The 56837-nt window shown below is 71.5% G+C and carries 55 protein-coding genes (2 of these 55 only partly in view); 10 read left to right on the top strand and 45 right to left on the bottom strand.

Annotated elements, in window-relative coordinates; genetic code table 11:
• From Msi02_RS19110 to Msi02_RS19045, 14 genes are all read right to left on the bottom strand, one after another.
• A protein-coding gene (locus Msi02_RS19110; RefSeq protein ID WP_204049599.1) for a sensor histidine kinase crosses the window boundary here: on the bottom strand, positions 1-8 show its start. It extends 1087 nt beyond the left edge of the window; only the first 8 of its 1095 coding nucleotides appear in the window; it begins with the start codon at positions 6-8; its stop codon lies beyond the left edge, outside the window.
• A 96-nt stretch (positions 9-104) separates the two neighbouring features.
• Positions 105-938, bottom strand: a complete 834-nt coding sequence (locus Msi02_RS19105; protein ID WP_204049598.1) for a TrmH family RNA methyltransferase — start codon at positions 936-938, stop codon at positions 105-107.
• 70 nt (positions 939-1008) lie between these two features.
• Positions 1009-1389 carry a 50S ribosomal protein L20 gene (gene rplT / locus Msi02_RS19100; protein WP_139575007.1) on the bottom strand — a complete coding sequence of 127 codons (381 nt, stop codon included), beginning with the start codon at positions 1387-1389 and terminating at the stop codon, positions 1009-1011.
• Between the two features lie 22 nt (positions 1390-1411).
• Positions 1412-1606, bottom strand: coding sequence for a 50S ribosomal protein L35 (gene rpmI, locus Msi02_RS19095; protein WP_030504936.1), 195 nt, complete (start codon positions 1604-1606; stop codon positions 1412-1414).
• 141 nt (positions 1607-1747) lie between these two features.
• Positions 1748-2425, bottom strand: a complete 678-nt coding sequence (gene infC / locus Msi02_RS19090) for a translation initiation factor IF-3 (RefSeq protein ID WP_204049597.1) — start codon at positions 2423-2425, stop codon at positions 1748-1750.
• Positions 2426-2628: 203 nt separating this feature from the next.
• A complete protein-coding gene (locus tag Msi02_RS19085) occupies positions 2629-3468 on the bottom strand; it encodes a shikimate dehydrogenase (RefSeq protein WP_204049596.1) in 840 nt (279 codons plus the stop codon).
• Positions 3465-4619: an endolytic transglycosylase MltG gene (mltG, locus tag Msi02_RS19080; protein ID WP_079316534.1), complete on the bottom strand. Its 1155-nt coding sequence runs from the start codon at positions 4617-4619 to the stop codon at positions 3465-3467. Before mltG (Msi02_RS19080) ends, Msi02_RS19085 begins: the two co-directional genes overlap by 4 nt.
• A gap of 198 nt (positions 4620-4817) precedes the next feature.
• Positions 4818-5852, bottom strand: coding sequence for an endolytic transglycosylase MltG (gene mltG, locus Msi02_RS19075; protein WP_204049595.1), 1035 nt, complete (start codon positions 5850-5852; stop codon positions 4818-4820).
• Positions 5849-6352, bottom strand: a complete 504-nt coding sequence (gene ruvX / locus Msi02_RS19070; RefSeq protein ID WP_204049594.1) for a Holliday junction resolvase RuvX — start codon at positions 6350-6352, stop codon at positions 5849-5851. Before ruvX ends, mltG (Msi02_RS19075) begins: the two co-directional genes overlap by 4 nt.
• 7 nt (positions 6353-6359) lie before the next feature.
• The gene (gene alaS, locus Msi02_RS19065) at positions 6360-9032 is read right to left on the bottom strand and encodes an alanine--tRNA ligase (RefSeq protein ID WP_204049593.1); all 2673 of its coding nucleotides are present in this window, start codon (positions 9030-9032) and stop codon (positions 6360-6362) included.
• 1 nt (position 9033) lies between these two features.
• The gene (locus tag Msi02_RS19060) at positions 9034-9303 is read right to left on the bottom strand and encodes a hypothetical protein (protein WP_079316531.1); all 270 of its coding nucleotides are present in this window, start codon (positions 9301-9303) and stop codon (positions 9034-9036) included.
• A complete protein-coding gene (locus Msi02_RS19055; protein WP_079316530.1) occupies positions 9300-9770 on the bottom strand; it encodes a DUF948 domain-containing protein in 471 nt (156 codons plus the stop codon). The genes Msi02_RS19060 and Msi02_RS19055 overlap by 4 nt, the downstream gene beginning before the upstream one ends.
• A gap of 104 nt (positions 9771-9874) precedes the next feature.
• Complete coding sequence (locus Msi02_RS19050; RefSeq protein ID WP_239108516.1) at positions 9875-11182, bottom strand: replication-associated recombination protein A; 1308 nt, start codon at positions 11180-11182, stop codon at positions 9875-9877.
• Between the two features lie 16 nt (positions 11183-11198).
• A complete protein-coding gene (locus Msi02_RS19045; protein ID WP_204049592.1) occupies positions 11199-11666 on the bottom strand; it encodes a DUF2231 domain-containing protein in 468 nt (155 codons plus the stop codon).
• 254 nt (positions 11667-11920) lie between these two features.
• On the opposite strand from Msi02_RS19045, the gene Msi02_RS19040 reads away from it, so the two are divergent.
• Positions 11921-12802: a peptidylprolyl isomerase gene (locus Msi02_RS19040; RefSeq protein WP_239108515.1), complete on the top strand. Its 882-nt coding sequence runs from the start codon at positions 11921-11923 to the stop codon at positions 12800-12802.
• A gap of 61 nt (positions 12803-12863) precedes the next feature.
• On the opposite strand, the gene aspS is transcribed toward Msi02_RS19040, so the two are convergent.
• Genes aspS through Msi02_RS19025 form a run of 3 tightly spaced genes read right to left on the bottom strand, consistent with a single transcriptional unit; the run spans position 12864 to position 16560 of the window.
• On the bottom strand, positions 12864-14624 hold the full coding sequence (gene aspS / locus Msi02_RS19035; RefSeq protein WP_079316526.1) for an aspartate--tRNA ligase: 1761 nt from the start codon (positions 14622-14624) through the stop codon (positions 12864-12866).
• A complete protein-coding gene (gene hisS, locus Msi02_RS19030) occupies positions 14621-15877 on the bottom strand; it encodes a histidine--tRNA ligase (RefSeq protein ID WP_079316525.1) in 1257 nt (418 codons plus the stop codon). Before hisS ends, aspS begins: the two co-directional genes overlap by 4 nt.
• The gene (locus tag Msi02_RS19025; RefSeq protein ID WP_204049629.1) at positions 15877-16560 is read right to left on the bottom strand and encodes an MBL fold metallo-hydrolase; all 684 of its coding nucleotides are present in this window, start codon (positions 16558-16560) and stop codon (positions 15877-15879) included. Before Msi02_RS19025 ends, hisS begins: the two co-directional genes overlap by 1 nt.
• 268 nt (positions 16561-16828) lie before the next feature.
• On the opposite strand from Msi02_RS19025, the gene Msi02_RS19020 reads away from it, so the two are divergent.
• Complete coding sequence (locus Msi02_RS19020) at positions 16829-17677, top strand: peptidylprolyl isomerase (protein WP_079316523.1); 849 nt, start codon at positions 16829-16831, stop codon at positions 17675-17677.
• A gap of 59 nt (positions 17678-17736) precedes the next feature.
• The gene (locus Msi02_RS19015; RefSeq protein ID WP_079316543.1) at positions 17737-18966 is read left to right on the top strand and encodes a DUF349 domain-containing protein; all 1230 of its coding nucleotides are present in this window, start codon (positions 17737-17739) and stop codon (positions 18964-18966) included.
• A 136-nt stretch (positions 18967-19102) separates the two neighbouring features.
• Here Msi02_RS19015 and Msi02_RS19010 read toward each other — a convergent pair whose 3' ends face one another.
• From Msi02_RS19010 to pgsA, 18 genes are all read right to left on the bottom strand, one after another.
• Entirely contained in the window at positions 19103-21283 is a 2181-nt protein-coding gene (locus Msi02_RS19010) for a RelA/SpoT family protein (RefSeq protein ID WP_204049628.1), read from the bottom strand.
• Between the two features lie 279 nt (positions 21284-21562).
• Positions 21563-22069 (bottom strand): adenine phosphoribosyltransferase, encoded by a 507-nt coding sequence (locus tag Msi02_RS19005; protein WP_239108514.1) that lies wholly within the window; start codon positions 22067-22069, stop codon positions 21563-21565.
• A 102-nt stretch (positions 22070-22171) separates the two neighbouring features.
• Positions 22172-23209, bottom strand: coding sequence for a protein translocase subunit SecF (gene secF / locus Msi02_RS19000; RefSeq protein WP_204049590.1), 1038 nt, complete (start codon positions 23207-23209; stop codon positions 22172-22174).
• Positions 23209-24927 (bottom strand): protein translocase subunit SecD, encoded by a 1719-nt coding sequence (gene secD / locus Msi02_RS18995; RefSeq protein ID WP_204049589.1) that lies wholly within the window; start codon positions 24925-24927, stop codon positions 23209-23211. Before secD ends, secF begins: the two co-directional genes overlap by 1 nt.
• 113 nt (positions 24928-25040) lie before the next feature.
• Positions 25041-25397 carry a preprotein translocase subunit YajC gene (gene yajC, locus Msi02_RS18990; RefSeq protein WP_079316518.1) on the bottom strand — a complete coding sequence of 119 codons (357 nt, stop codon included), beginning with the start codon at positions 25395-25397 and terminating at the stop codon, positions 25041-25043.
• Between the two features lie 242 nt (positions 25398-25639).
• Positions 25640-26689, bottom strand: a complete 1050-nt coding sequence (gene ruvB, locus Msi02_RS18985) for a Holliday junction branch migration DNA helicase RuvB (RefSeq protein ID WP_204049588.1) — start codon at positions 26687-26689, stop codon at positions 25640-25642.
• Positions 26690-26784: 95 nt separating this feature from the next.
• The gene (gene ruvA, locus Msi02_RS18980) at positions 26785-27405 is read right to left on the bottom strand and encodes a Holliday junction branch migration protein RuvA (RefSeq protein ID WP_079316517.1); all 621 of its coding nucleotides are present in this window, start codon (positions 27403-27405) and stop codon (positions 26785-26787) included.
• Positions 27402-28004, bottom strand: coding sequence for a crossover junction endodeoxyribonuclease RuvC (gene ruvC / locus Msi02_RS18975; protein WP_204049627.1), 603 nt, complete (start codon positions 28002-28004; stop codon positions 27402-27404). The genes ruvA and ruvC overlap by 4 nt, the downstream gene beginning before the upstream one ends.
• 121 nt (positions 28005-28125) lie before the next feature.
• Positions 28126-29313: a GNAT family N-acetyltransferase gene (locus Msi02_RS18970; RefSeq protein ID WP_204049587.1), complete on the bottom strand. Its 1188-nt coding sequence runs from the start codon at positions 29311-29313 to the stop codon at positions 28126-28128.
• A gap of 70 nt (positions 29314-29383) precedes the next feature.
• Positions 29384-30136 (bottom strand): YebC/PmpR family DNA-binding transcriptional regulator, encoded by a 753-nt coding sequence (locus tag Msi02_RS18965; protein WP_079316516.1) that lies wholly within the window; start codon positions 30134-30136, stop codon positions 29384-29386.
• 3 nt (positions 30137-30139) lie between these two features.
• Positions 30140-30730, bottom strand: a complete 591-nt coding sequence (gene pdxT, locus Msi02_RS18960; RefSeq protein WP_079316515.1) for a pyridoxal 5'-phosphate synthase glutaminase subunit PdxT — start codon at positions 30728-30730, stop codon at positions 30140-30142.
• A 66-nt stretch (positions 30731-30796) separates the two neighbouring features.
• Positions 30797-31222 carry a MarR family winged helix-turn-helix transcriptional regulator gene (locus Msi02_RS18955; RefSeq protein ID WP_079316514.1) on the bottom strand — a complete coding sequence of 142 codons (426 nt, stop codon included), beginning with the start codon at positions 31220-31222 and terminating at the stop codon, positions 30797-30799.
• Positions 31223-31421: 199 nt separating this feature from the next.
• Positions 31422-32336 (bottom strand): pyridoxal 5'-phosphate synthase lyase subunit PdxS, encoded by a 915-nt coding sequence (gene pdxS / locus Msi02_RS18950; protein ID WP_079316513.1) that lies wholly within the window; start codon positions 32334-32336, stop codon positions 31422-31424.
• Between the two features lie 107 nt (positions 32337-32443).
• Positions 32444-33445 (bottom strand): DUF3048 domain-containing protein, encoded by a 1002-nt coding sequence (locus tag Msi02_RS18945; RefSeq protein WP_079316512.1) that lies wholly within the window; start codon positions 33443-33445, stop codon positions 32444-32446.
• 135 nt (positions 33446-33580) lie between these two features.
• Positions 33581-34120 (bottom strand): hypothetical protein, encoded by a 540-nt coding sequence (locus Msi02_RS18940; RefSeq protein ID WP_079316511.1) that lies wholly within the window; start codon positions 34118-34120, stop codon positions 33581-33583.
• Positions 34117-35250: a glycosyltransferase family 4 protein gene (locus Msi02_RS18935; RefSeq protein ID WP_079316510.1), complete on the bottom strand. Its 1134-nt coding sequence runs from the start codon at positions 35248-35250 to the stop codon at positions 34117-34119. Before Msi02_RS18935 ends, Msi02_RS18940 begins: the two co-directional genes overlap by 4 nt.
• Complete coding sequence (locus Msi02_RS18930) at positions 35247-36221, bottom strand: phosphatidylinositol mannoside acyltransferase (protein ID WP_079316509.1); 975 nt, start codon at positions 36219-36221, stop codon at positions 35247-35249. The genes Msi02_RS18935 and Msi02_RS18930 overlap by 4 nt, the downstream gene beginning before the upstream one ends.
• On the bottom strand, positions 36218-36823 hold the full coding sequence (gene pgsA / locus Msi02_RS18925) for a phosphatidylinositol phosphate synthase (protein ID WP_204049585.1): 606 nt from the start codon (positions 36821-36823) through the stop codon (positions 36218-36220). The genes Msi02_RS18930 and pgsA overlap by 4 nt, the downstream gene beginning before the upstream one ends.
• 270 nt (positions 36824-37093) lie before the next feature.
• Here pgsA and Msi02_RS18920 point away from each other — a divergent pair, with 270 nt between their 5' ends.
• The 3 genes from Msi02_RS18920 to Msi02_RS18910 all read left to right on the top strand — a co-directional run bounded on the left by Msi02_RS18920 (position 37094) and on the right by Msi02_RS18910 (position 43331).
• On the top strand, positions 37094-39226 hold the full coding sequence (locus tag Msi02_RS18920) for an elongation factor G-like protein EF-G2 (RefSeq protein WP_079316508.1): 2133 nt from the start codon (positions 37094-37096) through the stop codon (positions 39224-39226).
• Between the two features lie 227 nt (positions 39227-39453).
• Positions 39454-41055 (top strand): glycoside hydrolase family 10-like protein, encoded by a 1602-nt coding sequence (locus tag Msi02_RS18915; protein WP_239108513.1) that lies wholly within the window; start codon positions 39454-39456, stop codon positions 41053-41055.
• A 125-nt stretch (positions 41056-41180) separates the two neighbouring features.
• Positions 41181-43331 (top strand): hypothetical protein, encoded by a 2151-nt coding sequence (locus Msi02_RS18910; protein WP_204049584.1) that lies wholly within the window; start codon positions 41181-41183, stop codon positions 43329-43331.
• 30 nt (positions 43332-43361) lie between these two features.
• Here Msi02_RS18910 and Msi02_RS18905 read toward each other — a convergent pair whose 3' ends face one another.
• Complete coding sequence (locus Msi02_RS18905; protein WP_218671266.1) at positions 43362-43913, bottom strand: HIT family protein; 552 nt, start codon at positions 43911-43913, stop codon at positions 43362-43364.
• A 229-nt stretch (positions 43914-44142) separates the two neighbouring features.
• Between Msi02_RS18905 and Msi02_RS18900 the strand changes: the two genes are divergently transcribed.
• Positions 44143-44664, top strand: a complete 522-nt coding sequence (locus tag Msi02_RS18900; RefSeq protein WP_204049583.1) for an Asp23/Gls24 family envelope stress response protein — start codon at positions 44143-44145, stop codon at positions 44662-44664.
• A gap of 107 nt (positions 44665-44771) precedes the next feature.
• Here Msi02_RS18900 and thrS read toward each other — a convergent pair whose 3' ends face one another.
• Together thrS and Msi02_RS18890 are read right to left on the bottom strand one after the other, a co-directional pair.
• Positions 44772-46748, bottom strand: a complete 1977-nt coding sequence (gene thrS / locus Msi02_RS18895; RefSeq protein ID WP_079316503.1) for a threonine--tRNA ligase — start codon at positions 46746-46748, stop codon at positions 44772-44774.
• 148 nt (positions 46749-46896) lie between these two features.
• Entirely contained in the window at positions 46897-49197 is a 2301-nt protein-coding gene (locus Msi02_RS18890) for a phosphoketolase family protein (RefSeq protein WP_204049582.1), read from the bottom strand.
• Between the two features lie 87 nt (positions 49198-49284).
• Here Msi02_RS18890 and Msi02_RS18885 point away from each other — a divergent pair, with 87 nt between their 5' ends.
• Positions 49285-49791 carry a MarR family winged helix-turn-helix transcriptional regulator gene (locus tag Msi02_RS18885; RefSeq protein WP_204049581.1) on the top strand — a complete coding sequence of 169 codons (507 nt, stop codon included), beginning with the start codon at positions 49285-49287 and terminating at the stop codon, positions 49789-49791.
• A 60-nt stretch (positions 49792-49851) separates the two neighbouring features.
• Here Msi02_RS18885 and Msi02_RS18880 read toward each other — a convergent pair whose 3' ends face one another.
• The 3 genes from Msi02_RS18880 to Msi02_RS18870 all read right to left on the bottom strand — a co-directional run bounded on the left by Msi02_RS18880 (position 49852) and on the right by Msi02_RS18870 (position 52373).
• Complete coding sequence (locus Msi02_RS18880) at positions 49852-50814, bottom strand: anti-sigma factor RsbA family regulatory protein (protein WP_204049580.1); 963 nt, start codon at positions 50812-50814, stop codon at positions 49852-49854.
• Positions 50811-51686: an MEDS and STAS domain-containing protein gene (locus Msi02_RS18875; protein ID WP_204049579.1), complete on the bottom strand. Its 876-nt coding sequence runs from the start codon at positions 51684-51686 to the stop codon at positions 50811-50813. Before Msi02_RS18875 ends, Msi02_RS18880 begins: the two co-directional genes overlap by 4 nt.
• A 138-nt stretch (positions 51687-51824) precedes the next feature.
• Positions 51825-52373 carry a helix-turn-helix domain-containing protein gene (locus tag Msi02_RS18870; protein WP_239108520.1) on the bottom strand — a complete coding sequence of 183 codons (549 nt, stop codon included), beginning with the start codon at positions 52371-52373 and terminating at the stop codon, positions 51825-51827.
• A gap of 56 nt (positions 52374-52429) precedes the next feature.
• Between Msi02_RS18870 and Msi02_RS18865 the strand changes: the two genes are divergently transcribed.
• Entirely contained in the window at positions 52430-53590 is a 1161-nt protein-coding gene (locus Msi02_RS18865) for a pyridoxal phosphate-dependent aminotransferase (protein ID WP_079316496.1), read from the top strand.
• A 2-nt stretch (positions 53591-53592) separates the two neighbouring features.
• On the opposite strand, the gene Msi02_RS44005 is transcribed toward Msi02_RS18865, so the two are convergent.
• The 4 genes from Msi02_RS44005 to Msi02_RS18850 all read right to left on the bottom strand — a co-directional run bounded on the left by Msi02_RS44005 (position 53593) and on the right by Msi02_RS18850 (position 56513).
• Positions 53593-53715 (bottom strand): hypothetical protein, encoded by a 123-nt coding sequence (locus Msi02_RS44005; RefSeq protein WP_275414153.1) that lies wholly within the window; start codon positions 53713-53715, stop codon positions 53593-53595.
• 29 nt (positions 53716-53744) lie between these two features.
• The gene (locus tag Msi02_RS18860) at positions 53745-54749 is read right to left on the bottom strand and encodes a YbgA family protein (RefSeq protein WP_204049577.1); all 1005 of its coding nucleotides are present in this window, start codon (positions 54747-54749) and stop codon (positions 53745-53747) included.
• A 2-nt stretch (positions 54750-54751) separates the two neighbouring features.
• Positions 54752-55273: an RNA polymerase sigma factor gene (locus Msi02_RS18855; RefSeq protein ID WP_204049576.1), complete on the bottom strand. Its 522-nt coding sequence runs from the start codon at positions 55271-55273 to the stop codon at positions 54752-54754.
• Positions 55274-55385: 112 nt separating this feature from the next.
• Positions 55386-56513: a MerR family transcriptional regulator gene (locus Msi02_RS18850; protein WP_239108512.1), complete on the bottom strand. Its 1128-nt coding sequence runs from the start codon at positions 56511-56513 to the stop codon at positions 55386-55388.
• A 248-nt stretch (positions 56514-56761) separates the two neighbouring features.
• On the opposite strand from Msi02_RS18850, the gene Msi02_RS18845 reads away from it, so the two are divergent.
• Positions 56762-56837: the 5' end (the start) of a hypothetical protein gene (locus Msi02_RS18845; RefSeq protein ID WP_204049574.1), read on the top strand. The gene runs 224 nt beyond the window's last position; 76 of the gene's 300 nt are visible here — the first part of the coding sequence; it begins with the start codon at positions 56762-56764; the stop codon falls past the right edge of the window.

Raw genomic sequence — 56837 nt, 5'->3', positions numbered from 1 at the left:
CCTCGCACGAGACCGCCTCCTCGAGCTCCGGAACTGCGCGCGCCGCCGCCTCCTGCGCGACTCCTTCGCCGACAATAGCGGGTTTCCCGGGCTCGGCAGCAGCCTCAGAGCGCGGGGGTAGTGGGATCTTCCACGGAATGTAAGGTCTGCCGCTGAGCGCGCGCGGAGGCGTACAGGCAGACCGCGGCCGCGGTGGCGAGATTGAGGCTCTCCGCCCGCCCGTAGATCGGGACGCGCACCACCTCGTCGGCCAGCGCGAGGAGCTCGTGCGGCAGTCCCCACGCCTCGTTGCCGAACAGCCAGGCGCTGGGCGCGTCCAGGGCGACCTCGTCGAGCGTCCGGGTGCCCGCGCCGTCGGCCGCGAGCACGCGCAGCCCCGCCTCCCGCGCGTGCCGTACGGCGTCCGCCACGGGAGTGCCGGTCACGACCGGCAGGTGGAACAGGCTGCCCGCGCTGGCCCGCACGCACTTGCCGTTGTACGGGTCCACCGACGCGTCGGTGAACACCACCGAATCGGCGCCCGCCGCGTCGGCCGTACGCAGGACCGTGCCCGCGTTGCCGGGATCGCGCACGTGGGCGAGGATCGCCACCAGCCGGGCCCCCCGCGGCACCGCCTCGGCCAGCGGGACGTGCACGAACCGGCACACGGCCAGCAGGCCCTGCGGGGTGACCGTCTGGGTCAGCTCCGACATGACCTCGCCGCTCGCGCGGTGGACCGGCACGCCCGCCGCGAGGGCGGCGGCCACGATGTCGGCGTGCCGCGTCTCCGCCTCGACCGTCGTGAACAGTTCGACCGTGACGTCCTTGAGCGCGAGGGCCTCGCGGACCGCCTGCGGCCCTTCCGCCAGGAACGCCCGGTCGCGGTCCCGGAAGGCGCGCTTGGTCAGCCTGCGGGCCGCCTTGACGCGCGGCGACTTGATGTTGGTGAGCTCCGCCATGCCCGCTTGTCCCCCCTCGACGTGGATGAGGGCCCGCCGCAGGCGGCGGGCCCTCGTCTTCGCGCAGGTCTCAGGCGACCGGCGCGTTCACGTCGGACGGGAGCGCCTTCCTGGCGGACTCGACCAGCGTGGCGAAGGTCTGCGTGTCGTTCACCGCGAGGTCCGCGAGGATCTTGCGGTCCACCTCGATGCCGGCCAGGCGCAGGCCCTGGATGAAGCGGTTGTAGGTGATGCCGTTGGCCCGGGCGGCGGCGTTGATCCGCTGGATCCACAGCCGGCGGAACGTGCCCTTCTTGTCCTTGCGGTCCCGGTACGCATAGGTCATCGAGTGGAGCATCTGCTCCTTGGCCTTGCGGTAGAGCCGCGACCGCTGCCCCCGGTAACCACTCGCCCGCTCGAGGACGACCCGGCGCTTCTTCTTGGCGTTGAGCGCCCGCTTCACGCGTGCCATGTTGTTCTATCTCCCCGGGTCGTTACTTCGCGAGCAGCTTCTTGATCTTCTTGGTGTCGGCGTCGGACATGACGACGACGCCCTCGAGACGGCGCGTGCGAGTGGACGGCTTGTGCTCGAACAGGTGCTGCCGGTTGGCGCGGCGGCGGACAACCTTGCCGGATCCGGTGAGCCGGAACCGCTTCTTCGCACCGCTGTGCGTCTTCATCTTCGGCATCTCAGCCGTCTCTCCTCTTTCGTCCGTGCCGACGGCCCGGGCCGGTGACCCGGGCCGGCGGCCTGCCTTACTCCGCGAGACCGTCCCGGTCTCGGTTTCCGTGTACGTCTGCGGCGCCCCGCCCGATGGTTCAAGCGGGCGTCACTGCGGCTGCGCGGCCTGCTCCTCGGCGGGCTCCGCCTCCTGCTGGCCGGTGCCGCGGGCCTTGGCGGCGGCCTTCTCGGCCTTCGCCTCGGCCTTCTTCTTGTGCGGCCCGATCACCATGATCATGTTGCGGCCGTCCTGCTTCGGCTGCGACTCGACGAACCCCAGGTCGGTGACGTCCTCGGCGAGGCGCTGCAGGAGCCGGAAGCCCAGCTCCGGCCGGGACTGCTCGCGACCCCGGAACATGATCGTGACCTTGACCTTGTCTCCCGCCTTCAGGAAGCGCACGACGTGACCCTTCTTGGTCTCGTAGTCGTGCGGGTCGATCTTCGGCCGGAGCTTGATCTCCTTGATGATCGTGTGCGCCTGGTTGCGGCGGGCCTCGCGCGCCTTCATGGCCGACTCGTACTTGAACTTGCCGTAGTCCATGAGCTTGCAGACGGGCGGGCGGGCCGTGGCCGCGACCTCCACCAGGTCGAGATCGCTCTCCTGCGCCAGCTTCAGTGCGTCGCCGATGGAGACGATGCCGACCTGTTCGCCGTTCGGGCCGACGAGGCGCACCTCGGGCACGCGAATACGGTCGTTGATGCGGGGCTCGGTGCTGATGGGACCTCCAAAAGACTTCCGCTTGTCTCGACCGCGCGGAGCAAAAACAAAACCCCGCACGTCACGCATGCGGGGTCACTGAGCTCTCCTGCCGAAAACTCCGGTGTGATCCTTGACCCGTCCGCCTTTCGGCGGAGCAGGTGGGAGGAGGACCTCCGCTTGCGCGTCCAGCTCATGCCGGACCGATCGAGTTCCTACGCTACCACAAACCGGAAGGTCCCCGATGTATTCCGGGGCACCCACGGGAGGTGCCACGGTGCGCCCCGTGCCGGTCAGGAGGCCGCGCGCCGCGCGATCTCGGCCTCGCCGGCGGCGCGCATCGCCTCCACCGGCACGTCCGCGCGGCCGGTCATCAGCTCGACCTGCCGCACCGCCTGGTGCAGCAGCATCGGGAAGCCGCCGATCACCGTGCGCCCTCGCGCCCGTACGGCCGCGGCCAGCGGCGTCGGCCAGGGCGCGTAGACGACGTCGAACAGCGCCGCCTTCTCGGGCAGGCGGGCCGCGACCCGCTCGGCCAGCGCGTCGGCCGCGCCGGACGGCAGCGTGGAGACGACCAGGTCGGCCGCGGGGTCGAAGTCGTCGAAGGAGCGCACGGTCACCGTGGCGCCGAGGCGCTCGGCGACCCGCAGGGTCTCTCCCGCACGGCCCGGGTCCCTCACGACCAGCGTGACCTCCGCGAGGCCCGTCTCCCGCAGGGCGGCCACGGCCGAGGCCGCGGTGGCGCCGCCGCCGAGGACGACCGCGGAGGCAGGCGCGGGCAGGCCCGCCTCCGCGAGCGCCTCGACGATGCCGTACACGTCGGTGTTCTCACCGTGCCGGGCGCCGTCGCGGAACACCACGGTGTTGGCGCCGCCGACCGCCACGGCGAGGTCGGAGACGGTGTCGAGCAGCGGCAGCACGGCGCGCTTGAGCGGCATCGTGAGCGACAGCCCCGCCCACTCCGGGCCGAGCCCGCCGACCAGGTCGGCCAGCCCGTCCTCGGCGCACTCGATCGCGTCGTAGCGCCAGTCCGCCAGGCCCATCGCCGCGTACGCCGCCCGGTGCAGCACCGGGGACAGCGAGTGCGCGATCGGGGAGCCCAGGACGGCGGCCCGCCGGCCGGTCGCGGTCATTTGTTGTTCCTGTTGAACTCGTCGCGGAGCTTCCAGAACTCCGACTCCTTGTCGGTGAACTTGGTGATGCCCCGCTTGGGGTCGACCGTCACGAAGTACAGCCAGTTGCCGTCCGCCGGGTGCAGCGCGGCCTCGATCGCGTGGTCGCCGGGGTTGCTGATCGGGCCGGGCGGCAGGCCGAAGTACTTGTACGTGTTGTACCGCGAGGTGCTCTCCAGGTCGGCGTGCGAGGCCGCGATGCCGTACTTGTTCAGGCCGTACATGACCGTGCTGTCCATGCCCAGCTTCATCTGGGGGTCGGAGCTCAGCCGGTTGTAGATGACCCGGGCGACCTTCGGCATGTCATCGGCGCTGCCGGACTCGGCCTGCACGATGCTGGCGATGATGATGATCTGCCTGGCGGTGAAGCCGAGCTGCTTCGCCTGTTTCTCCAGGTCGACCTGGTCCGCGGTCTGGTTGAACCGGTCGACCATCTTGGTGAGGATCTGCTGCGGGGTGAGCTTGCTGCTGATCTCGTACGTGGCCGGGAACGCGAAGCCCTCAAGACGGCCCTTGGCGTACGCGGGGAGACCGATGTCGGTGCGGGCGGCCTTCTTGAAGTCCTCGACCGGCTTGCCGGTGGCCGTCGACAGCTCCTCGTAGATCTTGCTGAGCCGCAGGCCCTCACGGATGGTCAGCCGGTTGAGCATCCGGTTCTTGGGGTCGAGCAGGGCCAGGGCGGATTCGGCGGACATGCCCTTGCGCATCTCGTACTGGCCCGGCTGGAGCGAGGAGCTCTTCCCGGCGGCGCCGATGGCGTTGATGAACGCCCGCGCGCTGGCCACGACGCCCTCGTCCTCCAGCATCTGGGCGACGTCGGTGGCGCTCGCGCCCTCCTCGATCTCGACGACGACCTCCCCGCGCCCCTCCCCGGTGAAGTCCTTGGGGATCATCACGCCGCGCGCCCAGGTGAATCCGAAGTAACCGAGGCCGCCGAGGACCCCGATGATGATCACGATGGCGAACAGCGTGGCGACCCTGCCCTTGCGCCGCTGCCTCTTGCGGCGTCTGCGGCTGCGCCGCTGCTGGGTCCGGCTGCCAGAGGGCCGGCGCCGGGGAGAACCGTCGTCGTCCTCGGCGCCGAGCAGGAAGTCCATGTCCAGATCATTCATAGTGCGCTGGCCAATCTCTCGGTACGAGAGGCCTCCCGTCAAGCGAGTGTGCCAAACCGAGGGGGTTCGGGACAGGGGGTTCCGCGGGGGGCGTTCCCGATATATGGAGCCCCGCCCGGGGGCGGCGGGGCCGTGCGGACGCACCGGGCGCGCTCCGGAACCCCGCGGGACGGTGCCGCGCGGATGCCCGGGAGGCGATCAGTTCGTCCCGAGATACCTGTTCAGCTCCTCCCGATATTTCCTGAACTCAGCCTCTTTGTCAGTGAATTTGGTGATTTTACGCCGAGGATCTGTGGTCACGAACCAGTACCACGTGCCGTCGGCGGGGTGGAGGGCGGCCGCGAGCGCGCTCTCCCCCGGGTTGCCGATGGGCCCGGGCGGCAGCCCGGAGCGCGCGTAGGTGTTGTACGGCGAGTCGACCCGCGTGTCCTCGGTGCTGACCTTGAGGGTGTGGCGGTTCAGCGCGTAGTTGACCGTGCTGTCCATCTCCAGCTTCGCGCCGCGCGCGAGACGGTTGTACACCACTCTGGCGATCTTGGGGTAGTCGGCCGGGACGCCGCCCTCGGCCTGCACGATGCTGGCGACCGTCACCGCCTGCTTGGGCGTGAGCCGCACGCGCGGCGCCCAGTCCTCCAGCTTCACCTTCGCGGCGGCGACGCGGAACCGGGCCACCATCTTCCTGAGCAGGTCGACGGCGGTCATCCCCGGCTCGATCTCGTACGTCGCGGGGAACAGGAACCCCTCGGCCGTCCCCTCGGCGTACGCGGGCAGGCGCAGACGCCGGGGCTCGGCGACGGCCGTGGTGAAGTCCTTCAGGGGGATGCCGGTCCGGTCCGCGAGCGTGCGCAGCACCTCGCTCGTGCGCAGCCCCTCGGGCACGGTGACCGTGCGCACGACCCTGCTCGCGGGCGAGAGCAGCAGATCGAGTGCGCTGGCGGCGGCCATGCGCCGACGCAGGGTGTAACGGCCCGGGTGCAGCCCGCTCTCCTTGGAGCGCGTGATCACTTGCGCGACGAACGACTGGGCGCTTGCCACCACGCCGGCCCGCTCCAGCGTCTCGCCGATCTCGGCGGCGCTCGCGCCCGGCGTGATCTCGACCGTGACCGTCCCGGAACCGCCGCCGGAGTAGTCGGGGGCCTCCTCGGACTGCCCGACCACCTGGTGCACGCCGTAGGCCACCGCCACCGCGACCAGGGCGAGCCCCCCGGCCACGGCGGCGAACGTCCGCCTCACCTGGCGGTCCCGCCGCTCGCTTCCTCACCTGGCCCGGTGCCGGGCCGTGGTGGTTCGAGAGGTCTGCCGGGGGGATTGCCGGTGGCCCGCTCGCCGTCGAGCGCGGCCTGCAGCAGCACGACGGCCGCCGCCTGGTCGATCACGTCACGCTGGTTGCGGGCCCTCACGCCGCTGGAACGCAGGCCCTGCTGCGCGCTGACCGTGGTGAGCCGCTCATCTACCAGCCGGATCGGGACCGGAGCCACCCGGACGGCCAGCCGCGCGGCGAACTCGCGCGCGGCCCCGGCGGCGTGGCTCTCCCTGCCCGAAAGCGACGTGGGCAGCCCGACCACGATCTCGATCGCCTCGTGCTCGGCCGCGATCTCCGCGATCCTCGCCAGGTCGCCACGGCCGCGCCGTACGGTCTCCACCGGCGTGGCCAGCAGACCCGACGGGTCGCTGCGGGCCACGCCGATGCGGACGGAGCCGACGTCGACCCCGATCCTGACGCCATGCCTCATCGGCCGCTCACGCCACGGCGGAGGAGATGGCCTCCTCGACCGCGCGCAGCGCGTCGCCGATCGCCTCGGGCCGCGTGCCGCCGCCCTGGGCCACGTCGTCCTTGCCGCCACCGCCACCCCCGAGTGCCTTGGCGGCGACGCCGACGAGCCGGCCCGCCTTCAGGCCCCGCTCGCGTCCCGCCTCGTTGACCGCGGCGACGACGACCGGCCGGTCGGAGGGGACGCCGGAGACGACGACGACCGCGGCGCGGTCGCCAGGGAACCTGCCGCGCACATCGAGGGCGAGTTTACGCAGGTCGTCGGCGGAGGTGCCATCAGGCGCGCGGTGCGTCACCACGGAGACGCCCTGCACGTCGCGGGCCTGCGCGGCCAGTTCGCCCGCCACCGCGAGCACCTGGGCCGAGCGCAGCTTCTCCAGCTCCTTCTCGGCGGCGCGCAGCCGCGTGACGATGCCCTCGATGCGCTCGGGCAGCTCCTCGCGGCGGGTCTTGAGCTGCTCGCTCAGCTGGGCGACCAGCACGCTCTCGCGAGCCAGGAACCGGAACGCGTCGAGCCCGACGAGCGCCTCCACGCGGCGCACGCCCGCGCCGATGGACGACTCGCCCAGCACCTTGACCAGGCCGAGCTGGCCGGAGCTGGCCACGTGGGTGCCGCCGCACAGCTCCCGGGAGTAGTCGCCGACCTCGACCACCCGGACCTCGTCGCCGTACTTCTCGCCGAACAGCGCGAGCGCGCCCATCGCGCGGGCCTGCGCCTGGCTGGTGTAGAACGCGTTGACCTTGAGGTCGTTGATCAGGACGGCGTTCACCTCGTCCTCGACGTCGCGCAGCATCGACGGGGAGACGGCCCCGGCCGCGGTGAAGTCGAAGCGGAAGCGGCCCGGGGAGTTCTCCGAGCCCGCCTGGGCCGCCGACTCGCCGAGGGCGTTGCGGAACCCGCGGTGGACCAGGTGGGTCGCGGTGTGGCTGCGCGAGATCGCGCGCCGCCGCTCCAGGTCGATGTCGGCCTGCGCCTGGTCGCCGACGCGCACCTCGCCGGTGCGCACCTTGCCGCGGTGCACGATCAGGCCGGGCACCGGCGACTGGACGTCCACGATCTCGATCTCCGCGCCGCCGGTGCGGATCAGGCCCTGGTCGGAGAGCTGACCGCCGCCCTCCGCGTAGAACGGGGTGCGGTCGAGCACGACCTCCAGCGTGGTCCCCGCGCCGGCCGCCGGGACGGACGCGCCGTCGACGAGCAGGCCGATGACGTTGGCCTCGGCGGTGGTGTGGTCGTAACCGAGGAAGTCGACCTTCCCGGCCTTCTCCAGGATGCCGGTGAACACCGAGATGTCGGCGTTGCCGGTCTTCTTTGCCGCGGCGTCGGCCTTGGCGCGGTCCCGCTGCTCCTTCATGAGCCGGCGGAAGCCCTCCTCGTCCACCTGGAGGCCCTGCTCGGCCGCCATCTCCAGGGTGAGGTCGATCGGGAAGCCGTAGGTGTCGTGGAGCTGGAACGCCTGGTCGCCGCTGAGCGTCGAGACGCCCTTGCGCTTGGTCTCCTCGACCGCGACGTCGAAGATCGCCGTACCGGTGCGGAGCGTGCCGAGGAACGACGCCTCCTCGGCGTCGATGACCGTGTGGATGTTGGCGGCGTCGGCCTTGAGCTCGGGGTACTGCTCGCCCATCACGTCGATGGTGACGGCGGTGAGCGCGTGCATGTGCCGCTCCTCGCCCGCGCCGAGCAGGCGGAGGTTGCGGATCGCGCGGCGCAGCATGCGGCGCAGCACGTAGCCGCGGCCCTCGTTGGACGGCAGCACGCCGTCGCCGACGAGCATGACGCCCGCCCGCATGTGGTCGGCGATCACCCGCAGCGACACGTCGGCGCGCTTGTCGCGCCCGTAGCGGGACCGGGTGAGGTCGGCCGCCGTGTCGAGGATCTTGTACGTCGTGTCGATCTCGTAGATGTTGTCGACGCCCTGCAGGATGGCCGCCATGCGCTCCAGGCCCATGCCGGTGTCGATGTTCTTGGCCGGCAGCTCGCCCGCCACGTCGAAGTCGATCTTGCTGCGGACCTTGCTGAGCTGGAACTGCATGAAGACGAGGTTCCACACCTCGAGGTAGCGGTTCTCGTCGGCGATCGGCCCGCCCTCGCGGCCGTACTCGGGGCCGCGGTCGTAGTAGATCTCCGAGCACGGCCCGCCCGGCCCGGGAACGCCCATGTGCCAGTAGTTGTCGGCGAGGTCGCGGCGCTGGATGCGGTCGAGCGGCAGCCCCACCTTGCGGTGCCAGATGTCCTGGGCCTCGTCGTCGTCCAGGTAGACGGTCGCCCACAGGCGGTCCTCGGGGAAGCCGAAGCCGCCGTCGGACTCGGGCCGCGTCAGCAGCTCCCAGGCGAACGGGATCGCCTGCTCCTTGAAGTAGTCCCCGAAGGAGAAGTTGCCGAGCATCTGGAAGAAGCTGGCGTGCCGGGTGGTCTTGCCGACCTCGTCGATGTCGAGGGTGCGCATGACCTTCTGCGCGCTGGTCGCCCGCCGGTACGGCGGCGTCTGCTGCGCCAGGAAGAAGGGCTTGAACGGGACCATCCCCGCGTTCACGAGAAGCAGTGTCGGGTCCTCGGCGACCAGGCTGGCCGAGGGCACGACTGTGTGCCCGCGCTCCTCGAAGAAGCGCAGGAAGCGGCGCGCGATCTCTGCCGACTCCATTTCAGCGGCCGTCCTTTACGTCGTAGATTCTGTTCTTGCCGGTGGTGTTTCCATCAACCGTGTCGAGCCCGAACTCGGCACGCAACTCGGTTTCCCTGCTCGCCGACAGGTGGCGCACCTCGCCGGCGAAGTCCCTGAGCTGGTCCGCGAGGGTCACCGCGCGGTCGGCGGTGCGCCTGGCCACGTGGTCGGGCCGCAACGACTGAAGCTTACGCATGGTCCAGACCGTGAGGAACGCGCCCAGGGACATGTAGAAGAGCCGCCGGATCATCCGCGTCCCCTCCCGATCGCCCGGCGCTCCACGGCGCGCTCGGCCGCGTGCCGCTCGCTGATCCTGTCGCCGGTGCGGGGGCCGCCGCGGGCGACCCGCCGGGCCGGGACCCTGCGGGCGGCACGCCGGGCCAGCGCCAGGCGGAAGCCGTCCCGGAAGGCGGAGATCTTGAGCACCGGACCGGCGAACAGCGTGGACGCCACCCCGGTGATCTTGACCATGTTGCCGCTGACGTCACGCATGTTGTGCGTGATCTCCTCGGCCGCCACCAGCCGCCGGTTGGCCTCGGAGACGGTCTGGCTCATGTCGTCGAGGAGCGGGGCGATGCGGTCGCTCAGCTCGGCCACGGACTTGCGGGTCTCGGTCAGCAGTCTGGCCAGCCTGACCAGCACGACGACCATGAAGCAGACCAGGATCACCCAGAAAATGGCGACCACGAGGCCCGCCAGCTCTCCCGCGGTAAGCATGTGCCGATCTCCCTAGATCAACGGAGCTGGAATGGCAAGACCTTACCGCGAACGCCCTGCCCGCCGTTCCGCGCCACACACCCCGGGTCGCACACCGGCCGCGCTCAGCCGCCGCGCAGGAAGCTGCGGATCTTCGCCCAGCGCTCCGCGAACCGCGCCTCCGCGCCGTGCGCGGTCGGCTCGTAGTAGCGGCGCTCCCGCAGCTCCTCCGGCGCGTAGTCCTGGCGGACGAGGCCGTGCTCGAAGTCGTGCGGGTACTGGTAGCCCTTGCCGTGGCCGAGCTTCTTCGCGCCCGGGTAGTGCGCGTCGCGCAGGTGGTCGGGGATGCGGCCCACCATGCCGCGCCGCACGTCGTCGGAGGCCGCGCCGATCGCCTTCACGACCGCGTTCGACTTGGGCGCCAGCGCGCAGTGGATGACCGCCTGGGCGAGGTTGATCCTGCCCTCGGGCAGGCCGATGAACTCCACGGCCTGGGCGGCGGCCACCGCGACCTGCAGGCACGTGGGATCGGCCATCCCGACGTCCTCGCTGGCGAAGATCACGATCCGGCGGGCGATGAACCGCGGGTCCTCCCCCGCCTCCACCATCCGCGCGAGGTAGTGCAGCGCGGCGTCGGCGTCCGAGCCCCGCATGCTCTTGATGAACGCGCTGACCACGTCGTAGTGCTGGTCGCCCTGGCGGTCGTAGCGCACGGCCGCCTTGTCGACGGCCTTCTCCACGACCTCCACCGTGACGTCGTCGGCCAGCATCGCGGCGGCTTCCAGGTAGGTCAGCGAGCGCCGAGCGTCGCCGCCGGCCAGCCGTACGAGCTGGTCGAGGGCGTCGGGCTGCAGCGTGACGCGCCCGCCGAGGCCGCGCGGGTCGGCCACCGCGCGCTCCAGGACGGCGCGGACGTCGTCTTCGGCCAGCGGCTCCAGGGTGAGCAGCAGCGAGCGGGACAGCAGCGGGGAGATGACGGAGAAGAACGGGTTCTCCGTCGTCGCGCCGATGAACGTGACCCAGCGGTTCTCCACCGCGGGCAGCAGCGCGTCCTGCTGCGCCTTGTTGAACCGGTGGACCTCGTCCACGAACAGCACGGTCTGCCTGCCGGTCATGCCGAGCTCGCGGCGGGCCTGGTCGATGGCGGCGCGCACGTCCTTGACCCCGGCGGAGACGGCCGAGATCTCCACGAACCTCCGCTTGGTCGCGCCGGCCACGACGTACGCCAGCGTGGTCTTGCCGGTGCCCGGGGGTCCCCACAGGAACAGCGACATGGGGGCGTCGCTCTCCACCAGACGGCGCAGCGGCGTGCCGGGCCCCAGCAGGTGCCGCTGGCCGATCACCTCCTCCAGCGAGCGCGGCCGCATCCGCACGGCCAGCGGCTCCTGGCCCCGGTGCGCCTCCTCGGCGGCCGAATCGAACAGGCTCTCCACATCGCCGACACTACCGTCAGCGGCCCCACACGGCCGTCGCGCCCGTGTGCCCGGTCCGTACGGCGTAGTAGCCGACGGCCACGGCGAGGATCACGGCGGCGGCCGACACGACCAGGGCGACGGCCCGCGAGCCGCCGCCCTCGGGGGCGCGGCGGGCCCGGGTGAGCCACACCATCAGCAGGGACGCGACGGTCAGGATCGCGGTCACCGGCACGAGGATGTCCGCGAGGCCGCTGTGGACCTCGATCGCCTCGGAGGGCCGGCCCTGGAACAGCCGGTGCTCCAGCGCCTCCCCGCTCTCCTTGGCCGCGAACACCGAGCCGAGGGCCACCACGGCGGTCACGACCAGGGCCCAGTCGAGCTTGTGCCGGAGGCGGGGCAGCGCGGCGTACGCGATCGACAGCACCGCGAGCAGCGGCGCGAAGATCACGGCCGCGTGGACGATGAGAGCATGGGCCGGGAGTCCGAAGACCTGGTCGAACATCGTGCATCGCTCCTGAGACGGCAACCGGGGCGCGGATCGCGAGCCGTACTCCCTTGTACGGATTCGCTCGGCAGGAGGTTCCCAGGCGGATCTGAGAGCAAGATGAGCGCAAACTGTCGTGATACCCCTGGGACGTCTGCTTTACACGAAGCCGACGGGATCACGGATAGAGTGACGCATCAGTCGTAACAAAAGGGGAAAGGGAAGGCATAGCGGTGACCGACACTGATCGGCAGAAGCAACCGGCTTCGCGCGTGAGCACGACCGGGCGCGCGACCACCCCCCGTCGCCGCCTGCGTGGCACCCTCGGCGCCGGGCTGGGGCTCCTCGCGCTGGCGGGCAGCCTGGTGGCCTGCAGTGACGGCTCGGCCAAGACCACAGCCGAGGCCACCCCATCGGCCTCCGCCTCGCCCTCTGACTCAGAGGGTCCCAAGGTGACGCACACCGAGCTCGCGAACCCCACGCCGACGGCCCAGCCCACCAGCCTGCGTCAGGTCACCTGCCAGTACCGCAAGGACGACACGGGCGCCCCGTCGAAGTTCGTGGGCTTCCCGCCCAGCAAGCTGACCAGGAGGGTCATCCTGGCCAAGCAGATGATCATCACGACCAACCAGGGCGAGATCGTCATCGACCTGGCCACGAAGGACGTGCCGTGCGCGGTGAACTCGCTCGCGTTCCTGGCCAGTAAGAACTTCTACGACAACACGAAGTGCCACCGCCTCGCCACCGTGGAGACCGTGGGACTCGGGATGCTGCAGTGCGGCGACCCCCTGGCCACGGGCGACGGCAAGCGCAAGGAGGACGGCACGGGCGGCCCCGGCTACCTGTTCGACGACGAGAACCTCGGCGGCATGCCGCTCGTCCGGGGAACCGTCGGACTGGCGCAGAACACGGAGGACGCCAACTCCAACGGCAGCCAGTTCTTCATCTCCTTCAGCGACGAGAACAGCCAGCTGACCGCCGCCGGCGGCGCGTTCACCATGATCGGCGTGGTGAGCAAGGGCATGAACGTCATCGACAAGATCGCCAGGGGCGGGATCATCCCGTTCAACGGCGACCCCACCGCCGACGTGCGGGGCGAGGGCTCCAACGCCCCCAAGAAGAAGGTCGTGATCAAGGACGTGACCATCGTCTGAGCGTCCCCGGACGCACGACGGCCCCCGCGACCGGTGTCGCGGGGGCCGTCCTGTGTCGGGATCAGCTCTGCTGCGCGGCGGGCTCGGGCCTGTCGCCCTTCGGCGTGGCGTCCACGCCGGCCTCCTTGCGCTGCTCCGGGCTGATCGGGGTGGGCGCCCCGCTCAACGGGTCGAAGCCGGACGCCGTCTTCGGGAACGCGATCACGTCCCGGATCGACTCGCCGCCCGCGAGCAGCATGCAGACGCGGTCCCAGCCGTAGGCGATGCCGCCGTGCGGCGGCGGGCCGTACTTGAACGCCTCAAGCAGCCAGCCGAACTTGCTCTCGGCCTCCTCCTTGGAGATGCCGAGCACGTCGAACACGCGCTGCTGCATCTCGGCGCGGTGGATACGGATCGAGCCGCCGCCGATCTCCATGCCGTTGCAGACCATGTCGTACGCGTACGCCAGGGCCTCGCCGGGGTTGTCCTGGAAGGTGTCGGCCCACTCGGGCTTCGGCGAGGTGAACGGGTGGTGGACCGGGGTCCAGCCGCCCTCGCCGTCCTCTTCGAACATCGGGGCGTCGACGATCCACAGGAACGACCACTGCGACTCGTCGATCAGGTCGCAGCGGCGGCCGATCTCCAGGCGGGCCGCGCCGAGCAGGTCGCGGGAGGCCGCGCGCGCGCCGGCCGCGAAGAAGACCGCGTCGCCGGGCTTGGCGCCGGTCGCCTCGGCGAGGCCGGCCAGCTCGGTCTCCGACAGGTTCTTGGCCACCGGGCCGCCCAGCGTGCCGTCCTCCTGCACCAGCACGTACGCCAGGCCGCGCGCGCCGCGCGACTTGGCCCACTCCTGCCAGGCGTCGAGCTCCCTGCGGGTCTGCGAGGCGCCGCCGGGCATCACGACCGCGCCCACGTACGGCGCCTGGAAGACGCGGAACGAGGTGCCGGAGAAGTAGTCCGTGAGGTCGGTCAGCTCGACGCCGAAGCGCAGGTCGGGCTTGTCCGAGCCGTACCGCGCCATCGCCTCGGCGTACGTCATCCGGGGCAGCGGCGTGGGCAGCTCGTAGCCGAGCGTCTCCTTCCAGATCCGCCCGATGAGCGCCTCGCCCAGCTCGATCACGTCGTCCTGGTCCACGAACGACATCTCGATGTCGATCTGGGTGAACTCGGGCTGCCGGTCGGCCCGCAGGTCCTCGTCGCGGAAGCAGCGGGCGAGCTGGTAGTAGCGCTCCAGGCCGGACACCATGAGGAGCTGCTTGAACAGCTGGGGCGACTGCGGCAGGGCGTACCAGTTGCCCGGCTGGAGCCGGACGGGCACCAGGAAGTCGCGGGCGCCCTCGGGCGTCGAGCGGGTCAGGTTCGGCGTCTCGACGTAGACGAACCCGCGCTCGCGCATGACCTCGTTGGCGAGGTAGGTCGCCTGCGAGCGGATCCGCAGCGCGTCGGCGATCCGCTGACGGCGGATGTCGAGGTAGCGGTACTTCAGCCGCGCCTCCTCCGACACGCCCGAGCTGCCCTCGATCGGGAACGGCAGCGGCGCCGACTCGCTCAGCACCTCCACCTCGGAGGCGACGACCTCGATCTCGCCCGTGGGCAGATCGGGGTTCTCGTTGCCGGCCGGGCGCTGGCGTACCTCGCCTGTGACCTTCACGCAGTACTCCGCGCGCAGGTCGTGAGCGTGGTCCTCCTCGCGGAAGACCACCTGGGCCGAGCCGGAGGCGTCGCGCAGGTCGATGAAGACCACGCCGCCGTGGTCGCGCCGGCGCGCCACCCATCCGGCCAGCGTCACCTTCTGGCCCGCGTGCTCCTTGCGGAGCGTGCCTGCCTCGTGGGTGCGGATCACGAGAGTTTCCCCTTCAAGAACTGGACGACCTCCGCGAGCGGAACCGCGGTCTGGTCGGCTGTGGTCAGGTCCTTCACTTGCACGGCTCCCGCCTCGATATCTCGGTCGCCGAGGATGAGCGCGTACCGCGCGCCGCTGCGGTCGGCGGCCTTCATCGCGCCCTTGACGCCACGGCCGCCGAAGGCCATGTCGACCGCGAGACCGGCCCGGCGCAGCTCGCTCACGAGCGGGAACACGCGCCGCCTAGCCTCCTCGCCGAGCGGCACGGCGAACACCTCGACGCCGCGGGGGCGCTCGGCGAGCAGGCCCTCGGCCTCCATCGCCAGCACCGTGCGGTCCACCCCGAGGGCCCAGCCCACGCTGGGCAGCGCCGGGCCGCCGATCTGCTCGCTCAGCCCGTCGTAGCGCCCGCCTCCGCCGACCGCCGACTGGGCGCCCAGGCCGTCGTGCAGGAACTCGAAGGTCGTACGCGTGTAGTAGTCCAGGCCGCGCACGAGCCGGGGGTCGTCCTCGTACGTCACGCCGGCGGCCGTCAGCAGGCCCCTGACCTCCTCGTGGTAGGCCTTGCAGGCCCCGCACAGGTGGTCGGTGACCAGCGGCGCGTTCTCCAGCTGCGCGCGCACCTCGGGGCGCTTGTCGTCGAGCACCCGCAGTGGGTTGATCTCGATGCGGTTGCGGGTGGGCTCGTCGAGGTCCAGGCCGCGCAGGAAGTCCTGCAGCGCGGCGCGGTAGGCCGGGCGGCACTCCTTGCAGCCGAGCGAGTTCAGCAGCAGCCGGACGCCGCGCAGGCCCAGCGAGGCGTAGCCGTCCATCGCCAGCACGATCAGCTCGGCGTCGAGCGCCGGGTCCTCGGCCCCCAGGGCCTCCGCCCCCACCTGGGAGAAGTGGCGATAGCGCCCCGCCTGGGCCCGCTCGTAGCGGAAGTAGCTGCCCGAATACCACAGCTTGATCGGCAGCGGCCCGCCGTACAGGCCGTGTTCGAGCACGGCACGCATCACGCTCGCGGTGCCCTCGGGGCGCAGCGTCAGCGACTGGCCGCCCCGGCTCGTGAACGTGTACATCTCCTTGGTCACGATGTCGGTCGACTCGCCGACGCCGCGCGAGAACAGCGCCGTGTCCTCGAAGGCCGGCGTCTCGATGTAGCCGTAACCGGCGCGGCGGGCCGGCGCGGCCAGGGCGTCCCGTACGGCGAGAGCCCACTCCGAACGCGGTGGCATCCAGTCGAAGGTGCCCTTGGGCGCCTGAAAGGTCATCACAATCCCCTGGTCGGGCCTGCGTGCGGCGCGACGTCCCTGAGGAAGGGGTTGGTCGCGCGCTCGCGGCCGATGGTCGTCTGAGGTCCGTGGCCGGGCAGGACCGTGGTCTCGTCCGGCAGCGTCAGCGTCTTGGCGAGGCTGCGCAGCATGGCGGCGTAGTCGCCGCCGGGCAGGTCGGTACGGCCGATGGAGCCGGCGAACAGCAGGTCGCCCGCGAACAGGACCTGGGAGTCCTCGACGGGCGTCCGGAACGTCACCGACCCCCTGGTATGGCCCGGCCTGTGCTCGACCGTGAGCTCCAGCCCGGCCAGCGACAGCACGGCCCCGTCCGCCAGCTCCCGTACGTCGTCGGGCTCGGAAAGTTTCAGCCCGCCGAACGCCTGGCCCGCCTGCGGCGGGAACCCCTTCGCCGGGTCCGACAGCAGGTCGCGGTCCTCCGGGTGGATCCACGCGGGCACGTCGCGGGCGCCGCACACCGGGGCCACCGACCACACGTGGTCGATGTGGCCGTGGGTGAGCAGCACCGCGACCGGCTTGAGCCGGTGCTCGCGCAGCAGCGCGTCGAGATCCTCCACGGCGTCCTGACCTGGGTCGACGACCACGCACTCCTCGCCTGCAGCGGGAGCGACGACGTAACAGTTGGTCTGGAACGACCCTGCGGGAAACCCGGCGACGAGCACGGAAGCGGCCTCTGCGTCTCTACGGATCAATCAAGGATTGCGCGAGCGAATGTAACCGAAGGGTACCGGTGCGGGTCGGCAGGCTGCGAACCAATACCCGTCAGCCGATACGATTCGCCCACCTCAATAGTCATTCTTGGAGCAGTCGAGCCGGATGCTATAGAACGGGCCGCCGTTCCCGGAGCACCTCCCGGGTGTGGCGGGCACGCGCCGGCGAGATCGCGTCCGGGCGTACGACCATGGGAAACAGGAAAGTCGGGAGGTCGAAGTGGTCACCGGCAAGGACCGGCAGAAGCAGCTGGCCCGGGAGCACTACGAACGGCAGCTGCGGGCACGCGCGGAACGCGAGCAGAAGTCGCGGCGCACCGCGATCATAGGCACCACCGCGGCCGTGGTGGTGGTGATCGGCGGCGTGGTGGCGGCGACGACCCTTCTCGGTCGCGACGACAGCAGCGCCACGGCGTCCGCGTCGCCGTCGGCGAGCATCAAGCCCGCCGTGGCCGACCCCAAGCCGTACGACCCGGCCAAGGGCACCTGCGGCTACGTCGCGGACGAGGGCAGCGGCCAGGTCAAGAACGTCGGCATGCCCCCGGAGAAGGTGAGCACCGCCCCGGCGACCATGACCATCAAGACCAACCTCGGCGACATCGTCGCGAGGCTGGACAGCGAGAAGGCGCCCTGCACGGTCAACTCGTTCAAGTTCCTGGCGTCCAAGGACTACTTCGACAACACGAAGTGCCACCGGATGGGCACGGACTTCCCGATCCTGCAGTGCGGCGACCCGCTGGCCAAGGCCGACGGCAAGAACCCGACCGACGGCCAGGGCGGTCCCGGCTACCGCTTCGCCAACGAGAACCTGGCGGGCGCCAAGTACACGCGGGGCGTGATCGCGATGGCGAACAGCGGCCCGAACACCAACGGAAGCCAGTTCTTCATCGTGTTCGGGGACACCGGGCTGACCCCCGACTACACGCCTTTCGGTACGGTGACCAAAGGACTCGAAATCGTGGACAAGGTCGCCAAGAAGGGCGTCATCCCCAGTGCCGGCGGGGACGGCACTGGTGCCCCGAAGCAGCCCGTGGTCATCAAAGACGTGACAATCACCAGCAAGAGCTGACGTAATACAACCAAGGGCACATCGAGCCCTGGAGGCTGATTCAAGTGCGGGAGGACACGGTGAGCACCGACCCGTGGGGCCGGGTAGACGAGGACGGCACCGTCTACGTGCGTACGGCTGAGGGAGAACGGGCCGTCGGGTCCTGGCAGGCCGGTGAGCCGGAGGAGGCGCTGGCCTACTACCGCCGGAAGTTCGACGAGCTGGCGGGCCAGGTGCAGCTCCTGGAGCAGCGGGTGCGCGGCACCGACCTCGCGCCGGCCCAGGCCGAGGCGAGCATCGCCAAGCTGCGGGAGTCGGTGGCCGAGGCGCACGCGGTCGGCGACCTCGGTTCGCTGCAGGACCGGCTGACGGCGCTGACCGAGCTGGTCGGCAAGCGGCGCGAGGAGCTGCGGGCCGCGCGCGACCAGGCCCGGGCGCACGCGCGCGAGGTGAAGGAGCGCATCGTCGCCGAGGCCGAGCGCATCGCCGAGGAGACGACGCACTGGAAGTCCGGCGGTGAGCGGCTGCGGCAGCTCGTCGACGAGTGGAAGGCCGCCGAGCGGGTCGACCGGGCCACCGAGGCGACGCTGTGGAAGAGGCTGTCCACGGCGCGTACGGCCTTCGCCAAGCGGCGCAAGGCGTACTTCTCCTCGCTCGACCAGCAGCGCGACGCGGTGCGCGGCACCAAGGAGCACATCGTCAGCGAGGCGGAGGCCCTGGCGGACTCGACGGACTGGAACGCCACCGCGGCGGCCTACCGGGAGCTGATGCGCCAGTGGAAGGCCGCGGGACGCGCCTCCCGCGAGGTCGAGGACGAGCTGTGGGCGCGCTTCAAGGCCGCCCAGGACCAGTTCTTCCAGGCCCGCTCGGCGGTGTTCGCGGAGCGGGACGCCTCCTTCGCGGCGAACGCCGAGGTGAAGGAGGCCCTGCTGGCCGAGGCCGAGAAGCTGCTGCCGGTCACCGACGCGCGGGCCGCGCGCACGGCGCTGCGGGGCATCCTGGAGCGCTGGGAGGCCGCGGGCCCGGTGCCGCGCGACCAGCGCGACCGTCTGGAGGGCGGGCTGCGCAAGGTCGACGACGCGGTCCGCAGGGCCGAGGAGTCCGAGTGGAAGCGCTCCAACCCCGAAGCCAGGGCTCGCGCCCAGGACACGGTCAACCAGCTCCGCAGGTCGATCGACCAGCTGGAGACGCGGCTGGCCAAGGCCCAGACGGCCGGCCGGGACAAGGACGTCAAGGAGGCGGAGGAGGCGCTGGCCGCCCGCCGCTCCTGGCTCCAGGAGGCGGAGCGCACGCTCGCCGAGTTCTCCTGACCCGCTTCGCGTGAGTCCCGGCGTGACCTCTTGTCACGCCGGGATTCGCATGTCCGCCGCCTGGTGACGACGCAGCGGAGCCGGGCCGTCCGGTCGCCGGCCCTGTTGTTCCAGGTGCCCCGGCGGCCGCGGGCCGTCAGCTGGTCACGCGGTAGACGTCGTAGACGCCGGCGACGGTGCGCACCGCCTTGAGCACGTGGCCGAGGTGCTTGGGGTCGCCCATCTCGAAGGTGAACTTGCTGATCGCCACCCGGTCGCGGCTGGTCGTCACCGAGGCCGACAGGATGTTCACGTGCTGGTCGGACAGGGTCCGCGTGACGTCCGACAGCAGGCGGGGCCGGTCGAGCGCCTCCACCTGGATGGCGACGAGGAAGACCGAGTCGTCCCCGGGCGACCAGGAGACCTCGACCAGCCGGTCGGGGTGGGCACTGAGCTGCTCCACGTTCGGGCAGTTGGTGCGGTGCACGGACACGCCGTGCCCCCGCGTGACGAACCCGACGATCTCGTCCCCCGGCACCGGGGTGCAGCAGCGCGACAGGCGGACCCACACGTCCGGGTCGCCCGCGACGATCACGCCGGCGTTCGAGTTGGCCCTCAGACGGCCCTTGAGCCGCGTGGGGACCTGGGCCTCGGCGATGTCCTCCTCGGCCCCCTCGACGCCGCCCAGGGCCTGTACGAGCTTTTCCACGACCGACTGGGCCGCGACGTGCCCCTCGCCGACGGCCGCGTACAGGGCCGAGACGTCGGCGTAGCGCAGGTCCCTGGCCAGGGCCAGCAGCGCCTCGCCGGACATCAGCCGCTGCAGCGGCAGGCCCTGCTTGCGCATGGCCCGCCCGATGGCCTCCTTGCCCGCCTCGATGGCGGTCTCGCGGCGCTCCTTGGTGAACCACTGGCGGATCTTGTTGCGGGCCCGGCCGCTCTTGACGAACTTCAGCCAGTCCCTGGACGGTCCCGCGTCCGGCGACTTCGACGTGAAGATCTCGACGGTGTCGCCGTTGCCGAGGCGGGACTCCAGCGGGACCAGCCTGCCGTTCACCCGCGCGCCGATACATCGGTGGCCGACCTCGGTGTGCACGGCGTACGCGAAGTCGACCGGGGTGGCGCCCTCGGGCAGGGCGATCACCTGGCCGCGCGGGGTGAAGACGAACACCTCCGAGACCGACAGGTCGAAGCGCAGCGACTCCAGGAACTCCCCGGGGTCGGAGGTCTCCTTCTGCCAGTCGAGGAGCTGGCGGAGCCAGGCCATGTCGTTGACCTGCTTGACCTTGCCCGGGCCGGCCCCGGTCATCTCCTCCTTGTACTTCCAGTGCGCGGCCACGCCGTACTCGGCGCGGTTGTGCATGGCCCGCGTGCGGATCTGCAGTTCGATGGCCTTGCCCTCGGGTCCCATGACCGTCGTGTGGAGCGACTGGTACATGTTGAACTTGGGCATGGCGATGTAGTCCTTGAACCGCCCCGGCACCGGCTTCCACTGGGCGTGGATCGTTCCGAGCGCGGCGTAGCAGTCGCGGACCGTGTCGACCAGGACGCGGATGCCCACCAGGTCGTAGATGTCGTCGAAGGCCACGCCCTTGGCGATCATCTTCTGGTAGATCGAGTAGTAGTGCTTGGGCCGGCCGCGCACGGTCGCCTTGATCTTCGCCTCGCGCAGGTCGGCGGAGACCTTCTCGATGACCTCGTGCAGGAACAGGTCGCGGCGCGGCGCGCGCTCCGACACCATCCGGGCGATCTCGTCGTACCGCTTCGGGTAGAGCATGGCGAACGCGAGGTCCTCCAGCTCCCACTTGATGGTGTTCATGCCGAGCCGGTGGGCCAGCGGCGCGAAGATCTCCAGCGTCTCGCGGGACTTCTGCTGGCGCTTGTGCTCGGGCATGTAGCGCATGGTCCGCATGTTGTGCAGCCGGTCGGCCAGCTTGATCACCAGCACGCGGATGTCGCGCGACATCGCGACGACCATCTTGCGCACGGTCTCGGCCTGCGCCGCGTCGCCGAACTTCACCTTGTCGAGCTTGGTCACGCCGTCGACGAGCAACGCGATGTTGTCGCCGAAGTCGGCTCGTAACTCGTCGAGGCTGTAGGCGGTGTCCTCGACGGTGTCGTGCAGCAGGGCGGCGCACAGCGTCTCGTCGTCCGTGCCCAGCTCCGCCAGGATCGTCGCCACCGCGAGCGGGTGGGTGATGTACGGGTCGCCGCTCTTGCGCTTCTGATCGCGGTGATGGTAGGCGGCGACGTCGTACGCACGCTCGATCAGCCGCAGGTCGGCTTTGGGATGGGTGGCACGGACCGTCTTGAAGAGCGGTTCCAACACCGGATTCATAGCACCCCACTGCCCCCCGAAACGGGCGAGCCTCCGTCGCGTGGCCGGCGACGCCGGCTTGTCCTCCGGGACCGCCGCGGAGTCGCGCGCCGCGTCGGGGGGCACGTCTGCGACGGGCTCGGGGGCGTCGCGGGAGATCACTCCGCGATCGACCCGCGCGCTGTCGGGCACGACCACTTCACGGGGCACACAGACTCCTCACGTCGAGTCCAGATTCCACAGTGTATCCGTGCTGCCACAGCACTCTCGGCCGCGTGCCCCCTGAGCGGCCCGCACGGCTCAGACGGCGAGCAGGGTGCGGACGTCCAGGCCCGGCAGCCGGTCGCGGCCGGAGAGGAAGGACAGCTCCATCAGGAAGGACACGGCCACGACCTCCGCGCCCGTCCTTCTGACCAGCTCCACCGCCGCCCGGGCCGTGCCGCCCGTGGCGAGGACGTCGTCCACGATCAGGACCCGGTCGCCGGGGTCGAAGGCGTCGGCGTGCACCTCGATCGTCGCGGAGCCGTACTCCAGATCATAGGACGCCTCGTACGTGTCGGCGGGCAATTTGCCCTTTTTGCGCACTGGTACGAACCCCGCACCGCTGCGGTAGGCCACCGGCGCGGCGAGGATGAAGCCCCGCGCCTCGATGCCGACCACCTTGTCGAACGCCAGGCCGTCCCCGAGCTCGTCCACTACCTGCGTGAAGGCCGCGTGGTCCGCCAGCAGCGGGGTGATGTCCTTGAAGAGGATGCCCGGCTTCGGATAGTCCGGGACATCCCTGATGAGAGCCGTCCAGTCAGTCACGACGCCCAAGCCTAACGGGATCGCCCGAGATAAGGGCGCCGCCCGACATGAAGGCGCCCCCGGAACCGGGCGGGTTCCGGGGGCGCCTGCGACGAGACGGCGTCAGCGCTTCTTGCGCTTCTCCGTGGTCGTGGTGACGTTCTGCGAGCCTGCCGAGACGGGCTCCTTGGCGGCGGCCTTGGCGGCGGAGACCTGCTTGGCGTGCACCCGCTGGGCCAGCGCCTGCCACTTGGGCTCCCGCTCCTTGAGCGTGACCAGGATCGGCGTCGCCACGCACAGGGACGAGTACGTACCGACGATCATGCCGACGAACAGGGCCAGCGACAGGTCCTTCAGCGTGCCCGCGCCGAGCAGCGTGGTGCCGATGAACAGGATCGCCGCCACCGGCAGGATCGCCACCAGCGAGGTGTTCAGCGACCGGATCAGCGTGTGGCTGAGCGCGTTGTTGGCGGCCTGCGTGTAGGTCATCTTCGCGCTCGTGCCGAGCTTGCCGGTGACCTCCTTGATCATGTCGAAGACGACGACCGCGTCGTACAACGAGTAACCGAGGATCGTGAGGAAGCCGAGCATGGTCGCCGGGGTGACCTCGAAGCCCGACCAGGCGTAGACGCCCGCGGTGATCACGAGGTCGTGGACGAGGGCGACGATCGCCGCGAGGGCCATCCGCCACTCGAAGGCCACCGACAGGTACAGCATGATCGCGATCATGAAGACCGCGAGGCCGATCCAGGCCTTCTGCGAGACCTCGCCACCCCAGGTCGCGCCGATGACCTGCGAGCTGACCTGGTCCTTCGTGGTGCCGTACTTCTGGGCGACCGCCTGCTGGACCTTGGTCACCTCGTCGGCCTTGAGGCTCTCGGTGGTGACCCGCCAGTTCGGGCCGGCCTGCTGCACGATGACCTGGTGGACTCCGGCGTCCGCGACGGTCTCGCGGACCTGTTCGAGGCTGGAGCCGGGTGTGCGCTTGAAGTCGAACACCGAGCCGCCCCGGAACTCCACGCCCAGGTTCAGCCCGTTCAGCGCCAGGCCCAGGATGGAGACGGCCAGCAGGAAGACCGACAGGCCGTACCAGATCTTGCGCTTGCCGACGAAGTCGATGTTGATGTCGCCGCGGTAGAGGCGGCTGATCACTCCCGGCATCACGCCTCCTGCAGGGTCTGCTCGGCGGGGCTGGTGCGGCCCATGCGCTCCGCGTCGAGTCCGGACAGCTTGTGGCCCTTCGCGAAGAACCGCAACCGCGCCACGAGGGACATCAGCGGCTTGGTGAACAGGAACACCACCACGATGTCGATGAGCGTCGTCAGGCCCATCGCGAACGCGAAGCCGGCCACGTCGCCGACCGCCAGGTAGAACAGCACCACCGCGGCGATGAACATGACGGCGTCGGCGACCAGGATGGTCCGCCGGGCGCGCCGCCAGGCCACCTCCACCGCCGAGCGCAGCGTGCGGTGACCCTCCTTGATCTCGTCGCGGATCCGTTCGAAGTACACGATGAACGAGTCCGCGGTGATGCCGATCGAGACCACCAGACCGATGATGTGCGGCAGCGAGAGCCGGAAGCCGGCGTTGTGGCTCAGCACGTCCACCGTCAGGTAGGTGAACACGGTGGCCACGCCCAGGCTGGCGATGCCGATGAGCCCGAGGCCGCGGTAGTAGAGCAGCAGGTAGATCATGACGACGATCAGGCCGAGCGCGCCGGAGATGAGACCGCCGTTGAGCTGGTCCTGCCCGAGGGTCGAGGAGACCGACACGACAGAGCTCTGCTGGAACTTCAGCGGCAGCGCGCCGTACTTGAGCTGGTCGGCCAGCTCGGTGGCCGTCTTCTGGGTGAAGCTGCCGGAGATGCGGGCACTGCCGCCGGGGATGGCCTCCTCGATCGTCGGAGCGACGATGACGACGCCGTCCAGCACGTTGGCGAGCTGGTTGCGCGGGGCCGGCAGGCTGGTGATGCGCCGGGTGATGTCGGCGAACTGGGTGGCGCCCTTGGACTTGAAGTCGACCTGGACGATCCACTCACCGGTGGTGGGGTCGGTGCCCGCCTGCGCGCCGCTGATCTCGGTGCCCTGCACCGCGGCCTTGTCCAGGATGTACCGCGCCGAGCCGTCGTCGCTGCAGGCGACGATCTGCTTGTTCGGGTCGTCGATGGCGCCCTGGCCGCGGTTCTTCGCGGTGCAGTCGATCTTGCGGAACTCGGTGAGCAGCGCCGGGTCGATGCCGCTGGTGTCCTGACCGGCCAGTGGGTCGCTCGTGTCCTCCGGGCTCGCCGTCGGCGTGGGGCTGGGAGCCGCCGAGGGCGACGCCTTGGCCCGGGCCCCCCGGGCTGTCCCGGCGCCCGCCCTGTGGTGAGTCGTGGCCCTCGTCGAGGTGCTCGGCTCCGGCGACGGCGCGGTCAGCGCCTTCGACAGGGCACGGCCCGCCGGGGTCGCGTTCCCGTTCGGGGCCGCGCTCTCCCTGGCCGGCGTGGACGCCTTCGAAGTGGCCGCCGGCGTCGCCGCGGCCGACCCGCTGGGCGTGGGCGCCGCCGTGGGCACCTGAGCCGGCGGCGCCTTGGCGGCGGCCACCGCGAGCACCTGCCGCATGCGCAGTTCGGCGGTGGTCGACACCAGCCGGAGCGCCTCCTCCCGGCCCGCGCCCGGGATCTGGATCACGATGTTGTCGTTCGACTTCGCGACCTGGGCGTCGGAGATGCCGGTGCCGTTGACGCGCTGCCGAATGATCGTCACGGCTCGGTCGAGGCTCTCCTGCGACGGCGCCTTCCCGTTCGCCGTGACCGGCGAGAGCGTCACAGTGGTGCCGCCCGCGAGGTCGAGGCCGAACTTGGGAACGAACGCCTTCTGGAGGGCGACCGTCGCGCCCATGACGAGGATGAGCGCAAGGAGCAGCAGGAGTGTGCGTCCAGGCTTGCTCTGGCTACTGGTCGGTGGGGCCACTGGAGGTCAGTTCTTTCGTCGAAAGGTTGTGATCAGCCTACTCAGGACTGCTTGGTGCTCGTATCGTCACCGTTCCCCGTGTCGGGACCATCCGTCACGGTCTCTTCGGCCTCCCCGTCCGTCACCTCGTCCACGGGAGTGAGCACCCGGCCGATCGCCGCTTTGGCCCAGCGGGTCTCGACGCCGGGGGCCACCTCCAGCACGACGTCGTCGTCCTGCAGTGCGACGACCGTCGCGAACAGGCCTGTCGTGGTCATGACCCGGACGCCCGGGGTCAGGGAGTTCTGCATCTGGATCTGCTCCTGCTGCCGCTTGCGCTGGGGGCGGATCAGGAGGAAGTAGAAAACCACTACCAGCAAGATCAGTGGCAGGAACGTCCCAAGCGGGTTGTTACCCACGGGGGCCACCCTTCCGTAACGTGATGAACCGGCCTGACGCCGGAGGTCTTGTGCGCTTCACACGCGGGCCACCGCGACTTCTCGCGTGTGCGGCCAGTCAAGCCACGCAGTGTATGCGAGCACGCAGAAGCCCGGCAACGAACCCACGGCTCGGCGGGCAGGAAAGTTCCCGTTTCATGGGCTTCGCAATCGGTCTGTTACCTCTTTGCCCCAGTTTCCGCTTCCAGCCGCCGCGCCGGCGTTCAGGACTCGTCGAAGAGCGTCGGCACCGCCACCGAGCCGACCGCGTCAGGAGGCGGAGTCAGGCCGAGATGCGCCCAGGCGGCGGCGGTGGCGACGCGGCCCCTTGGGGTGCGGGCCAGCAGGCCCTGCCGCACCAGGAAGGGCTCGGCCACGACCTCGACGGTCTCCGGCTCCTCCCCCACGGCCACGGCGAGCGTCGACAGGCCCACCGGGCCGCCGCCGAACTTGCGCAGCAGCGCGTCGAGCACGGCCCGGTCGAGCCGGTCCAGCCCCTCGGCGTCGACCTCGTACAGGTTGAGCGCCGCCGCCGCGATCTCACGGGTGATCACGCCCTCCGCGCGGACCTCTGCGAAGTCGCGCACCCGCCGGAGCAGGCGGTTGGCGATGCGGGGCGTGCCGCGCGAGCGGCGGGCGATCTCGTGGGCGCCCTCGTCCGGCAGTTCCACCGACAGCAGCCGCGCGGAGCGCCGCAGCACCTGCTCGAGCTCGGCGACCTCGTAGAAGTCCATGTGGGCGGTGAAGCCGAACCTGTCGCGCAGCGGCGCGGGCAGCAGCCCCGCCCGGGTGGTGGCCCCGACCAGCGTGAACGGGGCGATGTCGAGGGGGATCGAGGTGGCGCCCGGGCCCTTGCCGACGACGATGTCCACCCGGAAGTCCTCCATGGCGAGGTAGAGCATCTCCTCCGCCGGGCGGGCCATGCGGTGGATCTCGTCGATGAACAGGACCTCGCCCTCGGTCAGCGTGGACAGGATCGCGGCGAGGTCGCCCGCGCGCTCCAGCGCCGGGCCCGAGGTCATCCGCAGCGGCGCGCCCAGCTCGGAGGCGATGATCATCGCGAGCGTCGTCTTGCCGAGCCCGGGGCCGCCGCTCATCAGGACGTGGTCGGGCGGGCGGTTGCGGCGCAGGGCGCTCTCCAGCACCAGCGACAGCTGCTCGCGCACCCGGCCCTGGCCGATGAACTCGTCCAGGCGCCGGGGACGCAGCGCGGCCTCGATCGCCCGCTCGTCGCCCTCGGGTTCCGGCGACACGAGATCCCGCTCGACGCTCACTCGACACCATCCGCTCGGCCTGCCGGGACCCGTCCGCTTCCCGGTGAAAATTTCATCGAACCATCAGCCCGCCACACACCACACGGCTCACGAGGTCACCGCACGCTCAGCGCCCGCAGGGCGGACTTGAGCAGCGCGGCCACCTGGGGGCTGCGGCCGGCCGCGATCTCCGCCTCGGCCTCCGCGGTGACCGCCGCGACCGCCTCGTCGGCGTCCCTGGACGAGTAGCCGAGCCCGACCAGTCCCGAGTGGACCTGGTCGCGCCAGACGGGCGCCGCCGCCGCACCGTTCAGCGCGGCGTCGACGGCCGCCGCCGGGGTGCCGAGCTTGTCCTTGAGTTCGAGCACGATGCGCTGCGCGCCCTTCTGGCCGATGCCGGGCACCATCGTCAGGGCCTTGATGTCGGCGCTCGCCACCGCGACCCGCAGCGCGTTGGGCGCGTGGACCGCGAGCATGGCCAGGGCCAGGCGCGGCCCGACCCCGCTGGCCGTCTGGAGCAGTTCGAAGACCGTGCGCTCGTCGTCGGAGGCGAAGCCGTACAGCGTGAGCGAGTCCTCGCGGACGACGAGCGAGGTGGACAGCCGGGCGGGTTCGCCGACGCGCAGCCCGGCCAGGGTGCCCGGGGTGCAGTGGACGAGCATTCCGACGCCGCCCACCTCGACCACGGCGCTGTCGGCCCCGATCGCCGCCACCTGCCCCGCAACGGATGCGATCACCGCGTGTTCCCTCCCCGGTCCGGACGCCCGGCCGCGACTTCGCCGGGCCTCCCAGTCCTACCAGAGCCAGCGGGGCCCGTACCCCCGGAACGGGCCCGGGCCAGGGCGTCGGCCAGGCGGTGCTGCACGCCGCCGCGCCAGACGTGGCAGATGGCCAGGGCGAGCGCGTCGGCCGCGTCCGCGGGTTTGGGCATGGCGTCGAGCCGCAGCAGCCGGGTGACCATCGTGCCGACCTGCTTCTTGTCGGCGTTGCCGTTGCCCGTGATGGCGGCCTTGACCTCGCTCGGCGTGTGCAGCGCGACCGGCAGCCCCCGCCGGGCGGCGCAGACGATCGCGACGGCCGACGCCTGGGCCGTCCCCATGACCGTACGGACGTTGTGCTGGGCGAAGACCCGCTCGACGGCGACCGCGTCGGGCCTGATCTCGTCGAGCCAGCGCTCGATCTCCGCCTCGATGACGACCAGCCGGGACCCGATGTCGTCGTCGGCCGGGGTGCGGACCACCCCGACCGACAGCAGGCTCAGCGGCGCGCCCGGACGGCCCTCCACGGCGCCGAGACCGCACCGCGTCAGTCCCGGGTCCACGCCCATCACCCGCAGTTGGGGCAACCGCACCGGCACGCCTCCCTGATCCCGGCGGCGCGGCCACCGCGCGGCCGCCACTGCGCCGAACATCTGTTCGGTCGGTCACTCTATCGCGATCAGCAGCCGAGCGGGTGCGTCAGAAGTAGTCGATCATGTACGCGCTGCAGCCGAACGCGGCGTCCAGCGCGTCGTCGGCGTCGGGAGAGCCGCCGGTCAGCAGGCCGGCGCGGCGGAGCGTGGCCGTGGGCACCCCGGCGAACAGCGCGGACATCCCGCCGATCGTGAGCCGCGTCGCGTCCCCGTGTGCCCCCTCGCCACTCGCCGCGTCCCGCCGCGTCACGGAGCCGGAGCCGCCGTCCACCCGCAGCAGCCACGCGCCCGTGTTGCCCGGGCGCCGGGAGTCGGTCACCTCGACGGGGGTCTCGACGCGGACCCCGGCGGGGAAGCCCCGCCCCTCGACCGCGGCGGGCAGGTCGATCAGCCGGAACATCCACCGGGTCTGGGTGACCTCGTCCTTCGACCGCTCCCGCAGCATCCAGAGCACCGGGTCGGCCGGGTCGACGCAGGCGGTCACCGACTTCGCGACGGACGAGGCGCTACCGACCATCGACCACAGGGCCCTGGCCGTCGCCTCCGACCCCGCCAGCAGGTTGTCGACCTCGATGTTCCCGTCGCTCCACCGGTAGACGACGAACCCGTCCTCGGCCAGATAGCAGAAGTCGTCGTCGTCCTCCAGCCACAGCCGCCAGGTCCGCTCGTCGAAGCACAGCGGCCCGCTCGCGCGCGTGGCGGCGTGCACCCTGCCGATCAGCGCCACGAGCTCGGCCGCGTCGGCGGGACCCATCCGGCGCAGCTTGACCGCGCCGGCCGCGCCGCCGGGGCCACCCAGCGTGCGCAGCGCCTCGGAGGGCAGGGTGACCCGCTGGAGCACGCCGGCGTGCTCGTACCCCGCGCTCCGGTACAGCGGCGTGGTGGCCGGGTAGAGCGCGGAGACCGCGTGGCCGAGCTCCGCGCAGCGCTCGATCGCCGCGTCCATGAGCGCCCGGCCGACTCCCCTGCCGCGGTCCTCCGGCGCCACCGTCACGCTCGCCACGCCGCCCATGGACTGCGGGCGGCCGTGCCACCACTGGACGTACGGGTTGACCCTGGCGGTGCCGAGGAGACGGGAGCCGTCGAAGGCGCCCAGGTAACGGCCTTCCGGCAGCATCGGGGAGACGAGCTTGCGCCAGGTCTCGGCGGCGCCGCCGGACAAGGGGCCGAAGGCGCGCCTGCGGTTGTCGAGGGCGGCGTCCAGGTCGTCGCTCGTGAGATGACGGATTTCCACAACCGGCCAAACTATGCGGGCACCGGCGGCCTCTGCCACCGGTTTTCCGCCCCTCTGTCCGGCTCCGGTGTCAGGCCTCGACCTTCTCCATGACCTCGTCGCTCACGTCGAAGTTCGCCCAGACGTTCTGCACGTCGTCGCTGTCCTCGAGCGCGTCGATGAGCTTGAAGACCTTGCGGGCGCCCTCCTCGTCGAGGGGGACGTTGAGCGTGGGGACGAAGCTCATCTCGGCCGACTCGTAGTCGATGCCCGCGTCCTGCAGCGCCTTGCGCACGGGGATCAGGTCGGAGGCCTCGCAGACCACCTCGAAGTTCTCGCCGAGGTCATTGACCTCCTCGGCCCCCGCGTCGAGGACGGCCATGAGCACGTCGTCCTCGGTCAGCGACCCCTTGGGGACGATCACGACGCCCTTGCGGTTGAACATGTACGACACCGAGCCGGGGTCGGCGAGCGAGCCGCCGTTGCGGGTCAGCGCCACGCGCACCTCGGACGCCGCGCGGTTGCGGTTGTCGGTGAGGCACTCGATGAGGACCGCGACGCCGCCGGGGGCGTAGCCCTCGTACATGATCGTCTGCCAGTCGGCGCCGCCGGCCTCGAGGCCGCCGCCGCGCTTGCGGGCCCGCTCGATGTTGTCGATCGGGACCGAGTTCTTCCTGGCCTTGGTGATGGCGTCGAACAGCGTGGGGTTACCGTCCGGGTCGGGCCCGCCGGTCCTGGCCGCGACCTCGATGTTCTTGATGAGCTTGGCGAAAAGCTTGCCGCGCTTGGAGTCCAGCGCCGCCTTCTTGTGCTTCGTCGTCGCCCATTTGGAGTGGCCGGACATCGCCTAGAGCTCCCTCACCATTTCGACAAAATACGAGTGCACCCGCGCGTCGCCGGTCAGCTCCGGATGGAAGGACGTCGCGAGCAACGGTCCCTGTCGGACCGCGACGATCCTATCCCCAGCTTCGGTGCGGCCCAGCACCTCCACGTCGGGCCCCACGGACTCGACCCAGGGCGCGCGGATGAAGACGGCCCTGATCGTCCCGCGCCCGGCGAAGTCGAGATCGGCCTCGAACGAGTCGACCTGGCGGCCGAAGGCGTTGCGCCGGACCACCATGTCGATGCCGCCCAGCGTCTCCTGGCCCTCGATGCCGCCCTCGATACGGTCGGCCAGCATGATCATCCCGGCGCACGAGCCGTAGGCGGGCATGCCCTCCTTGATCCGCAGCCGCAGCGGTTCGAGCAGCTCGAAGGTGGTGGCGAGCTTCCACATGGTGGTCGACTCCCCGCCCGGGACGACCAGCGCGTCCACCGCGGCGAGCTCCTCCTGCCTGCGCACCGGCGTGGCGGTCGCGCCCGACTCCTCCAGGGCGCGGATGTGCTCGCGCACGTCGCCCTGCAGGGCGAGCACGCCGATCTTGGGTGCGGACGTCACGGTTTCCCTTCCTGTGGTGACCCTGTTCAGGGTATGGCCGCGGTCTTGCGCGCCCAAAACGATAAATCAGGAGCGGCCCAGCTTGGCCAGGGCGGGGAGGGCACGGGCGATGGCCGAGCGTTCCTCGGCGGTCAGCGCGTCCAGCCGGCCGGACAGGTAGGCGATCCTGGCCTGCCGTACGGCCCGGAGACGGTCGCGGCCCTCGCCGGTCAGCTCGACGGTGCGCACCCGCGCGTCGGAGGCGTCGGTGCCCCGCGCGACGAGACCGGCCTCCTCCAGGCGGTTGACCTGCACGCTCATCGTCGGAAGCTGCACGCCGTGCTCCTCGGCCAGCTCGGTCATCCGGCGCGCGCCGTCCTCAAGGGAACCGAGCACGGAGTACTGCTGGGCGGTGACCGGCTGCCCGGCCGTCGTACGGCGCAGCAGCATCACGATGTGGCGCAGTTCGCGCGAGAGGTTCTCGGCGAGCCGCCCGGTGTCGTCGGTCGTCATAGCAGGTCACCCTAGCGGTGGCCGGTCCGGGACAGTACAGACGAAGCAGGCCGCGGGAGGCCGGCTCGCCCGCCGCCTCGGGGCGCGGGCGTGGGAGGCGTGCACGCAAAGACGCTCGGCTGGATTTCCCAGCCGAGCGTCTCGCCTCGCTTCCGGCACGCCGTCGCCGGTGGCCTTTCGGATGTTCCCGGAGCCGTGCCTACCAGCCGCGCTCGGCGAGGCGGTGCGGCACGGGGATGTCGTCGACGTTGATGCCGACCATCGCCTCGCCCAGGCCGCGCGAGACCTTGGCGATCACGTCGGGGTCGTCGTAGAACGTGGTGGCCTTGACGATGGCGGCGGCGCGCTTGGCCGGGTCGCCGGACTTGAAGATGCCCGAGCCGACGAAAACGCCCTCGGCGCCGAGCTGCATCATCATCGCGGCGTCGGCCGGGGTGGCGATGCCGCCCGCGGTGAACAGCACCACCGGCAGCTTGCCGGTCTTGGCGACCTCGGCCACCAGCTCGTACGGCGCCTGCAGTTCCTTGGCGGCGACGTACAGCTCGTCCTCGGGCAGCGAGGTGAGGCGCTTGATCTCGCCCCGGATCTTGCGCATGTGGGTGGTGGCGTTGGAGACGTCGCCGGTCCCGGCCTCACCCTTGGAGCGGATCATCGCGGCGCCCTCGGTGATGCGGCGCAGCGCCTCGCCGAGGTTGGTGGCCCCGCACACGAAGGGGACGGTGAACTGCCACTTGTCGATGTGGTTGGCGTAGTCGGCCGGGGTGAGGACCTCGGACTCGTCGATGTAGTCGACGCCGAGCGCCTGGAGCACCTGTGCCTCGACGAAGTGGCCGATCCTGGCCTTGGCCATCACCGGGATGGAGACGGCGTTGATGATGCCCTCGATCATGTCGGGGTCGCTCATCCGGGAAACCCCGCCCTGGGCGCGGATGTCGGCGGGGACGCGCTCCAGCGCCATGACGGCGACGGCTCCGGCGTCCTCGGCGATCTTGGCCTGCTCCGGGGTGACGACGTCCATGATGACACCGCCCTTGAGCATCTCGGCCATGCCGCGCTTCACGCGGGCGGTGCCGACGGCGGTGGTCTCGTTGACTTCGGGGGTGCTGCTGGACACGGTGCTACCTCACGACGGCGGGCCTACGGATTCCCCTCCATGGTAGGTGCTGGCCCGTCCCGCCCCCGACGCACCCATATGTCAGAGTCGATCAGGCCTTTTGTCCATCACGGCGCGACGGGTTTGCGCGAGGCGAGCACGACCCAGACCTGTCCGCGGGCGAACGGCATGGGCGTGCCGTCGGCCATGGTGTAGGTGGTGCCCTCCTTCTCCGAGGCGCGCGACCACTTCACCCGGTAGGCCTGGCCGTCCCTGAGCACGACGCCGGTGCCCTTGCCCACGGTGTGCACGAGCGGGGTGTAGCTGCCGGTGAAGTCGTGGAACTCCGAGCGGTCGGTCTTCACCCACTGGATGACGATCGTCGGGGCCCCCTGCTGGCCGCCCTCGGCCGCCATGTCCTTCTCGCCGTCCTGCGTCACCAGCCAGCGCTTCTGCGCCGCCGACCAGGCGAACGTGAAGCGGGCCGCCGGGTAGCGGACGGAGACGCTCTTCTGCGGCGTGCCCCCGGCCGGCGGTTCGTCGGAGAAGACGAAGCCGATGTCGTCGGCCTTGCTCGCCTGCGGCGCCTTGGCGAGCAGCTTCCTGGGGCTGCCGATCAGGTTGTACGGCGCGACCCGGCCCTGCGCACGGGTGTACGCGCCGGGGACCCGGCTGTCGGACACGTCGAACAGCGAGGCCTTCTGGACGTAGGGGATCATCTTCGTCTGCACGCCGGAGTAGGCCAGGGCGGGCTTGCCGAACATCGGGAGGATGTGCAGGTCGGAGATGCGGGCACTGCGGACCGGCCCCACCTGGGCGGGCAGCTTCGAGGAGAAGATCGCCATGAGCCGGGTGAGCCCGCCCTCGACCTGCTCGACGAAGACGATGTCGGCGCTGCGCAGGCCCATCTGCGGCTTGCCCGCGTGGGTGTTCTCGATCTTCACGGCGAGGACCGGCTTGCGGGCGGCGACGGGGCGGCCGGTGAACGGGTGCTCGGGAGGCGGCGTCGGCGACGGGGACGCCAGCGGGCTCGCCTCCTGGGACTGGGCGGCGGGCTTGTCGTCGCCCGAACACGCGGTTCCGGTCAGGATGACCGCCATGGCCAGCGTGAAGCCGATCCCTGCCCGCACCGTACCCGCTCCTCCCGGTGGAGAGCCCTCGCCACCAGGCACGACGGACCTGGCCCACGCGGACCCGTTGACCAGCATGGCAATGAAACGGCATGAGCTTACCGGGATCCGCCCGAAATGCCCGACAAAAAGTGACTATCCAGTAGCGAGGGCTTCGGGCGGTTCGTCGTCGATGTCGAAGAAGCGGGGCGGATCGGTGTGCCCCGCCAGGCGCAGCGTGCGGGCCAGCCAGCGCCGCTGCGCCGTACGGGTGACCGCGGCGGCGTTGTTGTAGAACCGGCGCGAGTAGACGACCTTGGCGACCGCGGTGTCCAGTTCCTCCAGCAGCGCCGCCCCCGCGGGGTGCTCGGCCAGCTTCTCCCGGAACCGCTCCTGGTCGACCACCGCCCGCAGGGTCCTCGACAGGTCGCTCTCGGCGTGCTCGCGCTCGTCCGGGCCCGCCGTACGGGCCTCGTGGGCGGCCGCCGCGAGCACCAGCGAGGTGGCGGGGTCGAGGATGCGCGAACCGGCGAGCTCCAGGCAGACCGCGGCGCGGCGCAGCAGCGCGGCGTCGAGCGCGGCCTGGGCGGTCTCCAGGCGGATGTGGAGACGGTCGAGCCGCCCGGCCCGCCACGAGACGTAGACGGCGAACAGCACGACGACCACGGCCGCCACGAGGATCAGGGTCGTGGTCACGGCAGCGCGTCCTCCACCACACCCGTGCTGGAGTGGGTCACCGTCTCGTAGACGCGCACGACCTCCCGCGCGACCGTGGACCAGTCGTACTTCCACACGGCCTGGCGGGCCTCGTCGGACAGCTTCGCGCGGCGTTCCGGGTCGTCGAGCAGCCGGGCGGCCTCCCTGGCCAGGGCGGCGGGGTCCCCGGTGGCGAACAGCGCCCCCGCCTGCCCCTCGCCCAGCACGCGCCGGAAGGCGGGGATGTCGCTGGCGAGGATCGGCGCCCCGGCCGACATGGCCTCGGTGAGCACGATGCCGAAGCTCTCCCCGCCGAGGTTGGGCGCGCAGAAGACGTCCACGGAGTGGTAGGCGCGCACCTTGTCGGCCTCGCTCACCATGCCGAGCAGCCCGACCCTGTCCCGGTACTGCTTGGGCACCCGCCCGAGCACGTCGTCGGGGTCGCCGGGGCCGGCGATGAGCAGCCGCAGCGCGGGCCGCTCGGGGGCCAGCAGGGCGAACGCCTCCAGCAGCACGGCCAGGCCCTTGCGCGGCTCGTCCATCCGGCCGAGGAAGCCGATCACGTTGCCGTCCGGGCCCCAGCCCGGCAGCGGCTCGCCCTCGGCGTACCTGCGTACCGTGACGCCGTTCGGGATCAGCACCGCGTCGCCGCCGAGGTGCTCCACGAGCGTCTTGCGGGCGGCGTCGGAGACCGCGATCCTGCCCGTGATCTTCTCAAGCGCGCTCTGCAGCATCGGCGCGGCCACCGACATCGCCCGCGACCGCTCGTAGGAGGCGTGGAACGTCGCCACGATGGGCCCGCGGGCGACCCAGCAGGCGAGCACGCCGAGGGACGGCACGGCGGGCTCGTGCACGTGCAGCACGTCGAATCCGCCCTCCCTGATCCACTTGCGCACACGGTTGGCCGACAGGAACCCGAACGCCAGGCGGGCGACCGACCCGTTGTACGGCACGGGCACGGCGCGGCCCGCCGGGGTCACGTACGCCTCCAGTTCGGCGTCGTCGGCCGCGGGGGCGATGACGGACACCTTGTGCCCGTCGTCGATGAGCGCCTCGGCGAGGTCCCTGATGTGCGCCTGCACGCCCCCGGGGACCTCCCAGGTGTACGGGCAGACGATGCCGACGTTCACGACCCGGCCCCGGTGCGGGGCTCCAGGTCGTCGAGCCACAGGCGCTGGAGCATGTGCCAGTCCTCCGGGTGCTCGGCGATGCCCTTCTCGAACACCGCCGCCACGGCCTGGGTCATCACCCCGACCTTCTCCTCCCGCGTCCCCTCGGTCGGGACCGGGATCTCCTCGTACACCCGGATGCCCCAGCCGTCCCCGTCGAACCACAGCACGGCGGGCAGCAGCGCGGCTCCGGTCTGGATCGCCAGCACGGCCGGTCCTGCGACCATGCGCGTCCTGGCGCCGAAGAACTCGACCTCGACTCCGGAGGCGGTCAGGTCGCGCTCGGCGGGCAGGCAGACCGGCCTGCCCTCGCGCAGCCGCTTGGCGAGCGTGCCGAACGCCATGGCGCTGCCCCCGTCCCTGGAGGTCAGCGGCAGCACCTCCATGCCGAGCTGCTCGCGGTAGGCGACGAAGCGCTCGAACAGCGACTCCGGCTTCAGCCGCTCGGCGACGGTGGTGAAGCGGTGGCCCATGTGGACCAGCCAGGCCCCGGCGAGGTCGTAGTTGCCCATGTGGGGCAGCGCGACCACCACTCCCCTGCCCCGGGCGAGGTTGTCGAAGATGTGCTCGCCCCCGGTGGCCCGGGTGCCGTCGAGGATGCGCTCGCGGGTGTAGGCCGTGAAGCGGAACGACTCCATCCAGTACCGGAAGTAGGAGCGCATGCCGGCCCGGCTCAGGTCGCGTACGGCCTGGTCGCCGGGGTGGCCGCCGACGACGCGGGCCAGGTTGGACTCCAGGCGGCGCACGGACTTGCCCCGCCTGCGCCACAGCCAGTCGGCGAGGACCCGGAAGAACCAGGCGGCCAGCCGTTCCGGCACGTAGCGGACCACGGCCCAGCCGACGGTGTACGCCGCCGCGACCAGCCGGTCGGCGAGCGGCGCCGCGCCGGGTCTCGGTGGCCGCCCGGGGGGTGGGCCGGCCGTGCCCTTCATCTGACCACCGCCTGTCTGTAGACGTGCACCATCCGCTGGACCACCGTGACGGCGCTGGCGGCGGCGAGCAGCCAGAGCCCGGCCGCCAGGACGTACGGCACGCCGAGGCCGGACAGGCCGGCCGCGACGAGCACGACCACGAGACGCTCCCCCCGTTCGGCGATGCCGACGTTCGCGGTCATGCCGAGGCCCTCGGCCCTGGCCTTGGCGTAGGAGACCAATGCTCCCGCGACAAGACAGAAGAGCGCGACTGTCGCGAGGACGATCTCGGGCTCGTCCTTGAGAACGAAGTAGAGGATCAGCCCCGAGAAGATCGAGGCGTCGCCGAGACGGTCGAGCGTGGAGTCCAGGAACGCGCCCCACGTGCTTCCCTTGCCCGTCATCCGGGCCAGCACGCCGTCCAGGAGGTCGGCGAGCACGAAGAACGTGATGACGAGCGTTCCCGCGAACAGATGCCCGAGCGGGTAGAAGGCGAGGGCCGAGGCCACCACTCCGAGCGTGCCGATCGTGGTGATCACGTCGGGCGAGATCCCCCGGCGGGCGAGGGCTCGTCCCAGCGGGGTCATGACTCGGGTGACGGCGGGGCGCAGGATGTTCAACATCGCCGTTCGATCGTAGGCCATCCAGCGCCGCCGCATCTCGCAAGCACATTCCGCCGAAAAGTCTTGTGATATGCGCCACATGGGTAAAGGGTGAAGAGCACGCGCCCGCAGGACCGCGCGGAGATGTCACAGAGGTGAACCCGCCGTGTCAGCCGCCGCACGGTCGTGAGAGGGCGGGCCCCCGGGCGCGGGAACAGCGACGGCACGAGCGGCCGGCGCGGGGTGCGTGCCACGTGCCCATCCCGACCGCTCAGAGATTCGGGAGGCGACGTGGCCGAAAGATCAACCGGCGCGACAACAGGGGCCGCGGGCAGGGCACCCGCGGCCGATCGGCCGGACATGGTGCGCAATGTCGTGCTGGTCGGCCATTCCGGGGCCGGGAAGACCACGCTGGTCGAGGCGCTGCTCGCGGAGACGGGCACCATCCAGCGTCCCGGCCGGGTCGAGGACGGCACCACGGTCAGCGACTTCGACGAGGTGGAGGTGCGCCAGCAGCGTTCCGTCAACCTGTCGGTCGCACCCGTCGTCCACAACGGCATCAAGATCAATTTTCTGGACACCCCGGGATACGCGGACTTCGTCGGCGACCTGCGGGCCGGGCTGCGCGCGGCCGACGCGGCGCTGTTCGTCGTCTCGGCGGCCGAGGGGGTGGACGGGCTCACCCGCATGCTCTGGGAGGAGTGCGCGCTCGTCGGGATGCCCCGCGCCGTGGTCATCACCAAGATCGACCATCAGCGCGCCAACTTCGACGAGGTCCTCGCCACCTGCCAGGACGCGTTCGGCGACGGGGTGGCGCCGCTCTACCTGCCGGTGGACGGCACCGGGCTGCTCGGCCTGCTGTCGCAGCGGCTGTTCGACTACGGCGGCGGGCGCAGGACCGAGCGTGAGCCGGACGCCGACCAGCTGACGCTCATCGAGCAGTACCGCGGCGACCTCATCGAGGGGATCATCCAGGAGAGCGAGGACGAGTCCCTGATGGACCGCTACCTCTCCGGCGAGACGATCGACACCAAAGTGCTCATCGACGACCTGGAGAAGGCGGTCGCGCGGGCCGGCTTCTACCCGGTCCTCGCCACGGCGCCCGGCGTCGGCATGCTGGAGCTGCTGGAGATCGTCACCCAGGGCTTCCCCTCGCCCCTGGAGCACCCGCTGCCGAAGATCACCTCGATCGACGGCAAGCCGTGCAGGGAGATCACCGCCGACCCGGACGGCCCGCTCGTGGCCGAGGTCGTGAAGACCACGAGCGACCCGTACGTCGGGCGGATCAGCCTGGTCCGGGTCTTCTCGGGCACGCTGCGGCCGGACATGACGGTGCACGTCTCCGGCCACGGCCTGGCGGAACGGGGGCACGAGGACCACGACGTCGACGAGCGGGTGGGCGCGCTGTCGTCGCCGCTCGGCAAGTCGCAGCGGACCGTGGGCAAGTGCGTCGCCGGGGACATCTGCGCGGTCGCGAAGCTGTCGCGGACCGAGACGGGCGACACGCTGTCGGACAAGGACGACCCGCTGCTGGTCGAGGCGTGGACCATGCCGGAACCGCTGCTGCCGGTCGCGATCAGGGCGAAGTCGAAGGCCGACGAGGACAAGCTCAGCCAGGCCCTGGCCCGCCTGGTCGCGGAGGACCCGACCCTGCGGCTGGAGAACAACGCCGAGACCCGCCAGCTCGTGCTGTGGTGCATGGGCGAGGCGCACTCCGACGTCCTGCTCGACCGCCTGGCCAAGCGGCACGGGGTCGAGGTCGAGAAGATCGACCTGCGCGTGCCGCTGCGGGAGACCTTCGCCGGCAAGGCGCAGGGCATGGGGCGCAACGTCAAGCAGACCGGCGGCCACGGGCAGTACGCGATCTGCCACATCGAGGTCGAGCCGCTGCCGTCGGGCGGCGGGTTCGAGTTCGTCGACAAGATCGTGGGCGGCGTGGTGCCGAGGCAGTTCATCCCGTCCGTGGAGAAGGGCGTGCGGGCGCAGATGGAACGCGGGGTCGTCGCCGGCTATCCGATGGTCGACGTGCGCGTCACGCTCTACGACGGCAAGGCCCACTCGGTCGACTCCTCCGACATGGCCTTCCAGATCGCCGGCCAGCTCGCGCTGAAGGACGCCGCGTCCAAGGTGGCGACGCACCTGCTCGAACCGGTGGACGAGGTGTCGGTGCTCGTGTCGGACGAGTACGTCGGAGCCGTGATGTCCGACCTGTCCTCCCGCCGTGGCAGGGTGCTCGGCACCGAGCCGGTCGGCACCGGCCGTACGCTGGTGCGCGCCGAGGTGCCGCAGCTCGAGATCACGCGGTACGCGATCGACCTGCGCTCGCTGTCCCACGGGGCGGGCACGTTCAGCCGTTCCTTCCTGCGGTACGAGCCCCTCCCCGCGCACCTGGCCGACAAGGTGGCCGCGGCGGGCGAGCAGTAGCCCGAATCGGAGACCCCGGCGGCCCGCCTCCCGGCCGCCGGGGTTTTCGCAGCTCATCCGTGCCGTCGCCCGGGGCCGGGTTTCACTCGCCCGAGGTAAGGGCAGCCCCAGGAAGTGCCCCGCGTCACATCCGCATCACAAGTTCATTTCGTTTTTCTGGCTAAACCGCTCTTTTGCCGATGTAAGACTTATGGCCGGACTTACTGGCAAATCGGAGGGGTAGCCACGTGACCGAGCGGGGACAGGTCATCCGCCCGTTGATCGCGACCACCGTGATCGCCGCCGTCGCAGTCGGAGCCGCGTACACGCTCGGTCCCGGCGCCCAGGCCGAAAAGGTCGGCGCGGAGAAGGCCGGCCGTACGGCGGCGGCGAAGGCGACGCGGCAGCAGGTCGAGGCGGAGACGCTCACGGCGGCGGACACCTGCGCCACCAGCGCGAAATACCCCAAGCGCCAGCTTCGCGGCGTCTGGATCGCCACCGTGCACAATCTCGACTGGCCGTCGAAGCCGGGGCTGTCACCCGACCGGCAGAAGGCCGAATATGTGAATATCCTCGACAACGCGGTCAAGCGTCACCTGAATGCGGTGTTCTTCCAGGTGCGGCCCGCCTCGGACGCGATCTACCGCTCGTCTCTGGAGCCGTGGTCCCAGTGGCTCACCGGCACCGCGGGCAAGGACCCGGGCTGGGACCCGCTGCCGTTCCTGGTGGACGAGGCCCACAAGCGCGGCCTGCAGTTCCACGCGTGGTTCAACCCCTACAGGGCGGCCGACTCGGCCTCCTCCAGGCTGCCCGCCGGGCACCCGGCGCGCCTGCATCCCGACTGGACCGTCAAACACGAGGGCAAGCTCTACTACAACCCCGGCCTGCCGCAGGTGCGCGACTGGGTGACCAAGGTGGTGACGGACGTCGTCAAGCGCTACGACGTCGACGGCGTCCACTTCGACGACTACTTCTACCCCTACCCCGGCCAGGGCACGCGGTTCGCCGACCAGGCCGCGTACAAGAAGTACGGCAAGGGCCTGACCCTGGCCGACTGGCGGCGGCGCAACGTCAATCAGCTGGTCGCCCAGGTCTCGCAGGCGGTGCACACGGCCAAGCCGTACACCGCCTTCGGGATCAGCCCGTTCGGCATCTGGCGCAACAGGACCGAGGACCCGGCGGGCTCGGCCACCAAGGGCATGTCGGCCTACGACTCGATCTACGCGGACGCCAGGGCGTGGATCAAGGCGGGCTCGGTCGACTACGTGATGCCCCAGCTCTACTGGCCCAGGGGCTTCGCCGCGGCCGACTACTCCGTGCTCGCCAAGTGGTGGGCCGACGCGGTGAAGGGCACCGACGTCGACCTCTACATCGGGCAGGCGCTCTACCGGGTGGGGGCCGCCGACACCCCGGCCTGGACGAAGGCGGGCGAGCTGCCGGCCCACCTCACGCTGAACCGCAAGTATCCGGAGATCTCGGGCGACGTCTACTTCAGCGCCGCGCAACTGGTGAAGAACCCGATGGGCGTGCTCGACCGGATCGTGAAGAGCCACTACGCCCGCCCGGCGCTGCCGCCGGTGCTCAGGGAGGGGTCCGCCCCCACCGCCCCGCGCGGGGTCAAGGCCGCCGGCGGGACGCTGACGTGGCAGGCCCAGCCGGGCGCCCAGGCGTACGGGATCTACCGGGTGACGGGCAAGGACGCCTCCTGCGCCACGGCGGACGCGCGCAACCTGGTGGCCGTCGTGCCGGCCTCGCAGGCTCCGTCGTACGCCGCCGGCGCCCCCGGCACCTACTACGTCACCGCCGTCGACCGCGTCGGCAACGAGAGCCCCGCGACCCGGGCGGCCTGACCCCGGCCCAGGGGCGCCATCCCTCGGCAGGGCGGGTCATCGCGGATTGCTGCGCGGACATCGACCACTCCGGTAGCGTGGTCGCGAGTTTTTTCAAGATCACGTACGGGGGCTGGGGGTCGCCGGTGAGTGGCACGTGGGTGAAGCGCGCGGTCGTCGCCATCGTGTTCGGCGTGTCGGTCGCGGCCTCCGCTCCCGCGGCGGCGGCGTCCGCCGCCTTCGGGGCCTTTTCTGCCGGGCCGGAGACGGCGGCCGGTGAACGGATCGTGCTCGTCGGAATCCCCGGCCTGATGTGGAGCGACGTCACCCCGGCCGACACCCCGAACCTCTGGCGGCTCGCCGGCGAGTCCGCCCTCGGCTCCCTGTCGGTGCGGGCCGTACGCAAGGACACCTGCCCGTACGACGCCTGGCTCACGGTCTCGGCCGGGGTGCGGTCGGCGGTGGGGGGAGCGTGCGGCATGGCCCCCACGCCCGAGGCCGCGGGCGAGGGGGCGGTGGTCCCCGAGTTCTCCTGGCTGTGGGAGGTGCGGGAGCAGCGCGACGCGGGCACGCTCGGGCAGGCCCTGCACGCGGCCGGGCGGACGACGATGGCCGTCGGTCCGGGAGCGGCGCTCGCGCTGGCCGACCGCGAGGGCCGGGTGGACGTCTACGCCCCCTCCCCCGCCGAGGTCACGCAGTGGTCGCGCGGTGACGTGGTCGCGGTGGAGATCCCCGACCTCATCGCGCCCTACATCTCCGGCGACCGGCTGAGCGACGTGCCCGAGCGCCTGTCCGGTGACGCGCGGCGGGCCGCGGCGCGGGCGGCCGACGCGAAGCTGGGCTCGTTCCTGCCGCGGCTCGGATCGGCGACGGTGCTGGTCGCCGGGCTCTCCGACCACGGCTCGGTCCCCCACCTCAGGGCCGCCATGCTGCACGCACCCGGCGGCGGCACGGCGGGGACACTCGGCGCCCGGTCCACCCACCGCGACGACATGATCATCGTTCCGGATCTCACCGCCACGATCCTGGCCAGGACCGGGGTGGCCGCTCCCCCGGCCGTCGTCGGCGTGCCGGTCGAGACCCACGCGACGGGCGGAAACCTGGACGAGCGCGTGGCGGCCCTGCGCACCGCCGACGTCGCCGGGCAGACGATCCGCGACACGACGGGCGTCTTCTTTACCACGCTCGCCGTGCTCCAGGTGCTCTTCTACATCACCGCGTTCCTGCTGCTGCGCCGCCGCGACGGGCTGCCCGCCGTACGGGCCGCCGCCGTGGCACTCGCCTCGATCCCCGTCTCGACCTACCTGGTCAATCTCACCCCGTGGGCCCGTACGGCGCAGCCCGCGGTCACGCTCTTCGCCGCGATCGCGGCGATCACCGCGGCGCTGACCGTGGCGGCCCTCGCCGGCCCGTGGCGGCGCGGCGTGCTCGGGCCGCTGACCGTGATCGCGGCGGTGACCGCGGCCGTGCTGCTCGGCGACCTGCTGACCGGCACGCCCCTGCAGCTCAACAGCCTGATGGGCTACACGGGCGTGGTCGGTGCCCGCTACTACGGCCTGGGGAACATCCCCTTCGCGTTGCTCGCCACCGCCGTGCTGCTCGTCACCACGGCCGCCGCCGACCGGCTGGTCAGAGCGGGCCGCAAGGCCGTCGCGGTGGCCCTGGTCGCCGCGCTCGGGGCCTTCGCCATGCTGCTCGACGGCTGGCCGGGCGTCGGCAGCGACTTCGGCGGCGTCATCGCCTTCGTCCCGGGCATCGCGGTCACCGCGCTGATCGTGGCGGGCAGGCGGGTGTCCATCGTCAAACTGGGGGCCTTCTGCGCCGCGGGCGGCGTGCTGGTGATGGCGATCGCCTATCTCGACTACCTGCGTCCCCCGGCCAGCCAGACGCACCTCGGCCGCTTCGTGGGGCAGGTGGCCGACGGCACGTTCCTGCCGGTGATCTCCCGCAAGCTCGGGGCGATGCTCTCCACGCTGCTCAGCCCCAACCTGATGCCGGTGGTGCTCGCCGCGTTCGCGTTCCTCGTCTTCGCGCTGCTGCGGCCGGGGGCGGCGAGCGCCGGCGTCCTGCCGATCGCGTTCGAACGGGCGCCCATGCTCAGGGCGGGCCTGCTCGGCGCGCTCGTGAGCGGCCTGGTCGGCATGCTCGTCAACGACTCGGGGGCCGCGGTGCTGTCCATGGCCCTGGCTCTGGCCGTGCCGCTCGTCCTCAGCGCGGGCATCCGCGCCCTGCAGCACGGCGAGCCGGTCCCGGCCGCCGGGTCGACCGGCCCGCCCGCGAGCCCCGCCGCGGCCTGACACCGTTTCCGGCGCTTGGCCGAGGAACGGTCAGGAGGCGGCGGGCCAGGCGTCGGCAAGCAGGTCGCGGGTGTCGCGCAGCAGTTGCGGCAGCACCTTGGTGCGCCCGACCACCGGCATGAAGTTGGTGTCGCCGCCCCACCGGGGCACGACGTGCTGGTGGAGGTGGGCGGCGATGCCCGCGCCCGCCACGCCGCCCAGGTTCATGCCGACGTTGAAGCCCTGCGCCCCGCTCGCCTTGCGCAGCGCCTGCGTGGCGCGCTTGGTGAACTCGGCCAGCTCGGCCGTCTCGGTGCCGTCGAGGTCCGCGTAGTCGGACACGTGCCGGTAGGGACAGACCATCAGGTGCCCGGAGTTGTACGGATAGAGGTTGAGGACGGCGAACACGGCCGATCCCCGGGCCACGATCAGCCCGTCCTCGTCGGAGAGCTTGGGAATCTCACAGAACGGGCAGCCGTCATCCTCGCCGGATCCGCTGGGCTTGTTCTCGCCCTTGATGTAGGCCATCCGGTGCGGGGTCCACAGACGCTGGAAGCTGTCGGGAATCCCGGCGCCCGCCTGCTCGATCGGCTCTGAATCCACGTCCGCGATCTCCTCCGCTCCCGTTGCCCCCGTGCACTGTCACCTTTGGTACTGGGCACTGGCAGCAGCATATGACCTCGCGGATCTCCTCTCACCGGCCGGGTTGCGCAGTCACCGGCAGGGTGGCCACGACCGGCGGCCCACCGATATCCGCGGACGCCGGACGGCCTGCTCGGTCATCGGGCACAATGCACCTGCCGGACGCCCCACCCCCCGAGGAGCCGTTCACATGAGCGAGGCCGCCGCCGTCGAGGAGCGCGTGGAAGAACAGCCCGACGCGTACGCCGAGGGGAGCATGGACGAGCCGGGCGGCGTGGAGCCGCCCGAGCCGGTGGAGACTCCCAGGCCCGAGACGCCGACCGCGAACGTCCTCAAGGGCCGGATCAAGGTCGCCGACGAGGTGGTGGAGAAGGTCGCCGCGCTTGCCGCCCTGGAGATCCCCGGCGTCGCCGACCTCGGCGGCGACTTCGAGCGCGCCTTCGAATCCGTACGCGACCGCATCGGTGTGGGGAGCAAGCGGGCGACCCAGGGCGTGCAGGCCAGGATCCAGGACCAGCAGGTCTCGGTCGACGTGACCATCGTCATCGTGTACGGCCACGTGGTGATGGACGTCGCCACCGAGGTCAAGGTCAACGTCGCCCGGTCGGTGAGCCGCATGCTCGGCATGCAGGTGGTCGAGGTCAACGTGACCGTCGACGACGTCCGCCTCCCCGGTCAGGGCTCCCCCGCCGAGGCCGCCCCGGCCGCCTGAGCCCGGCCCGGTCCGCCCGGGGAGCTCCTCGGCTGTCCCGCTCCGCCAGGAGAAGCCAGAACGCGGGAGCCCCGGGTGGGGCCGCCCGCGTTCGGGGTGGTGGGCCGTCAGACCTGGATGCGGCGGCGGACGGCGTCGACGATCTCGTCGATCGCCTCGTCGATCGGGACGCCGTTCTTCTGCTCGCCGTTGCGGTAGCGGAAGGAGACGGCGCCCGCCGCGATGTCGTCGTCGCCCGCGAGCAGCATGTACGGCACCTTGGCCTTCTGGGCGTTGCGGATCTTCTTCTGCATGCGGTCGTCGCTCTCGTCGACCTCCACCCGGATGCCGTGCTCGCGCAGCCGCTTGGCGACGTCCTGCAGGTAGGGCACGTGGGCGTCGGCGATCGGGATGCCGACGACCTGCACCGGGGCGAGCCACGCCGGGAAGGCGCCGGCGTAGTGCTCGACCAGCACGCCGAAGAACCGCTCGATCGACCCGAACAGCGCCCGGTGGATCATGACCGGCCGCTGCCGGGTGCCGTCGGGAGCCTGATACTCCAGCCCGAAGCGCTCGGGCAGGTTGAAGTCGAGCTGGATGGTCGACATCTGCCAGGACCGGCCGATCGCGTCCCTGGCCTGCACCGAGATCTTGGGACCGTAGAAGGCGGCGCCACCCGGGTCGAGGACCAGTTCCAGCTTCTCGGACTCGGCCACCTCCCGCAGGGTCTGGGTGGCCTCCTCCCACGTCTCGTCGGTGCCGACGTACTTCTCCGGGTCCTTGGTGGACAGCTCCAGGTAGAAGTCCTCCAGGCCGTAGTCGCGCAGCAGGTCGAGCACGAACCGCAGCAGCGAGGTGAGCTCGTCGCGCATCTGCTCACGGGTGCAGTAGATGTGCGCGTCGTCCTGGGTGAGTCCGCGTACGCGGGTCAGGCCGTGCACCACGCCCGACTTCTCGTAGCGGTAGACCGTGCCGAACTCGAACAGCCGCAGCGGCAGCTCGCGGTAGGACCGCCCGCGCGCCCTGAAGATCAGGTTGTGCATCGGGCAGTTCATCGGCTTGAGGTAGTAGCGCGCGCCCTCCAGCTCCATCGGAGGGAACATGCCGTCGGCGTACCAGTCGAGGTGGCCGGAGATCTTGTACAGGTTGTCCTTGGTGATGTGCGGGGTGTTGACGAAGGAGTAACCCGCCTCCTCGTGCCGGCGGCGGGAGTAGTCCTCCATCACCCGGCGGATCACGCCGCCCTTGGGGTGGAACACCGGCAGGCCCGAGCCCAGCTCGTCGGGGAACGAGAACAGGTCGAGCTCGGCGCCGAGCTTGCGGTGGTCGCGCTTCTCGGCCTCCTCCAGGAACTTGAGGTACTCGTCCTGCTTCTCGCGCGACTCCCAGGCGGTGCCGTAGATGCGCTGGAGCTGCGGGTTCTTCTCGCTGCCCCGCCAGTAGGCGCCGCCGGACCGCATGAGCTTGAAGGCCGGAATGACCCGGGTGCTCGGCAGGTGCGGCCCCCGGCACAGGTCCTTCCAGCACAGCTCGCCCGTCTTGGGGTCGAGGTTGTCGTAGATGGTGAGCTGGCCGCCGCCGACCTCGACGCTCGCGCCCTCGGCGGACTCCGCGGCGCCGCCCTTCAGCCCGATCAGCTCCAGCTTGTACGGCTCGGCGGCGAGCTCCTCGCGGGCCTCGTCGTCGCCGACCGGACGGCGGCGGAAGGTCTGCCCCTGCTTGACGATCTCGCGCATCCGCTTCTCGATGCGCTTGAGGTCGTCGGGGGTGAACGGCTCGCGGACGTCGAAGTCGTAGTAGAAGCCGTTCTCGACCGGCGGGCCGATGCCGAGCCTGGCCTCGGGGAAGATCTCCTGGACGGCCTGGGCCATGACGTGCGCGGTGGAGTGGCGCAGGATGGCCCGGCCGTCGGGGCTGTCGATCGCGACGGGCTCGACCACGTCGCCCTCGGCGACCTCGGTGGCCAGGTCGCGCAGCTCGCCGTTGATCCGGGCGGCGATCACCGACCTGCCGTCGGCGCCGAGCGCCTCCCCGGCCGTCGTACCCGCCGCCACCACGCGCTCGGCTCCGGCGAGGGTGATGCGTATCTCAAGGGCGGCGGACACGGTTGCTCCTTAGGACAGGGTCGATGCGTGGACCTCGGTGGCCGCGCGCACACGTAGCGACGGCTCCGGTCGCATCCGATGCTACCGGTGCCGCCGCCCGCGAATGGCGGTGATGCGCCGCGCCCGCCGCCGGACTCGCCGTCCGGAATCAGTAAGGCCACGTCCAGTCGCGGATCTCGGCCGGGTCCTCGCCGAACTCGCGGGTGTGGGCGCGGGCGCGCAGCCGGGCGTCGGCCATGCGCTGACGCAGGTGGGCCGCCCTGCTGCCCAGCCCGGGCACCCGGTCGATCACGTCCATCACCAGGTGGAAGCGGTCGATGTCGTTGAGCATCGCCATGTCGAACGGCGTGGTGGTGGTGCCCTCCTCCTTGTAGCCGCGCACGTGCAGGTTGTCGTGCCCGGTACGCCGGTAGGTGAGGCGGTGGATCAGCCACGGATAGCCGTGGAAGTTGAAGATGATCGGCCGGTCTGTGGTGAACAGCGCGTCGAACTCGGCGTCGCGCAGGCCGTGCGGGTGCTCGGAGGCCGGCTGCAGCCGCATGAGGTCGACCACGTTGATCACCCGGATCCGCAGCTCGGGCAGGTGCTCGCGGAGCAGCGCGGCGGCGGCCAGGGTCTCCAGCGTGGGCACGTCACCGGCGCAGGCGAGCACGACGTCAGGGTCGGTGCCCTGGTCGGTGGAGGCCCAGTCGAGGATGCCCAGCCCGCGGGTGCAGTGGACGATCGCCTCGTCCATGCTCATCAGGTCGAGCACGGGCTGCTTGCCCGCCACGACCACGTTCACGTAGTCGCGCGAGCGCAGGCAGTGGTCGGCGACCGACAGCAGAGTGTTGGCGTCCGGCGGCAGGTAGACGCGGACGACCTCGGCCTTCTTGTTCACCACCACGTCGAGGAAGCCGGGGTCCTGGTGGCTGAAGCCGTTGTGGTCCTGGCGCCAGACGTGGGACGACAGCAGGTAGTTCAGCGAGGCGACCGGCCGCCGCCAGGGGATCTTGCGGGAGGACTCCAGCCACTTGGCGTGCTGGTTGAACATCGCGTCCACGATGTGGATGAACGCCTCGTAGCAGTTGAACAGCCCGTGGCGGCCGGTCAGCAGGTAGCCCTCCAGCCAGCCCTGGCACTGGTGCTCGCTGAGCACCTCCATGACCCTGCCCCGGGGACCGAGGTTCTCGTCGGTCGGCAGCAGGGCGGCCTCCCACTCCTTGTCCGTCGTTTCGAAGACGGCCGACAGGCGGTTGGAGGCGGTCTCGTCCGGGCCGAGCAGCCGGAAGTTCGTCGGGTTCGCCGCGATCACGTCGCGCAGGAACGCCCCGAGGACCCGGGTCGGCTCGCTGGAGGCCGCCGCCGGGGCCTTGACCTCGACCGCGTAGTCGCGGAAGTCGGGCAGCACGAGCGGGCGCAGCAACTCCCCGCCGTTGGCGTGCGGGCTGGCGCTCATCCGCAGCGGCCCGTCCGGGACCGTCCGCGTGATCGTCTCGACCGGCCGTCCGTCGGCGTCGAAAAGCTCTTCCGGCCGGTAGGAGCGCATCCACTCCTCCAGGGCCTCCAGCCGGTCGGGCCGGTTCCGTACGTCGGTCAGCGGAACCTGGTGGGCGCGCCAGGTGCCCTCGACCGGGAGCCCGTCGACCTCGCGCGGCCCGGTCCAGCCCTTCGGCGTACGCAGGATGATCATCGGCAGTGGGCCGCCGTCGGCCATCTGGTCGAAGACGGTGTCGAGGGTCGCGGCCATGAGCTCGTGCATCTCCATCGGCTCCTGGCCGGAGACGATGTGCGGGCGATAGCCGTACCCCTCGAAGAGCTTGATCAGCTCGTCCTCCGGGATCCTGGCCAGCACGGTGGGGTTGGCGATCTTGTAGCCGTTCAGGTGCAGGATCGGCAGGACCACCCCGTCGGTGTCCCGGTTGAGGAACTTGTTGGAATGCCAGCCGGTGGCGAGCGGGCCGGTCTCGGCCTCGCCGTCGCCGACGACGCAGGCCACCACCAGGCCGGGGTTGTCGAAGGCCGCGCCGTACGCGTGGGACAGGGCGTAGCCGAGCTCGCCGCCCTCGTGGATGGAGCCCGGGGTCTCGGGGGCGACGTGGCTGGGGATGCCGCCGGGGAAGGAGAACTGGCGGAAGAGCCTGCGCATGCCCTCGGCGTCCTGGGTGACGTGGGGGTAGCGCTCGGTGTAGGTGCCTTCGAGCCACGCGTGGGCGACCGCCGCCGGGCCGCCGTGACCGGGGCCGGCGATGTAGATCATGCCCTGGCCGCGCTCCCGGATGATCCGGTTGAGGTGGGCGAAGCAGAAGTTGAGCCCGGGCGTCGTGCCCCAGTGGCCGAGCAGCCGCGGCTTGACGTGCTCGGGGCTGAGCGGCTCGGTCAGCAGCGGGTTGTCCATCAGGTAGATCTGGCCGACGGACAGGTAGTTCGCGGCCCGCCAGTAGGCGTCGATGTTCCCGTATGCGTCCATGCCCCTGACACTTTCCCAGCAGCAGCGGCCGAACCAGGGTCTTTCGCCCACAAATCAGCGTGCCCACCGACCGGTAGTCTTGGCGCCATGTCCGGCACCCGATGGCTCGACCCGGAGGAGCAGCGCACCTGGCGCGCCTACCTGCGGACGAGCCAGCTCCTCCAGGAGGCCCTCGAACGGCAGTTGCAGCGCGACTCGGGCATGCCGCACGCCTACTACATGATCCTTGTGGTCCTCTCCGAGTCTCCCGGGCGGACCATGACGATGACGGAGCTGTCCGCCATGCTCCAGTATTCGGTCAGCCGCCTGTCCCACGCCGTCTCCCGGCTGGAGGAGAAGGGCTGGGTGCGGCGGCTCAAGCGGCCGGAGGACCGGCGCACGACCGTCGCAGAGCTCACCGACGAGGGCTTCGCCGCCCTCGTGGAGGCGGCGCCGGGCCACGTCGAGGAGGTCCGCCGGGTGCTGTTCGACCCCCTCACCCCCGGCCAGGTGCGGCAGTTCGGCGAGATCCTCGACACGATCCTCTCGGCCTTCGAGTGCCAGAGGGCCGCGGAGGCCGAGCGTTCCCGCGTGCTCGACGCCGCCGCCCAGTGAACGGCCGCCGCCGAGGGCTACCGCTGATTCCCGTACGGATCCTTCACCGGGCAAGCCTCTTCAGCGCGCCGTCCGTCGCCTGACGGCCGGTTCCCGCTCGGGCGACAGGGCGAAGTGGAGGCGGATGCTCGTCCCCCGCGAGTGCCGGTGGATGCGGACCAGGTCCGCGAACTCGTGGGCGATGAGCAGGCCGCGTCCGTGGGTGGCGTGGTCGGGAGGCGGCACCCGCCCGGCGAGCGGGTCGGCGATCCGGCCGCCGTCGTCTATCTGGCACACCAGCGTCCCGTGCTCGGTCCAGACCGTCACCGTGCCGGTCCCGTCGGTGTACTCCCCGGTGTTGGTGGCCAGCTCGTTCACGGCGATGAGCATCTCGCTCAGGCGCCGCCCCCCGAGCCCGGCCGCGAGGGCCTCGCGGGTCAGGAACGCGCGCAGCGCCGGCAGAGCCCGCAGGCCCTCGAAGCGGTAGGCAGCCGCGGCCGGCGGAGGGGCGGGCAGCGGGACGTCGAACGCGGCGGCGGTCTCGATCGGGTCGGTGTAGGCCGGGCTGTCCCAGACGCCGGTCGCGTCCTGCATGACGGGATGGGTCCGGTGCGCGTCGGCGACCGCCTCCGGGTTCAGCCGCGCCACGTCGTACGGGCACAGGATCGCGGCCTCCTCACCGGCGAAGACCGCGTTGATGAGGGCCTCGTGCTGGGCGCAGGCGGGATACTCGATCTCGCTGCGCCCGTCCCAGATGGGCTCGCCGATGATCCAGACGCGCCGGCCCGCGTGCTCGCGCAGGAAGGCGAGCAGGACCGACGGGATGATCCGCCCCGGGTTCCGGCCCGCGACGCTCATGTCCCGGAAGACGACCCGATGGGCGTCGCTCCCGAGGCGGGCCCGGATCAGCTCGCCGTTGCCGCCCGGCACGGCGACCATCGCGGGCTCCTCGGCGGCCAGAGCCTGCCGGAGGAAGGCGGCGCATCCCGCGGCGTACTCGTCCTCGTCCCGGTACAGCAGCCCGATGTGGTCGAACCCGGTCATGCCGTCGCCTCCGCCCAGTCGACGGCTCCAAGGATCTCCTCGCCGCCCATCACCCGTAACAGCCGGGCGACCTGAGGTGGGCACCCGACCACTCTGATCCCTCCGGGAAGGGCACGGTGGCCCTCGATCAGCAGCCGTGCGACCCCCGCGTCGGCGAAGCGCAGCCCCGACAGGTCGACGGTCAGCGGCCCGGGCGCGTCCGGCAGGTCCTCCCGCAGTCCGGCGAGCGTCGCGGCCAGCGCCTCCCGGTTGGATGCGTCGACCTCGCCGGCGAGCGCGAGGCCGGGTGGAACGGCCGTCCGACGCATGCGCAACAGCGGGACCCAGCTCTCGTCCGGCCCGGGTCCGAGCCGGGAGGGGTGGGCGGCGGAGATCCGGTCGAGCGCCTCCGGCGGCATCGTCCGCCGGTCGTACAGGCACATGGCGAGGGCCCGGCCGCCGGAGAAAACCCGGTTGACCTCGGCCTCGTACCGGTGGAGGCGCTCGGCGCCGGAGATCTCCGAGGCCGCCCAGGCCATGTCGCCCAGCACCCACAGGCCGGCGTAGCCCGCGTCGAGGGCCTCCGCGAGCGCCCGACGCCAGCCGTCGACCGCCGCCTCCGGGTCGAAGGAGCCCGACGCCAGGCACGTGTTCCCCGCGGCGTACACGTGCAATGCGCCGGTTTCGCACAGCGCCGGGGCATCGACCCCCTGGGCCACGAGCTCGTCCACGACCTGCTCCGGGGAGCCGACCGAGAAGTGGACGACCCTGTTGCCGCCGCCGACGCCGGCGCGGACGAAACGGGCGACGGCGGCGAGCCGCTGCTCCTCGTCGTCGTAGACGTTGCACACGTGGTCGCCGGCGACCAGCCGGTCGAACAGGGACGAGACCATGCCACCTCACAACACGCCGCCTGGGGAACGCGGCCATCCCAAGGCTATAGGCGTCCCTGCACCGGGCCGTCGCCGCCGATCCCCCGGGCACTCCTGGCGGACGTGGCCCCGCGCCGGCCCTGGGGCGGGGTGGCGGGCTCAGGTGCCGGGCGGATCGGGGTGGAGCATGAGCAGCACGGCCTGGTTGCGCTCGTCGTGGCCCCGGTAGACGTGGGGCCGGGAGGCCTCGAACCGCAGCGAGTCGCCCTCCGACAGGTCCACCGGCGCGTCGGCGGGCCCGGCCGTGATCCGGCCGCCCGTGAGGACCAGGCACTCCTCGACCCCGGGCAGGTGGGCCTGCGACTCCTGCCCGTTCGCGGCCACCTCGATCGCGTAGACCTCCACGGTGCCGCGCAGCCGGATGCGGTGCAGCAGGCGGGCGCCCACGGCGTCTCCGGTCACGGCGGGCCGCTCGTCGTCCGCGCGCACGACCTCCACGACGGGAGCCGGCGGTTCGATCAACTCCCCCAGTGAGACCTTGAGCGCGGTGGCGAGGGCCCACAGCGTGCCGAGGGTGGGGTTGCCCGCACCCTGCTCGATGCCGTGCAGGGTCGTCTTGCTGATCCCGCCCGCCGCCGCGAGGTCCGCCAGGGAGATGCCGGCCGCGTTCCGCAGCCGGTGGACGTTGTCGCCGACCACTTGCGCCATGTTCACGCGTATCAGCATAGTGGTACGGAGATACCAGTTGAGCGAACGGAGTTGCCATGACCGTGTCCCGGCTCCGCGACATCCCCGGCATCGGGGTCGACGCCGTCGGCGACGCCGCCGACGCGGCGGACGATCCGGAGTTGCTGCGGCTGGAGAACCTGGACACCGATCTCCGGCCGCCCGCCGTCGCGATCGAGGCGACCCGGGCCGCACTCGACGACGACGCGGCCAACAGCTATCTGCCGTTCCAGGGCCGCCGCTCCCTGCGTACGGCCGCCGCCGCGCACGTGGGCCGCCTGGCCGGGCGCGCGTACGACCCGGACACCGAGTGCGTCAGCGTCGCGGGCGGGCTCAACGGCGTGCTGAACACGCTGCTCGCCACCGTCGAGCCGGGTCAGGAGGTCGTGCTGTGCGACCCCGTCTACGCGGGGCTGGTCAACCGGGTGCGGCTGGCGGGCGGCGTCCCCCGTTTCGTGCCCGCCGGGGCCACGGCCGAGGGGTGGACGCTCGACCCGGAGGAGCTGGCCGCGGCGGTCACCGGGCGGACCGCCGCGGTGCTGATGATGAGCCCGCTCATGCCGACCGGGCTCGTGCTCGACGACCGCCACTGGGCGGCGCTCGCCGCCGCGTGCGAGCGGCACGACGCCTGGTTGATCTACGACGCCGCGATGGAGCGCATCCGCTTCGACGGCCGGGCTCCGAGCCATCCCGCCGCCCGCGACGAACTGGCCGGCCGCACGATCACCGTCGGCTCGGCGTCGAAGGAGCTGCGGCTCATCGGCTGGCGGGTCGGCTGGGTGGTGGGGCCGGCCGCCGTCCTCGCCGACATCCGCCTGGTCGGCCTCACCAACGTCGTCTGCCAGGTGGGGATCGCCCAGGAGGCGGTGGCGGCCGCCCTGGACGCGCCGGACGCCGAGGCGGACGTGGCGGCGGCCACCGCGGTGTGGGCCCGCCGCCGCGACGCCGTCCTCCGCGAACTGGCCGGCTATCCGGTCGTCCCGCCGCACGGCGGCTGGTCCGCCCTGGTCGACACCCGCCCGCTCGGGCTGACGCCCGCCGAGCTGTCCCGGCTGCTGTTCGACCGGGGGAAGGTCGCCGCCACGCCCATGGACGGCTGGGGCCCTTCGGGGGCGCACTACCTGCGGCTCGTGTTCGCCAACGAGCCGGTCGAACGGCTGGCCGGGCTCGGCGAGCGCTTCCGCCGCGCGATCGGCTGACCTCAGGCCTCCGGGTTGTGCCGTGCTATCGGGTTGTGCCGGTCGGTGGACAGGCCGCCGACCGGGGCGGCGGCCGTCACGGCGAGGGCCGTGCGCAGCAGCGTCTTCTTCGATGTGCGTCTCATGGGTCTTCTTCCTTCCCGCCGGCCCGCGCTCATGCGGGGATGTGGTTGCGCAGGCGCAGCGCGTCGGGATACGGGGACAGGTAGGTCTGGTCGCGGACGTACCGCGCCTGGACGACGTGGACGTACTGGGCCTGGACGTACTGGGCCGCCGCGCCCCTCGCGTGGTGCCGGAGCAGGGCGAGCGGCACCGCGAGGGCGACCTCGCGGGCCCGGTACGACGCGATCACCTCGGCCAGGTCGGCCCGGCGGACCGGATCGAGCTCCGGGGCGATCATGCCGAGGCAGTGCTGCAGGACGTTGACGTGACGCCCGACCGTGGCCCTGGTGGCGAGGGCCGCCAGGAACGCCCGGCCGTACTCCCGGGCCAGCGCCTCCCGTGGGCGCTCGCCCGCCGCGGCCACGAGCCGCCCGATCTCCCGGTACGCCGCGGGCGCGTGGGCGAGGATCTGCATCTTGTGCCGGGCGTGGAAGGCGACCAGGTCGCGGGGGCGCCAGTCGCCGGCCAGCAGGGCCCGCAGGCGGGCCGAGGCGAAGATCCGCTCGACGAACGCCTCCCGCAGCACGGCGTCGTGCAGCCGGCCCTCGTCCTCGACGGCCAGTTCGGGGCGGGCGGCGATGACGGCGGCGGCGAAGATTCCCCTGCCCCGCCGGTCGGCCGCGGCGCCGGACTCGGCGTACACGGGAATTCCGTGCAGCCCGCAGCTCGGGCTCCGCGACTTGAACACGTATCCGTCGACGTCCGCCAGACCGGCGGCACGCTCGGCGGCGAGCGCGGTCATCGGGGCGGTCAGATCCTCGTGCGTCCGGCGCGTGACGAGCCGGGGCCCGTCCGGGGAGCGCTGCAGGCGGAGCGTCTCGCGCGGGGCGCCGAGGCCGATCTCGATCTCGGGGCAGACCGGCACCCAGTCCACGTGCTCCGCGAGCTCCGCGGTCAGGAACCGGTCACGGCTGTGGCCGCCGTTGAACCGTACGGGAGCGCCGAGCAGGCAGCTCGACACGGCGACCCTGGGCCTGATGCCTTCCGCGGGCTCCATGATCAGGCCGCCGGCCGCAGCAGCGTGGACAGGCGGTGCAGGCCGCGTGCCGTACGCGCCTTGATCGTGCCGAGCGGGACCCGCAGGTGCTCGGCGATCTCCCGCTGGGTCAGGTCCCCGTAGTAGGCCAGCTCGATCGCCTGGCGCTGCACCTGCGGCAGCGCGGCCAGCGCGCGCCTGATCCGGTCGCGGTCGGCGAACTCCTCGCCGTCCAGCCGGCCGTCGCGTCCCGCCGGGTCGGGAACCGCCTCCAGCGGGACCGTCGCCGGGGTACGCGCCCTCAGGTGGTCCACCGCCCGGTTGCGGGCGATGCCGAACAGCCAGGCCGTCAGGCTGCGGCCCGGGTCGAAGCGGTGCCGGAAGCGCCACACCTCGGTGAAGACGACCTGCAGGACGTCCTCCACGTCCTGGGGCGGCACGAATTTGCGCAGGTAGGAGCGTACGGCCGGGGAGTGCACCCGGTAGCACTCCCCCAGCGCTCCCGTGTCCCCCGCGGCGAGGCGGAACTCCAGGGTCTCCTCCATCGGCCCCCCTTGGACAGAAACTTATTCAAAACCTATTCATAGCTGCCCGTGTTCGAGGCGGACAACCATGGGGGCCGAACGCCGGATCAAAAATGCATCAAAGACGGCGAATTCACCGCAGAGTGGTCATTACCGCCGAGATGGCGTCACGAAACGTGTTCACCCGGACGACGTGCGTAGGAAGGTCGTCCCACCATCCGAGACCGCCGACCACGATGCGGCAGGCGGGGCGGAGCCTCGGCAGAGCGGCCAGCGGGGCGGGGTCGCCCGTCTCCCTGATCTGCGACCACACGAACACGGCAGCGGGACCGAGGCGGCGCATGGCATCCGACAGCGCGGCGTACGGCGTCCGGGCCCCGAGCACGCGGGCCTCCACCCCGAGCGTGCCGAGCGCGGCGGCCAGCGCGTGGATCGGCAGCGCGTGCTGCTCCTCCTCCGCACCGGCCAGCAGGACGGGACGGGGATGCACGGGCGAGGGCGCACGCGCGGAGAACCGCGCCAGCGCGGCCTGGAGCCGGTCGGAGAACAGGTGCTCGACATCGATCCCGGTGCCGGTGTCCTGCTGCCTGCGCGTGACGGCCGCGAACACCGGCAGCACGAGCCGCTCCCACGTCCACACGACGCCGTGCGCGGCCAGCGCCGCGTCCAGTCCCGCGCTCACGGTCGCGGCGTCAAGCGCCGTCGCCGCGCGGGCCAGCATGGCCGCCGACAGCAGTCCGGGTTCCGTGGCCGGCCGTACGGCGGAGGCGGGCGGCACCGCGGATTCCGGCGGCCTGGGGTGCTCCGACGGCCTTGGGTACTCCGACGGCCTTGGGTACTCCGACGGCCTTGGGTACTCCGGCGACCGGGGGAACTCGAACGGACGGGGAGACTCGAACGGCACGGCGGGCTCCGGCCGCCCGGGCGACTCCGGCGGCGCGGCGGCCCCCTCCCCGGCCGGGGAGGCCGCTCGCTCACCGGGCGCGGACCGCGGCCGCAGCGCCTGCCTGGCGGCGTCGGCCGGCGGCATCCCGGCCCGGATCAGCCGGTTCATCTCCTCCAGGCGGCGCAGGTCCGCGTCGTCGTAACGGCGGTGCCCGCCGGGGCTGCGCCTGCTCGGGCCGATGCCGTACCTGAGGTTCCACGTGCGCAGCGTGGACGCGGGCACGCCGAGCCGCCGGGAGACGGCCCCGATGCCGTAGCCCGGCTCCTCCTCGGCGGCCGCGTTCTCGCCGGCCCCCGATCCGCCCTCGCGCGTCACGTGCTCACCCCGTGCCTGTCCGTCCGGTCGTCGCGGCCGCTCGCCGTCCTCCGGCCACCCGTATGTCGCGCCTCCATGTGGCGCCGTCATGTGGCCGGGCTGCCGGGCACCGGGCACGGCACTCCCGGCCGCCCCTGACCTTGTTTCGGCCCGGGGGCCCGGCACGGATGCAACCGCCGGAGCGGGCGGGCGCGAAAACTCTACTGACGGCGCCGCCGATCACCGTAACGATCGAAGGAGCAGTGCGCATGCTGACGTTGACCCGCGAGACCGGCAGCGTTCCGGACGAGACGCGGGAGCCGTTCGATCGCCACCTCTCCGACC

It is taken from the genome of Microbispora siamensis, from assembly GCF_016863095.1.
Classification (GTDB): Bacteria; Actinomycetota; Actinomycetes; order Streptosporangiales; family Streptosporangiaceae; genus Microbispora; species Microbispora siamensis.
Note: the sequence above shows the minus strand (reverse complement) of the source record. Positions and strands in the feature narration are given on the sequence as shown.

Coding starts and splice junctions, on each gene's coding strand:
- Msi02_RS18965 (WP_079316516.1), bottom strand. CDS start 30,136: ATGTCCGGCCACTCCAAATGGGCGACGACGAAGCACAAGAAGGCGGCG.
- hisS (WP_079316525.1), bottom strand. CDS start 15,877: ATGACCTTTCAGGCGCCCAAGGGCACCTTCGACTGGATGCCACCGCGT.
- Msi02_RS19105 (WP_204049598.1), bottom strand. CDS start 938: ATGGCGGAGCTCACCAACATCAAGTCGCCGCGCGTCAAGGCGGCCCGC.
- Msi02_RS19045 (WP_204049592.1), bottom strand. CDS start 11,666: ATGTTCGACCAGGTCTTCGGACTCCCGGCCCATGCTCTCATCGTCCAC.
- Msi02_RS18855 (WP_204049576.1), bottom strand. CDS start 55,273: ATGGAGGAGACCCTGGAGTTCCGCCTCGCCGCGGGGGACACGGGAGCG.
- Msi02_RS18890 (WP_204049582.1), bottom strand. CDS start 49,197: ATGGACGCATACGGGAACATCGACGCCTACTGGCGGGCCGCGAACTAC.
- Msi02_RS18875 (WP_204049579.1), bottom strand. CDS start 51,686: ATGGTCTCGTCCCTGTTCGACCGGCTGGTCGCCGGCGACCACGTGTGC.
- Msi02_RS19055 (WP_079316530.1), bottom strand. CDS start 9,770: ATGCTTACCGCGGGAGAGCTGGCGGGCCTCGTGGTCGCCATTTTCTGG.
- Msi02_RS18865 (WP_079316496.1), top strand. CDS start 52,430: ATGACCGTGTCCCGGCTCCGCGACATCCCCGGCATCGGGGTCGACGCC.
- Msi02_RS18955 (WP_079316514.1), bottom strand. CDS start 31,222: ATGACGACCGACGACACCGGGCGGCTCGCCGAGAACCTCTCGCGCGAA.
- rplT (WP_139575007.1), bottom strand. CDS start 1,389: ATGGCACGCGTGAAGCGGGCGCTCAACGCCAAGAAGAAGCGCCGGGTC.
- pgsA (WP_204049585.1), bottom strand. CDS start 36,823: ATGTTGAACATCCTGCGCCCCGCCGTCACCCGAGTCATGACCCCGCTG.
- Msi02_RS18870 (WP_239108520.1), bottom strand. CDS start 52,373: ATGGCGCAAGTGGTCGGCGACAACGTCCACCGGCTGCGGAACGCGGCC.
- Msi02_RS19085 (WP_204049596.1), bottom strand. CDS start 3,468: ATGACCGCGACCGGCCGGCGGGCCGCCGTCCTGGGCTCCCCGATCGCG.
- secD (WP_204049589.1), bottom strand. CDS start 24,927: ATGGGCGCGACGGTCGCCCTCCAGAAGGCGTTCGTTCCCAAGTTCGGC.
- ruvX (WP_204049594.1), bottom strand. CDS start 6,352: ATGAGGCATGGCGTCAGGATCGGGGTCGACGTCGGCTCCGTCCGCATC.
- Msi02_RS44005 (WP_275414153.1), bottom strand. CDS start 53,715: ATGAGACGCACATCGAAGAAGACGCTGCTGCGCACGGCCCTCGCCGTG.
- rpmI (WP_030504936.1), bottom strand. CDS start 1,606: ATGCCGAAGATGAAGACGCACAGCGGTGCGAAGAAGCGGTTCCGGCTC.
- Msi02_RS18885 (WP_204049581.1), top strand. CDS start 49,285: ATGTCCGGCACCCGATGGCTCGACCCGGAGGAGCAGCGCACCTGGCGC.
- infC (WP_204049597.1), bottom strand. CDS start 2,425: ATGCGTGACGTGCGGGGTTTTGTTTTTGCTCCGCGCGGTCGAGACAAG.
- alaS (WP_204049593.1), bottom strand. CDS start 9,032: ATGGAGTCGGCAGAGATCGCGCGCCGCTTCCTGCGCTTCTTCGAGGAG.
- Msi02_RS19010 (WP_204049628.1), bottom strand. CDS start 21,283: ATGAATCCGGTGTTGGAACCGCTCTTCAAGACGGTCCGTGCCACCCAT.
- Msi02_RS18860 (WP_204049577.1), bottom strand. CDS start 54,749: ATGGAGCCCGCGGAAGGCATCAGGCCCAGGGTCGCCGTGTCGAGCTGC.
- Msi02_RS18880 (WP_204049580.1), bottom strand. CDS start 50,814: ATGACCGGGTTCGACCACATCGGGCTGCTGTACCGGGACGAGGACGAG.
- secF (WP_204049590.1), bottom strand. CDS start 23,209: ATGCCGGGAGTGATCAGCCGCCTCTACCGCGGCGACATCAACATCGAC.
- Msi02_RS18900 (WP_204049583.1), top strand. CDS start 44,143: ATGAGCGAGGCCGCCGCCGTCGAGGAGCGCGTGGAAGAACAGCCCGAC.
- Msi02_RS19060 (WP_079316531.1), bottom strand. CDS start 9,303: ATGATCCGGCGGCTCTTCTACATGTCCCTGGGCGCGTTCCTCACGGTC.
- Msi02_RS18930 (WP_079316509.1), bottom strand. CDS start 36,221: ATGAAGGGCACGGCCGGCCCACCCCCCGGGCGGCCACCGAGACCCGGC.
- mltG (WP_079316534.1), bottom strand. CDS start 4,619: ATGAATGATCTGGACATGGACTTCCTGCTCGGCGCCGAGGACGACGAC.